We start from the raw sequence: 56,845 nt of genomic DNA on the forward strand, positions 1-56,845 counted from the left end.
CCCGCCCCCCCCGCGGGGGGACGGGGGGGGGTGCCCGGACCGGGGCGGGCGGTGCGGCGCGGTGACCGGGGTGGCCGCGGGCCGGCCGGGGACGGACGCGCCGCTCCCCGGCCACGGCCGGCCGTCCCGCGGCGGCGGGGGCCGGCCGCGCGCCGCCGAACCCGATCGCGCGGCCGGGGAGCGGCCCCGGGCGGCGGGATGCGGGCGCTCTACGCTGTCGCGGAGGGCCGAAGCGGACGGGCCGGGGCGACGCGGGGGGTGTCGGATGGAGTGGGAGCTGGGGGCGGCCGGCCTCGCGCTCGGGATGCTGACCGCCGTGGTGACCGCGCCCGTCGGGGTGTCCGGGGCGGTGTTCCTGCTCCCCGTGCAGCTCAGCGTCCTCGCCGTGCCCCATCCGGCCGTCACGCCCACGAACCTGCTCTACAACGTGGTGGCGGGGCCCGGCGCCCTGCTGCGTCACCGCCGCGACGGGGCCCTGAGGGGACCGCTCGTGCGCCGTCTGGTGCTGGGCACCCTGCCCGGCGTGGTCCTCGGAGCGGTCATCCGCGTGTTCGCCCTTCCGGGCCCGGAGGTCTTCCGTCTCCTGGTCGCCGCCCTGCTGCTGCCGCTCGGCACCTGGCTCGTCGTCCGGACCCTGCGCCCCGCGCCCGCGCGGGCCCGGCGCCCGGAGCCCGCGCCCCGGACGGTCACCGGCCTGGCGCTCGTGGTGGGGGTCGTGGGCGGCGTCTACGGCATCGGGGGCGGCTCCCTGCTCGGTCCCGTCCTCGTCGGCCGCGGCGTCCCCGTCTCCCGGGTCGCCCCCGCCGCGCTCGCCGCCACCTTCGTCACCTCGGTGGCCGGCGCCTCCGCCTACGTCCTGCTGTCCCTGGCCCACGGCGGCAGCGTCGCCCCCGACTGGTTCCTGGGCCTGGCCTGCGGCCTGGGCGGTCTCCTCGGCGGCTACGCCGGAGCCCGCCTCCGGCCGCGCGTGCCCGAGACCTTCCTCCGCCTGCTGCTCGGCACCCTGGCCGCCGCCCTGGGCGCCCTCTACGCGCTCGGCGCGCTGCGCTGACCCGCTCGGCCGGCCCTCGCCGTCGCCGGACGGGCGGTCGTCGGGCACCGGACGTCGCGGGCGCGTCCGAGCCGGTGGTGCGGGTGCGGCGGTGGCGGCGGTCGCCGCGGCCCCGTCCGGGCGGCTCGACGCTGCCGGGCGCGCGGGAGACGGCGGGGTGGTCGGCGTTCCCCGCTCCGGGCCCGGCCGCCCCGGCGGGGCCCGGGTCCGAAGGCCCGGTGCTCGCGGCCCTCGGCGACGACGAGGACGTGCGGACGGTCCGGGCCCCGGGCGGGGACGGCCGTCGCCTCCTCCGCCACCCGCCGGGACCGTCACCGGCTTCCCCGGCCCCGGCGCCCTCGACCGGCGCCCGTGTCCCGTCCCGGCCGTGCGGTCACGGCTCGCGTATCAGCCGGCGGGCCCCCGCGGTGAGGCCCGCCAGGGCAGTGGCGGTCGCGAGCCTGCGCAGGGCGGTGCGGCGGCGTCCGCCCCAGCCGCCGTGTGCCGCTCCGGTGCCGGGCGCGGGCACGTGCAGGCTGCCCTCGGTCGCCGGGGCCGGTTCCTTGCGGGACAGGTGCGTCTTGTCGACCTGCCGGCCCATCATGCGCTCGGTCAGTCCCGGGGTCATCCGCGACTGCCTCACCAGGGACCGTCCGGCGGGGCCGACCACCACTTCCCGGCGCGGGGTCCGCACCAGGTCCACGACGGCACGGGCCACCCGCTCGGGCGAGTACACCGGCGGCATGGCCACCACCTTGCGCCCGGTGTAGTTGGCCGCGTGCTCGAAGAACGGGGTGTCGATGGTGGCGGGCAGCACCGAGCAGACGTGGATGTCCTTGGCGCCCTCCAGCCGCAGTTCCTGGCGCAGGCTGGTGCCCAGGGCACGGACGGCGTGCTTGGACATGCCGTAGGCGTGGTTGTACGGCTGGCTGACCACGCCGACGATCGAGGAGATGTCGATCAGGGTGCCGTGGCCCTGCTCCCGCATGACCCGCAGGGCGGCGCGGGCCCCGTGGACGGACCCCATGACGTTGACGTCGACGACTTTGCGGAAGTCCCGCAGGGGCACCTCCAGGAAGGGGCCGAAGGCCGCCACGGCGGCGGAGTTGACCCACACGTCGATCCGGCCGAACCGCTCCACCGCCTGCTCGGCGAGACGCTCCACCGCCGCGGCGTCGGTGACGTCGGTCGGTACGGCGAGAGCCCGGGCGCCCCGGTGTTTCTCGCAGTCCCGCGCCGCCTCCGCGAGTGCCTCCGGCCGGCGTGCCGCCAGGACCACCGCGCAGCCCTTCCGGGCGAATGCCTCGGCCGTGGCCCGCCCGATACCGCTGGACGCCCCGGTCACCACCACCACACGGTCACGTACCCGCATACCGCGGCCTCCTCATCCGTTCCGGATCCGTTCCGGCCGAGCAGCCGATCCCGCTCGGCCGAGCGGCGAGTACCCGTTGCCGGCAGGTGCAGACAGGGCCGGCGCCCCGCGCCCGGGGCACGGTCCGCGGCCGGGGGGCCTGTGGTCCCGCACGGCGGGGAAGGGATTGCCCGCTCCGGGGGCGGACTCCGTCCGGATGCGGGAGGCGGTGGCCCCGGGTCCCGTCTATCGCGCGTGGGGGCGGTAGTCCGGCCGAAGTCCCGCGGAGCCGCTCGCCGGGAGGCCGCCGCCTCGCGTGCCCGCCCCGTCCCGCCCGCCGCGACCGGCGTCCGGCCGGGCGGCTCCGCCGCCCGGGTAGACCGGGGCGAGGAGGGCCCGCAGGGTCCCCCACAGGGCCGGCGGGGCCGCCAGGACGTCGCCGCTGCGGGGCCAGGTCCCGGGCGTCGGGCCGGTCAGATCGCCGACCGTCCCGCCGGCCTGCTGGACCAGCAGGACACCCGCGGCGCAGTCCCACGGCTGCAGCCCGGGCGCCCACAGCGCGTCCGCCCGGCCGGTGGCGACCTGGGCGAGGGCGGCCGCCGCGCTGCCCCCGCGGCGCAGGTCGCGCACGTGGGGCAGGAGGGCGTTCACCATGGAGCCCGCCCGGGGGCGCTGTCCGGGCCGGCCCAGGTTGAGTTCCACCAGGGCACGGGTCAGGTCGTGCCCGCGCAGGGCCGCGGCCGGTGTGCCGTTCGCCGCGGTGCGGGTGCCGGCCCGGGCCTCGGTCAGCAGGCCGAGCGCGGGCTCGATCACCACGCCGGCGAGCAGCCGGCCCTGGTCCGCGTCCGCCGCCGCCACGCTGACCGCCCAGTCCGGCCGCCCGTAGAGGTAGTTGGTGGTTCCGTCGATCGGGTCGACGATCCACCGCACCCCGCCGCGGCCCACGGTGGTTCCGCCTTCCTCGCCCAGGACGGCGTCGTGCGGCCGGTGCGCCGCGAGAACGGCGCGGACGGCGTGCTCGGTGTCCCGGTCCGCCTGGCTGACCAGATCGTCGGGGCCCGCCTTCTCCTCGACGAGCAGCCGGTGGGCGCGGCCGCGCCAGGACGCGGCGGTGCGGGCGCCCGCCCGAGCGGCGTCGCGAGCGACGCCCAGCAGGTCATCGAGGTCCACCGGGGTCCTTCCGGAGGGCGTCCCAGGTGTCCCGTCCGATCACCGCGCGGACCACGGGGACGAGCGGGGCCGCCGCCAGGGAGCACAGGCGCCTGGGCAGCAGGCCGATCGTGTCGAGGGAGCGGCTGCTGAAGGTGAGGTAGGCCGCCATCAGCGACAGCCACGGCAGCAGGGCCGCCAAGGGGCGCGGCTGCGCGGTGAGGGCCGGCAGCAGCAGGTGCAGGGCGGCGCCCGCGGCGACGACCGCGGGGCGGCGCTTCGGGGACGAAACCGCCGCCGCGGTCGTGACCGCGCCCAGCGCGGCCGTGGCGAGGGCGTGTCCCGGTGGGACGCGCACGGTGGTGAGCAGGGCTCCGGTCAGGGCCGCCGCTGTGCCCGCGATCAGGAGTGCCGCGTTCCACGGGGCGGCCGGCGAGGTGCGCCGGCGCAGCGGCGCCCAGCCGGCCGGGGTGCCCGGGACGGTGCCGGAGGGCAGCCAGCGCACCAGCGCCAGGAGGTGCTCGCGGGCCTGGCCCGACCGCGTGGTCCAGGTCAGCCGGCCGTGGTGCGAGGTCGCGAACGCCAGGCTCTCCAGGACCCACCGGCTGGTGACGAACGCGATCCCGAACGCCCACAGCGTCACGGCGGCCGCGACCGCCAGGGCCGGGCGCCGGCCCAGGTCGACGGCGAGTGCCAGTCCGGTCATGCCGCGCACGACGTAGCCGGCGCCCACGACGACCCACAGGGCGACCAGGGCGGGCCGCAGGGGAGGCGGGAACGCTCCGGTGCGGCCCGTGCCCCGCGCGCGCAGGGCCTCGTAGACGACGGCCACGCCGAAGACCGCCGCGGTCACCGCCGTGAGCACCCCGGTGAGGCGCAGGCCCGGCAGCGCCAGGGCCAGGGTCGCGGTGACCGCCAGGCGCGCCGTCGCGACGGCGCAGCTGGCGGTGACGTGCGCCCGTGCCCGGTCCATCGGTCCCGGCAGCCGGCCGCGGTCCCGCCGGGCGGGGTGCTGCTGGTCGGCGACGAACCCGCGGATGTCGTTCCACTGGTAGCGGGCGGGGTAGACGAGCAGTTCCAGGGCCGCCCAGACGATCAGGGCCCGCACCACCGTCCGCCCCGTCGCGTCCGCGCCCGCGCTCACGGCCAGGGCGAAGGTGAAGGGCATCAGCAGCCCCTTGACCATGTCCTTGGGCCGCGGCATCACCAGGTATCCGAGCAGGGAGCGGGGGCGGGCCGCGGGCGGCGGCACGGCGGACCCGTTGCCGTCGACGCGCGTGGGCACGGGGTCCCGCCGACCGGGCTGCCGCAGCCGTGCCGCGTGCCGGGGCACCGTGGAGCCGCGGGCCCGCGCTCTGCCGGTCACGTGCCCACCCGGGCCGTGTCGTCGGCGAGGTCCGCGGCGAACTCCTCCCAGCTGTGCCGTACCCAGGCGGCCCCGGCCTGTCGCAGCCGCTCGGCCCGCTCGGCCCGTTCGCCGGCCGGGACGAACTGCACGAGGCCGGCGGTGGCGATGCCCGCCGCCACCGCGGACGCCGCTCCGGTGGCGGAGTCCTCCAGGGCGAGCGCCTGGTGCGGGGCGGCGCCGAGCCTGGCCAGAGCGAACCGGTAGACGGCCGGGTCCGGCTTGCTGGTCGGTACCGGCAGGCTGTCCTCCGCGCTGAAACGGCGCTCCGCCGGCAGCAGGCCGTCCAGGCCGCTCGCGGTGAAGCACGCGGCGAGCCGCGTCAGAGCGCTGGAACTCACCACGGCCAGCCGGTAGCGGCGGCGCAGCGCCGACAGGGCCGCCACGACCTCGGGCCGGGGCCTGAGCACCTGTCCCAGGTAGGCCGTCACCTCGGTCTTCTCCCGTTCCACCCACGCCTCCAGCTGGTCGGCGTCCAGGCGGACGCCCTGGCCCTCGGCGAGCTCCTGGGCGGTGGTGCGGAAGTTCCGGCCCGTGGTGGTGCGCCGCAGGTGGTCGGCGGAGAAGTCTCCCGTCAGGCCGAAGCGGCGGGCGAAGTCCCGGGTGACCACCGCGGAGGCGACGAACGCGGGTTCCTCCGAGGGGAACAGGGTGCCGTCCGCGTCGAGCAGCAGTGTCGTGATGCGGGTGAGGTCCGGAATGCTCATGGGTCTCCTGTGGTCAAGAGGTGACGGGCCGCCCGGCGGGTCGTGCCGGGGTGGCCAGCGCGGACCGCAGACGCTCGCGGCTGTCGAACGCCTCGGCGAGGGACCGGCGGATGACGGCCACGCTCACGGCGTCGTCGGCCAGATCGCCGAACACGTCGGTGACGGCCAGCAGGGGTCCCGGGTCGTCGCCGCCCCGCAGGGCCGCCTCCCGGAGTTCCTCCGCCCGGGCGTCCTGCACGTCGATCGGGGCGCCGTCCAGGTCCACCGCGCGCAGGTAGCGCATCCAGGCGGCGACGGCGAAGGCCAGCAGCGTGCGGGGCCGGTCCTGGGCGTGCGCGGCGTGCAGCGAGGGCAGCAGGTAGTCGGGCACCTTGGTCGAGCCCCGGCGGCACAGTCTGGCCAGCCGGTCCCCGATGCTGGCATTGCGCAGGCGCTCCAGCACGGTGTCGCAGTAGGTGCCGAGATCCATGCCGGGGACGTCCGCGGGCAGCAGGGGGGCGATCTCCTCGCGCATCAGCCGCTGGACGAAACCGGCCACGGCCGGGTCCGCCATGGCCTGGTCGGTGCTGCGGTGACCGGCCAGGCACCCGACGTACCCCAGGGCGCAGTGGACACCGTTGAGGAGCCGGCTCTTGATGAGCTTGTACGGCGCGACGTCGTCCACGAACAGCGCGCCGACCCGGTCCAGGGGAGGCCGGTCGTTGCAGAAGTCGTCCTCGATCACCCACTGGGTGAACGGTTCGGTGATCACCGGCCAGCGGTCGCCCACCCGGAAGTCCTCCTCGACCTCGTCCCGGTCCCCCGGGGTGGTCGCCGGGGTGATGCGGTCGACCATGCTGCCGGGGAAGGAGACCCGCTCCTCGATCCACCGGGCCAGTGCGGGGTCGCGCCGGGCGGCCAGGGCCATGACCGCCTCGCGTGCGGCGGCGGCGCTGTCGGGCAGGTTGTCGCACGACAGGACGGTGAACGGGGCCTGGTGGGCGCGGCGGCGCCGGTCCAGGCCGTCGACGACGAGGCCGAACACCGAGTCTCGGGCCTGCCCGGGGTCGTCGGAGAGGGTGTAGCCGTCGGCGGTGATCGTCAGCGTCACCAGCCGTATGCGGGGATCGGCCAGGCGCGTTCTCACCGCCTCCCGGTGGTCGGTCAGCAGGAGGTACTCGACCATGCTCCCGATGACCTTGGCCGCGCTGTCGTCGTTGCCGCGCTGGACGACGGTGAAGAGGTTGTCCTGCGCGTCGAGGACCTGGCCCATCTCGGGCCGTCGTATGCCGACCCCGATCATCCCCCACCGGGTGAAGCCCAGTTCCGCGAGCTGGTCGAAGTAGACCGCCTGGTGGGCGCGGTGGAAACCACCGACCCCGAAGTGCACGACGGCCGGCTCGAGCCGGGCCCGGTCGTAGCCGGGCGTCTCCAACTGGCTGCTGCGCGAAGCGACGAGACTGCGGTCGTTCAGCGCCGGGACGGGCGGGGGTGACTCTGACATGGCGATCCTCTGTGGTGCTCGGCGCTCCGCCACCGATGTGACCGCGCCGGCCGGTGCCCGTCCGCGGGACGGGTCCCGGGTGGCCGCCCGTCCGGCGGGCGCCGGGGGCGTGGCAGGAGGTTGTCGACTCCGCGGCGGGCCGGTCGGGACGGACCAGGGTCACCGCCCGGGTGACGGAGGCTCTGTCGGAGTACCGCCACACCGACGACCGAAACAGCACTCATGTCCGATATGCACCATTCTGCTGGTGTCGCGCCGGCCGGCCCCGCCCCGGCGACGACGCGTCGGCGCGGGCGGCGGCCGGCGGAGAATTCCGCTTCGGCACCGAGGTGTGCGCGGCCGCCGAGGGGTACTCGGGAGATCCGTCGTCCTCCGGCCGCGCGGAACCCTTCCGGAACAAGGACCCGGCCCCGTGCCGGGCGCCGAACGCCGGCCCGGAGTCCACGACCTTCGGCGGGAGCGGAGACGATCATGCCAGGCACATGGCTGACAGGCGCCCATCCGGGAACGGCGACCCGCGCGGACGACGCGGGACGGCGGCAGTGGCGGGCGATCCTGCTCGGGCTCGCCGACCGCGACGGCTCCGCCCCCGCCGGGGCCGACTCCCTGGACGAGCTGGAGCGCCTGGCCGCGACCGACGGCATCGACGTGGCGGACCGGATGGTGCAGGTGCGCGACCGCCCGGACCCGGCCACCTACCTCGGCTCGGGCAAGGTCCGGGAACTCGCCGAACGGGTCGAGGCCGACCACGCCGATCTGGTGATCGCCGACGGTGAGCTGACCCCGGCGCAGGTGCGCGGCCTGGAGGACGGCCTCGGGGTGCGGGTGGTGGACCGCACCGGGCTGATCCTGGACATCTTCGCCGAACACGCCCGCAGCTTCGAGGGCAAGGCGCAGGTGGAGCTGGCCCAGCTCGCCTACGAGCTGCCGCGGCTGCGCGGCCACGGCCGCGAGATGTCCCGCATCGGCGGCGGCCGGGTGGCCGGCGGCGCGGGCATGGGTGTGCGCGGCCGCGGCGAGATGCGGCTGGAGATCCAGCGCCGCCATCTGCGCCGCCGTATGCGGACCCTGCGCGAGCAGGTGCGGCGCACCGCCCGCCGGCGGGAGGTGACGCGCCGGCGCCGGGCCCGTGACCGGGTCCCGTCCGTGGCGATCACCGGCTACACCAACGCCGGCAAGTCGGCGCTGCTGAACCGGCTGGCGGGCGCGGACGCCGAGGTCGCCGACGTCCTGTTCGCCACCCTCGACCCGCTCGTGCGCCAGGTCCGCACCCGCGACGGGCTGACGTACACCCTCACCGACACCGTCGGCTTCGTCCGCCGCCTCCCCCACCAGCTGGTCGACGCCTTCCGCTCGACGCTGGAGGAGGTCACCCAGGCGGACCTGGCCCTGCACGTGGTCGACGCCTCCTCGCCGGAGGCCACCGAGCACATCGCCACCGTCCGCAGGGTGCTGCGCGACATCGGCGCCGACGGCGTGCCGGAACTGCTGGTGCTGAACAAGGCGGACCTCGCGGAGCCCGAGGCCGTGGCCGTGCTGCGCCGGCTTCACCCGGACGCGGTCGTCGTGTCCGCCCGCACGGGCCAGGGGCTGGACGGCCTCCGGGAGGTCCTGCGCGAACGCGTACGGGCCCTGCTCCCGTCCGCCGCGCCCGCCGACCGGGGAAGGATCTCGTGATGCGGCAGCCCGAATCCGCCGTCCACGACTATCTGCACGGCTGCATCGACACGCTGCTGGACGACCTGGCGGCCTGGGTGCGCATCCCGTCCGTGTCCGCCGACCCCGCCCACGAGCGGGACGTGATGCGGTCGGCGCGCTGGCTCATCGCCCACCTGCGGGAGACGGGCTTCCCCGAGGTGGAGGAGTGGGACACCGACGGCCTGCAGACCGTGTTCGCCCGCTGGCCGGCCGAGGACCCCGACGCCCCGACGGTCCTGGTCTACAGCCATCACGACGTCCGCGCCGTCAAGGACCAGGAGTGGCAGGAGGTGGCCCCCTTCGAGCCGGCCCTGCGCCAGGGGCGGATGTACGGACGCGGCGCCTCGGACGCCAAGGGGCAGGTGCTGGCGCACGTCTGGGCCCTACGCGCCCACCTGGAGGCCACCGGCCGCAGCGCCCCCGCGGTCACGCTGAAGTACCTGATCGAGGGGGAGGAGGAGACCGGTTCGCCGCACCTGGCCGAGCTGGTGCGCCGCAACGCCGGCCGGCTGGCGGCCGACGTGGTCGTCGTGTCGGACACCATGCTGTGGTCGCTGGAGGAAGCCGCGGTCTGCACCGGTGTGCGCGGCTCGGTCAACGCCCACCTGGAGGTGCGCGGACCGCGCAGGGACATCCACAGCGGCGTCGTCGCCGGCGCCGCCCCCAACCCGCTGACCGAGGTCTGCCGCATCGTCGGCCGGCTCCACGACGACCAGGGCCGGATCACCCTGCCCGGCTTCTACGACCCGGTCGTGGAACCGTCCGAGCAGGAGCGCCGCGGCATGGCCGCGATCCCCTTCGACGCCGACGACTGGGTGGAGCGCACCCGCAGCCGCAGCGTGCAGGGCGAGACCGGCTACAGCGTGCTGGAACGCGTGTGGACCCGGCCCGCGGCGGAGGTCGTCACCCTGCTCGGCGGCGACCCGGACGATCCGGCCCGCGCCGTCGTCCCGGCGGTCGCCTCCGCCGACCTCGCCCTGCGCCTGGTGCCCGACCAGAGCGCCGAGAACGTCATGAAGCAACTGCGGCACTGGATCGCCGAGCAGATCAGGGACGGCTTCGAGCACGAGCTGACCACCTCCACCACCAACCAGGACCCCTACGTCACCCCGCCCGACGCCCCGGCGCTGTCGGCGCTGGAGGACGCCATGAGCCGGACCCTGCAACGCCCGGCGCTGCGCATCCGCAACGGCGGCGGGACCCCCGCCGCCCTCCTCGCCGAGACCCTCGACGCCCCCGTGCTGTTCTACGGCACCGGCCTGCCCGAGGACCACTGGCACGACTCCGACGAGAAGGCCGAGGTCCTGGCGCTGCTCCAAGGCGCCGAGACCCTCGCCTACCTGCTCGAGGGCCTTCCCGGCCGCCTGCGCGCCTGAGCGGCGCGCACGCTCCCGCCGGCGCGTGCCGGGCGGGCCGCCCTCCCGCCCCGGCGCCCGTGCGCCTCGGTCACGGCGGCGGACCCGGGGCCGCCCCGGGTGGAGCGTGCCGCCGGGCGGACGCGCGGAGGGGGCCGTGCCGGATCCCCGTGTCCCCCGGCAAGGGCGCCGCGGGGGTTCCGGCGCCGGCGGTGACGCGGACCGCGGGCCGTCCGGCTGCGGACGGGCCCGGAGCCGGTCCGGGGTCCTCCGCATCGTCGGCGGGAGCTCTTCGCCCCGGACGCGCCCCCGGAGCGCGGCGGACGAGCAGCGGCGGCAGGACCGTCCGGTCACCCGGCGGCGTCCGGGGTGGGATAGCTGGGCAGGACCTGGTCCACCCCGGTCAGTGCCAGCATGTTCCGCACCGGTGGGCTGGGGGCGATCAGGGCGAGGCGGGCGCCCGTTTTCCTGGCCGTGCGGTAGGCGGCGATCAGGCAGGTCAGGCCGGTGGAGTCGAGGAACGTGACGCCGGACAGGTCGGCGAGGACCGTCCGGCCGCCGGTGCGCAGGAGCGGCTGCAGGGCGTGGGCCAGCCGCGGGGCGGTCCGCAGGTCGAGGTCGCCCGCGACGGTCACCAGGTGGCGGCCGGCGGCCAGAGCGCGGACGTCCACGTCCAGGGCGGCGCGCCGGCCGCGGGAGGCGGGCCGGTCGGTGCTCATCGCCGCTCCTGTCCACGCGCCGCGGGCTTCGGCCTCACGGGTTCAGCTCCTCCTGATGGCCGCCGCGCCACTCGACGAGCAGGACGGTGGCGTCGTCGTCGAGTGTGCCGCCGTGGTGGTCCAGCACGGCGGCCATGAGCCGGCGCAGGGTTTCGTGCAGCGTGTGCCGGCCGGAGTGGTGGCGCAGGACGAACTCGATGAACCGCTCCCGGCCGAACTCCTCGCCCGCCGCGTCGCGGGCCTCCACGATGCCGTCGGTGTACAGCAGCAGGCGGTCGCCGGGCTCCATCTGCTCGACGCACTCGGCCACCGGCAGGCCGAGGTCGGCGCCCATGGGACCGGCCGGGGAGCAGGGCAGTTCGGTGGTCCACCGGTTGCCGCGCAGCAGGATCGGCAGGTGGTGGCCGCGGTTGATCCACGTCAGCCGGCCGGTGGTCAGGTCCAGGTCGGCCAGCAGCCCGGTGACGTAGCGGCTGGTGCCGAACTGCTCGTTCAAGGTCTCCTCCACCCGCCGGCTGATCTCGGTCAGCGAGGCGCCCTGGCGGCGGGCGTTGCGGCAGGCGGCCACGGCGACGTTGGCGGTGATCCCGGCGGTGGTGTCGTGGCCCATGGCGTCGAAGACGCTCAGATGCAGGACATCGCCGGCCACGGCGTAGTCGAAGGCGTCCCCGCCGATCTGGTAGGCGGGCTCCATCACCGCGCCCACGGTGGCGTCGTGCCCGGCGTAGGCGGGCGGCGGGGTGAGGTTCCACTGCATCTCCGCGGCCACGTTCATCGGCTCGGTGCGCACCAGGCGCGCGTAGGAGTCGCTGAAGGAACGCTTGCTCAGAAGGAGCAGGGCCGTCATCGACGCCAGGTCGCGCAGGGCCTGGCGGATCGGTTCGTCGTCGGTGTCGGTGTCGGCCCGCAGGACCCCCAGGCGCTCCACTCCGTCGGTGATCGGCACCCACCACCGTCGCCGCCCCGGGTCCGCGCCTGTCCTGACCGGTTCGGCGAGCAGATTCACGCGCTGATAGGCCTGGCCGGGCAGGCTGCCCGAGACGGTGAACTCCTGACCGCCGTCCCCGGCGCCCAGTCCCTTGCCGGTGAGCTGGCGCAGCACCGTCTCCCGGATGTCCACGACGAAGACGGCCGTGTCGTGCATCCCGGCCTCGGCGGCGTGATCGGCGATCATCTGGGGAAGCTGCTCGAGCGTGGCGATGTGGCTGGCCTGCACCAGCCGCATCAGCGCCGCCGCCGCCACCCTCTCAGCCACGCCCCGCCTCCTTCCCCGGGCGGTTCCCCGGCAGGCCGCCGGGCTCCGGCACGGTGGCACGCCTCGCGAGTGGACCGGCCACGGCGGGGCTCCCTTCCGGCCTCTGCCGCACGTACCCGCCCCCGCGCGGCACACGCGTCGCGGCGGTGGCCGGGCGGCGCGGGGAACGAGCCGCCGGCTTCGGCATCCCCACTGCCGTACGCCCGGCGGTCGTCGGCAGGACCAAGCGGAACGCAGCTCTTCTGCCCTTGCTCGCAACAGTCTGTCACGGCGGGAAGAGGTGTGCGGCCCGGCCGGAGCCCCTGCCGCCGGGCCGCGCGCGAAAGCCGTGGCCGCGCGGGGTGGTCGCCTGTGCGGCGTGGTGCTCCACGGGGAGCCGGCCGGTCGTCCCCGCGGGCTGGGGACGAGGCCCGGGGCGCCGCCCCCTTCCCCCGCACTCCGCGCGACGCAGCCCGCGGCGTGGTCGTTCCCGCACAGCCCGGCGCGCTTCCTCGCTGCGCACACCACGAGGCGCCCCCGGGAAAACGGTGACCGTCCCCGCCTGTGCGCGGCGCCGTGGTGCGTCCGGACGTCGGCCGGTCCGGGCAGGGGTCCGGCCGGCTGGGCGGCGCCCGCCCGCCACCGGCAAGGAGCCGGCGGAAGCGAAGTGGGCGGGACGACCGAGGCGTTCGCCGGCATCCGGGCCGAGGTGCGGCAGCCGCCTCCGAGCACTTCGGACGCCGCGGTCGTCACATGGAGCCCCTCCCCCGTCCCGGTCCCGCGGCAATCCGCTCGAACAGCGGCCGGGTGGACATGACAGGCTTGCGTGGTGATCGTTGAGCTGTCTCCTCACTTTCTGGCCTGGGACGATGTGAACCCCGCACGTCACCCCTTCGACAGCGCGTCGGCACCGGGGGTGGTCCGGTCGCTCGGTCCCGCCCGGAGAGTTCCCAGCCGTCCCGCCGTCCCCTCCGCCGGCCCGGCACCGAGCGACTGGAGCCGGGACGAGGGCGAAGCCTGGGCCGACGCCATGGCGCACGCCCTCGCCGAACACTACGGCCGCTGGACCCTGGGCTGGCGCTGGTCGCACGACGAGGGGGACTTCGACGGGGGGCCGGTCGGGAGCTGGTGCTGCCCGCAGGACTCGATCACCACCCCGGAGGAGACACTCGCCCGTGTCGTCGCGGCATTGCGCGAGTGGCGCGAGTGGCTGGAGAGTCTCGCCACGTGGTTCGAGGCGTACCCACTGGATCTGGCCGACGTCGAGGAACAGCGGATCCTGTGGGAGCGCGCCGCCCGGCAGCTGATCCTGCGGGTGTCCGACCGGACCGGCTGCGGCGGCGGCTGGTACGAACACTGCCGCCAAGTGCTCGTCTGGTTCCTCAGCCGCTGGGGCGTCGCACCCGACCTCGCGCAGGAGCTGGTCGAGCAGGCGATCGGCGGTCGGTTTCAGAGCTGGACCGGTCCCGACCCGGTGCTGGTCGACGACGTCGCGGAGCAGCTCGCGCTGTCGCTGCGACCGGACGACGGCCCACGCTCCACCGGGCCCGCGCCGGACCACCTGCGCCGCTGGCTCGCGGTGCGCGGGACCGTGCCGTGGCACAAGGCCCCGGACGGCGGCGGGGACGGACCGGTGACCCCGGCGCGCGACGGCGCGGCGGAAGACATCCGGACCTTCGACGGCGCCCTGGACCCCGCCCGCGCGCAGGGCCTGCTCGCCGCCCTGGAGCTGCTGCGGGCCGACGCGGCGCGCGGCGCCCTGCTCGACTTCGAACTGCTCCGGCGCTGGCAGCGACACGTCCTGGGCACACCGCAGCCGCCGCCGTTCCGCACCCTGCCGGCGTTCGCCAAGTCAGGCCGGGAACGCTACGGCATCGGTCCGGACACCCGGGCCCGCCTCGACGCCTGCCTGGCCGAGAGCGCGCGGGACGCCGAGCGGCCCCTCCCTCTCACCGCCCGGGCCGCGCGCGCCTTCCTCGACGTCTGCTTCTTCCACCCCTTCGACGACGGCAACGCCCGATGCGCCTTCCTCACCCTCGTCTTCGTCCTCGCCCGCGAAGGCGTCGCGCTCGACGGGGTCGGCCTGCTGCGCCGCGTCTCCTTCCGGGCCGACGAGCCCCAGGACGCACTGACCCTCGCCCGGTACATCGACGTCCACCTGACGGAGACCCGGCGCAGGGCGGAACTCGCCGCGGCGCTTCCTCCCGCGCATGACGACCAAAATGGTCGCTCATTCAACAAATGCAGGGGGTAGACGGAACACGAGGACAGGTCACCGACGAGACCCGCGGACCGGCAAGCCGAGCCACGAGGCATTTCGCCCGGCGCTCCGAGGCCTCTCCTGTCGCGCCCCGCCGGCCGCCGCCCGGCCGGCGGGGCGCCTCGAGAAGGCTCACCGGGGGCGTTTTCTCCTGTGAAACAAAACACACGGCAATACACGCTCAGCCTCTCCGGTCCGAGCCGACACCGGCGCGAAAAGGTGCATTCCACGCATCCGGCCGAGGGACTTCACCGCCGCGCAACCTTTGTGTCGGCCCTGTGGAGAGAAATCCCGCCGCCCCGTCCGACAAACCCTTCGAAGGAAGTGACTCGGCCCTTCCGGCTGCCTTATATTCTCGATCCCGGTGAGCGACATCCCGCCCGGTAACACGTGTCAGCCCGGTATCGCGGCGCTGTCCGTGTTTCCGGTCCCGCGGTATTCGTCGCCACCTGCCAGAGCGAAGGGAACAGCAGCTGTGCAGCACTTCTTCCGCAGGTCCGCTCTCACCGAATCCCCGGACACGGCCAAGCCCCGGCGTCACCGCCGGAACCGCTACGGCCTGCTCACCTCCGGGCTGGCCGGCATCGCCGCCGTCGCGGCTCTGACCACCGTGCTGAGCCCCGGCGCGAGCGCCGCCGAGAACCCGTACGAGCGGGGCCCGGCCCCCACGAAGGCGAGCATCGAGGCGGCCAGCGGCCCGTACGCCGTCTCCCGGACGACGGTGTCCTCCCTCTCCGTCACCGGCTTCGGCGGCGGCACGATCTACTACCCGACCAGCACGGCCGACGGCACGTTCGGCGCCATAGCGATCTCCCCCGGCTACACGGCCCGGCAGTCCTCCATCGCCTGGCTCGGTCCGCGTCTCGCCTCCCAGGGCTTCGTCGTCTTCACCATCGACACCCTCACCACCTCCGACCAGCCCGCCAGCCGGGGACGCCAGCTCCTCGCCGCGCTGGACTACCTGACCGAGCGCAGCAGCGTCCGCGGTCGCGTCGACGCCACCCGGCTGGGCGTGATGGGCCACTCCATGGGCGGCGGCGGCACGCTGGAAGCGGCGAAGAGCCGCCCCTCCCTGCAGGCGGCCATCCCCCTGACCGGCTGGAACCTGGACAAGACGTGGCCGGAGATCCAGACCCCCACCCTGGTCGTCGGAGCCGACCGCGACTCCATCGCGCCGGTGTCCAGCCACTCCGAGCCCTTCTACCGGAGCCTGCCCTCCTCGCTCGACAAGGCGTATCTGGAGCTGAACAACGCCACCCATTTCACGCCCAACACGTCGAACACCACGATCGCGAAGTACAGCATCGCCTGGCTGAAGCGGTTCATCGACAACGACACCCGCTACGAGCAGTTCCTCTGCCCGCTGCCGCAGCCGAGCCTGACCATCGAGGAATACCGGGGCAACTGCCCCCACACCTCGTGACGCGCGCGGCATAGGGACGTGCCTTCTGACCCGTTCTTCCACCGGGGCGGGCCCGAAGGCACTACCGCGTGCACGCGTATGGGGAAGGGTGTATGGGGAAGGGCCGGGAAATGAAAGGCCCCCTCGAATCCTCACCCTTTTCATCCGGGAGTGAACAATCGAAGACCGCGGACTTCGTTCCCGGTCTTCGGCATCCGGTCCGCGGGCCGGCCCCCGGTGCTCAATGCCCGTAAAACGGGCCTCCCCCTCGCTCACGGACTTCCCCCCACCGCTCGCGGTCCTCCGCGACACGCTCCGGCGTACGGTCCGCACATCGCCCCGGCCGAGGAAACAGCGGACGTCCGATCCGGACTTGCGCACTCGTGGCGCCCCGCACTGCGACGTCCCCGGGGCCGGATCCGGTCCCGGCGGGAGGGCGCGGGTGACAAATCGGTGTCCCGGACAGCGCAGTGCCACGATCATGGACCGGTCACTGCCCCCGACCGCTGAGGAAACTCCCGCCATGCCTGTCCCCGCCGATCCGACGGTCCTCCACCCGATGCCCGGGCAGCCGCGGGTAGTGCTGCTCAAACCGCTGGTGACGTCCCCGCTGATCGAGGTCGGGGAGTACTCCTACTACGACGATCCGGACGACGCGACCGCGTTCGAGACACGCAACGTGCTCTACCACTACGGACCCGAGAAACTGATCATCGGCAGGTTCTGCGCGCTGGGCACGGGGGTGCGGTTCATCATGAACGGCGCCAACCACCGCATGGACGGCCCCTCGACCTTCCCCTTCCCCACCATGGGCGGCTCGTGGTCCGAGCACTTCGACCTGCTCACCGACCTGCCGAACCGAGGGGACACCGTCGTCGGCAACGACGTCTGGATCGGGTACGGCGCGACCGTGATGCCCGGTGTGCGGATCGGGCACGGCGCGATCATCGGCTCCGGCGCCGTGGTCACCGCGGACGTACCCGACTACGGCATCGTCGGCGGCAACCCGGCGCGCCTCATCCGTACCCGGTACGGCGCACAGGACATCGCCCGGCTGCTGGCGGTGGCCTGGTGGCACTGGCCGGTGGAGCACATCACCGAGCACGTGCGGACGATCATGACGGGCACCGTCGCCGACCTGGAGGCCGCCGCCCCGGACGCGCCTCGCGGATGACGCCGCCGCGGAGACTCTCCGGCCGCCCGGGCGGGCTGCCGCGGCAGCCCGCCCGCACCGGCGGTCGGAAGGGGCCTGCCCGCGCCGGCGGGAAGCCGGCGGCCGCGGAACTCGGCGCGCAGGGGCGTGCGGTCCCGCACGTCGCCGCGGACCTCGGCTCGCTGGAGAGCGTCCGGTCGGCCGCCGCCGGGATCCGCGACCGGCTCGGCCGCGGTGGCCTGCCGCCGCTGCGCGGCTTCGCGGGCAACGCGGGCATGCAGTACACGAACGCGCTGCCCGAGGGACCCGAGGGGTTCGAGTCCGCCTTCACGGTCAGCGTGCTCGCCCACCACCTGTTCGTCCGCCTGCTCCAGGACCGCTTCACCCCGCCCGCCCGCACCGTGGTCACCACCGGTGACACCCATTTCGGCGACCTCGGGCACAACCTGGGCATGGTGCCCGGTCCGGTCCGGAAGTCCCCGGACGTCCTCGCCCGTACCGGCGCCTGCCCCCGGCCGGAGAGCACGGCCGCCGGGCGCACCGCGTACTCGACGAGCAAGCCGGCCACGATCCACCCGGTGCACGAGTACGCGCGCCGGCTGCCCGCCGGGATCGACGTCATCGCCTGCAAGCCGGGGTGCGTCCCCGGCACCGGCCCGGCCCGGAAGCCGGCCCCGGCGTTGCCCCGAGACCCTCGCGACCGGTGGGGAGGGCCCGCCCGCGCCCGTGCCGGGCCCTCGGGGATCGGTGCGCTCAATCCAGGGTGAGCTGGAAGTAGGCCGTCTCCCGGTAGTCGGCGCTCGGCGGGGTGACCTCCACGAGGACCGGGGTTCCTTCCCCGCCCGGCCTGACGTGGACGGGGACGGTGCGGGTGTCGTCCGCGCCGAGAGGCGGCATCAGGGCGGACACGGCCTCGTCCTGGTTCAGCCACTCCAGGGAGTAGCCGGAGGCGTGGTCGCGATAGAGCTCGCCCTCGCGGACGACGAGGGGGGCGGGGCCCGGGCTGCTGGTGCCGCCCGGCAGCAGTTCCTCCTCGGTGCTGTTGTCGTAGGTGACCGTGAAGCGGTAGGTGCCGTCGGGTTCCCGGTGCGGTGCGCTGACGGCGGCCTCCAGGCCGTCCTCGTAGCGGGCGGTCGCGCCGGGACCGAAGGGGTGGGGGTCCTGTTCCAGCTGGCCGTGGCCGTCCAGGCTCTTCTCGAACTCGGCCAGGGCCAGGGCACCGAGGCCGATCAGCACGAAGAACGCCAGCAGTGCGACGGCGCAGCCGGTGAACCACCGGTTGCTGTGCGCGGTCGAGGTGCCGGCGGCGGGAGTGTCCGTGTGCATGCGGCTCACGGTAGGAAGCCCTCCGAACGCCCTCATGAGCGGACGTACTCAAAGATCGACTGAGTAGTGGCGGTGCTCGGATCCGCGGCGGGGTCCGGGCGAGTCGTGCGCTCCGCCCTGTCGTCACCGCGGTCCACGCGGCGGAGGAGCCGACGGTTCCCGGCGGCGCCGTGTGGGCTCGGCCGGACCGGCCCCGGGCGGGCGTTCCGGCCGCGAGGGCCCGCCGGGCGGTCCCGTCGGCGTGCGAGGGCGCGCCCGTGAGCCGGTGTGCGACCGGCCCCGCCGGCCGGTGCCGACCGTGATCGGGGACGATCCACGGCGTCTCACATGGTGATATTCACTTTCCGTAAAATAAGACGCCTGGGATCATCGCAGTGCCCGTACAGTTCGCACGGTCCTCGGCGAGGGGGACGCGTGCGGCGGTCCGGGTCCTCGGCGACCGATCTCCACCTCGCGCGAAAGACCGAACATGCCCGCACCAGCCACCGGCTCACCCCAGACACCCGTCAATTCGCGGTCCCGCGTCCTCATCGCCAGCCTCATCGGCACGACGATCGAGTTCTACGACTTCTACATCTACGCGACCGCCGCCGTTCTGGTCTTCCCCTCCCTGTTCTTCCCGAGCGGTGATCCGACCACGGCGCTGCTGTCGTCGTTCGCGGTCTTCGGCGCCGCGATGGTCGCCCGCCCGATCGGGGCCGTCGTCTTCGGACACCTCGGCGACCGGCTCGGCCGCAAACGGACGCTGGTGGTCTCGCTGCTGACCATGGGCATCGCCACGTTCCTCATCGGCGTCCTGCCCACCTACGAGCAGGCCGGCTGGATCGCCACCGCCCTGCTCGTGCTGATGCGGCTCGCGCAGGGCTTCGCGCTCGGCGGCGAGTGGAGCGGCGCCGCGCTGGTCGCCACCGAGAACGCGCCCAGCGGCAAGCGCGCCCTGTACGGCACCTTCCCGCAGCTGGGCGCCCCGCTCGGCTTCATCATCGGCAACGGCCTGTTCCTGATCATCGGAGCGCTGCTGCCGTCCGCGGCGGGCGCCGACCCCACGCAGCCCTCCGACGCCTTCGTCAGCTGGGGCTGGCGCATCCCGTTCCTGTTCTCCGCCGTGATGGTCGTGATCGGCCTGTGGGTGCGGTCCCGGCTCGTCGAGTCGGCGGTCTTCGCCAAGACCCGCGAAGCCGGGAAGGTGCAGAAGCTGCCGCTGGCCACCGTGGTCCGCGACCACTGGAAGCAGCTGATCCTCGGCACCTTCATCATGCTGGCGACGTACGTGCTCTTCTACCTGATGACCACGTTCTCGCTGAGCTACGGACGCACCGCGAAGGACGCCGCCGTGCCCGGTCTGGGCTACAGCTACACCACGTTCGTCCTGATGATGATCTTCGGGGTGCTGTTCTTCGCCGCGTTCACCCTCGTCTCCGGCCCGGTCGCCGACCGGTACGGACGGCGCACCACCCTGATCTGGATCACCGCCGCGATCGTGGTCTTCGGACTGGTCTGGGTGCCCCTGATCGGCCTGGGCACGCTCGGCGTGGTGCTGTGGCTCGTGCTCGGCTTCGCGCTGATGGGCATGACCTTCGGCCCGATGGGCGCGCTCCTGCCCGAGCTCTTCCCGACCAGCGTGCGCTACACCGGATCCGGCATCTCGTACAACGTCAGCTCGATCCTCGGGGCGGCCGTCGCCCCGTTCATCGCGGTGGCCCTGTGGGAGACCGGCGACGGCTCGCCGTGGCTGGTCGGCGTCTACCTCTCCGCGATGGCGGTGCTGACGCTGACCGCGCTCCTGCTCGGCAAGGAGACCAAGGACGTCTCCCTGGACGACGGCGAGACCGCCTCCGCCGGCGACGGCGCCCGCACCGCGGTCGCCTCCTGATCCGGCCGGCGTCCGCCGCCGCCGGGCGCCGGGTCCCCCACGGCGACGCGCCCCCGGTCCCCGCCACGGGGCCGGGGGCTGCCCGCCGGAGCACCTGCGAGGGCCGGCCGACGCGGACCGTTCCCCGGCATGTCTGTGGGCCGCCCCCGTGACGGGGGCGGCCCACAGACATGCCGGGGAACGACCGGGAAAGGCGCGGGCGGCACGCGCTGCCGCGGCCCGGTCTCCTCGGACCGCCGAGGGGCGGTCCGAGGAGACCGGGCCGGGCTCGTCCCCGCGGGGACCGTCTCACTTCACGGGCGCCTGCCGGTACGGCACCAGCCGCACCGGGCCCACCAGGCCGTGGGCCTGGCGGGCCGTCGTGCCGAACACCGCGGGATCGGTGACGCGCAACCGGTTGATCAGCGGGACGGCGACCTCGACCTCGACGGTGTTGGTGCCGCGCCGCAGCAGCGGGCCGATGTCGAGGACGGGACGGAGCCGGTCCACCGGATCCGCCCGGACGCCGTTGACGCTGACCCGGCAGGTGTCGCTCACCTGGCCGAGGTCCAGCGTCGCGCCCAGGTCCGCGCTCCAGGTGGCGGGCAGGGTCACCGTGGTGCGGTAGCGGCCGATGCCGCCGGCGTCGGCCAGCTCCGCGATCCGGGACCAGGGCAGGAGGGCGTCGAGGGTCAGCGTGTGCGTGACGGTCCGGGTGCTCGTCGCCCGGTCGCCGGGCCGCCAGTCCTCCACCTCCAGCGTCCAGCGCTCGGGCGTGAGGGGACCGGGCACCTCGCCGATCTCCGTGACGACGGTGCGGCCCCGGGACAGCCGCGTGGTGTAGGTGCCCGCGGCTTCGGCGCGGACGACCAGGCCGGCGTCGGTGAACAGCGCCTGGCCGGCGTCGGTGGCCACGGCGTGCGGCCGGGCCCCGTTGCGGTCCCCGAACGATCCCGGCCTCGCCAGCGCGACGATCAGCGTCTCGCCCGGCTCCAGGGTCACCCGCAGGGTGACCGAGTCGCCGTCGTCGGTGTAGCGGGCCAGGCGTGCGGCCCGGCCGCTCCACGCGTCGAGGACGTACGGCACCGTCGTGCCGCCGTGGGAGCGGCGCAGCGTCACCTCGTGGTCGATCCGCGCGACGGCCGGTTTCACGGTCTCGGCGTGCTTGCCGTTGCACAGGTAGTAGAAGTCGGCGTCGGCGGTGACCCGGTGGGCGTTCAGCAGCGTGGAGGACGTGCCGTGCAGCACGTCGGGCGTCACCCCCAGCTCGGCGAGGGCGTCGCCGACCCGGGCCTTGTCGGTGACGTGCCGGACGCCCGGCAGCGCGAGGAGGTCCTCCAGCACACCCCGCAGCCGCGCGGTCTCGCCGGCCGCCGGCACCCCGGGGGTCAGCGCCGCGTCGAACGCACCGTACACGACGATCGGCAGGCCCGCCCTCGCGAGCGCCAGCAGCTTGCGGGCGTCCGCGAGGGCGAGCGTGGGGGCGGAGCCGTGGAAGAAGTCGCCCTCCAGGAACAGCGCCTTGTAGGCGGGGCCGTCCGGGGCGAGCCGGCCGTCGCGGACGGTGGCGCCGGGCAGGTCGAGCAGCGGACCGCTGAGGAACTGGTGGGTCCAGCCCAGCGGCACGCCGGTCGCGGTGAACCAGGAGGCGCCGATGCCGGTCGCCGAGTACCCGGTCTGCCGGAACACGGCCACGTCCGCCCGAGCGGTGCCGGCCTGCAGGACGCGGTGGACGCGCCCCAGGTAGCCGGAGACGTCCTCGGCGTGCCGCCAGGCGGGCTGCCGGGGCCCCCACGACTCGCCGTAGCCGGGGGCGCCGTTGTAGGGGCTGAACGCGGCGAAGCCGGGCCAGCTCACGCCCGGGACGGTGGCGTAGGAGAAGCCGTGCAGGACGGTCTGGTTGACGCCCGCCGCGTACGCCCCGCCCATGGTGCGCAGGATCCGGTCCCAGGTGGTGCTGTACGCGGTGCCGTTGTAGGCGCCCGCCTCGCAGGACAGCACCCGGTGGCCGGCCATGTCCCGGCCGCCGGCCAGGCAGCGGTGGTCGTCCAGGTTCTTGAAGCCGAGCGACTCGCCCTCGGCGATGTCCAGGAGCGCGGCGGAGGCGATGGAGTCGGTCTGCAGGCCGTACGGCTGTGACCGCAGCGCCATGCCCAGGCCGTGCGACCAGTCGCGCAGCGCGCCGATGTGGTGGCGGTTGAACAGGATCGACACGGTCTCCCAGAAGTCGTGCCGGACCTGCCGGGTCAGTTCCGCCTCGAAGGCGAAGACCTGGTTGCCGTTGTCGAGCACGATCGCCGGCAGGTACGGCAGGAGCGGCCGGCCGGTGTGCTCCTCGAAGGCCCTCGGCAGCCCCGGCGTCCACTGCAGGCCGTCGGTCTCCAGCTCGATGGAGTCCTCGAAGAAGGCGCCGCCCGCGGCCTGCAGCAGCTGCCTGAGGCCGGGCGTGAGGAGGTGGTCCTCCCAGAACCGGGTGAGGGCGGCGGTGCCGGCGGCGCCGAAGTGGTCGACGACGTACGCGGCGGGCAGGGAGTGCGGGCCGCCTTCGGGCTGCTGGCCGGAGCCGCGCTGCCAGTAGGAGATCACCACCCAGTCGCCGTCGGCGGGGGCGGTCCAGGTGAGGGTGGCGTCGCGGACGCGGTCGGTCAGGTCGGTGACGGAGCCGGCGTCGAGGCCGGTCTCCTTGCGGGTGGAGTGGGCGGTGTTCACCCGCGCCGCCTGGACGGCGAGGAGCCGCTGCCCCGTGACGCCGGGGGCCGCCGCGTGCACCGGGGCCGGGACCGGGCCGCTGAAGGTCGCGCCCCCGGCCAGCGGGGTATTGCCGTAGGCGAGTTCCTTGGCCGCCGCGTCGTCCTGCGGGGTGACGCCGGGCACGGCGGCGGGCCAGCTCGGGCCGAGGGTGAGGTCGATGGTGAGCCCGCGGCGCGCGGCCCGCCGCAGGGCGGCCTCGACGCCCTCCCGCCACGGCCTGCTGCCCCAGCCGTGGCGGGCGGTGTCCAGGACCGACGGGTCGCTGACGCTGTGGTGCACGGCGGCGATCTCGGCCCCGCCGAAGCCGGCGTCGGCCATCTGGTCGACCTCACGGGCGATCTCGTCGGGGTCGACCAGTCCGTCCGGCCACCACCAGCGGAACTTGGGGCGGACGGCGCGGGCGGGCCGCCCGAACCAGTCGGCGTCGAGGGCGGCGCCGGTGGCCGCAGGCGCGGCCGGAGCCGAGGCGGCCGCCGACGCGGCCGACGTGCGGGCCGGCCCGAGGGCGACCGCGGCCCCCGCGACCAGTCCGGCCGCCAGCACCGTGCGGCGTCCGGTCCCGCGCCCTTGCGAGAGGGATTCGTGCATGATTTCCGCCCCAAGCTGTACCGTGACATGATTGAATCGTTTCAATCATGGTGAACGCCGGAACGCTAAGTCCGCCGTGACAGGCGCGTCAAGATCTCCGACAGCGACAAGGGGGGCCTTTTAGCGGCGGCCGCCGCCCGACCTTCCGCCGTCCGCCTCCGGTCCGCGCCGCGGGCCGCGTCCGCACCGCACCCGGACGGCGGAAGGACGGCGGACCGGGCCGGCGGCCGACCGGCCCCACCGGCGCCACCGGCCCCACCAGCCCGGACAGTGCCCGCACGGGCCCGGAGGCACACAGCGCCCGCACGGGCCCCGCAAGCCCGGGGAACGGCTCCCCGCCGGCGGCGACGGGGCGGCGGGCGAGGGCCGGGAGCAGCGAGCGATCCGGCTCGGGCGCGGATCGGCGGGAGCGCCGGCGGATCCGGCGGCCGGGTCAGCCGCAGTGTCCCGAGTCGTAGCCCCCGGCGTTGCCGATGACGCCGCCCCACTCGATGCACAGGCCGCGGCCGTCCACGTAGACGGGGCCCGCGTACGTGGTGTACTGGCCGTTGTCGCGGTCCGGCGTGGTCTCGTGGCCGACCAGGGCGTTGAGTTCGACGGCCATGTAGACCGGCGCGCCGGGGGTGTTGCGGATGGTCACGGCGCAGTTCTTGCCGGTGGAGCCGTTCCAGGTGACGTAGACGGTCCCGACCCTGCCGACGGGCGTGGCGTCGATGACCTGGTAACCCGGGCCGCACACGCCGTTGTAGGCGGCGGTCGCGGCGGCCGGGGCCGCCGCTGCCGGAGCGGTCGCCGCGACGGTGCCGCCCAGGGTCAGGGCGGTGAGCGCGGTGGCGGTGACGGTCGTACGACGGGACAACTTCATGTTCTTCCCCCTGTGATGACGGTCGACGTGTGCGGCGGACACCCGGTCCGCGGGCGCTCACCGCTCACGTGGAATGAGACCCGGGAACCTCCGCGGCGGTTGTGGAAGCTTTTGTCACTGTCCTGTCACCGCCGCCACGCCGCTCCCACCGCCACGTCGCTCCCACCGCCACGTCGCTCCCACCGCCACGTCGCTCCCACCGCCACGTCGCCGACATCGTCACGTCGTCGGCACCGCCTCATCTCCAGCCGCACCGGGTGGTCCGGTTCGCCGAAAGCGGTGGACGGAGATCACGCGAACGGCAGACTGGTCCCATGACCGCATCGGATCCCAAGGCCGATCTCCGCTTCTATCTGCAGTCCGCCCGCGACGCCCTGCTGTGGAAGCTCGAGGGGCTCCCGGAGTACGACATCCGCCGCCCGTCGACACCGACCGGCACCAACCTCCTGGGTCTGGTGAAACACGCGGCCGGCGTGGAACTGGGCTATCTCGGCGACACCTTCGGACGGCCGTCCGGCGAACCGCTGCCCTGGCTCGAGGACGCCGCCGAGTCCGACGCGGACATGTGGGCCACCGCCGACGAGTCACGCGAGTACATCGTGGACCTCTACCGCCGGGCGTGGGCCCACGCGGACGCGACGATCGACGCGCTGGCGCTGGACACGATCGGCAAGGTGCCGTGGTGGCCCAGCGGCAGGGACGAGGTGACGTTGCATCACGCCGTGGTGCGCGTGATCGCCGATACGCACCGGCACGCCGGCCACGCCGACATCATCCGGGAACTCACGGACGGCGCCGTGGGGATGAGCAAGGGCAACGACAGCATGGCGCCGGGCGGCCCGGAGTGGTGGGAGAAGCATCGAGGCCGGCTGGAGCGCGCGGCGCGGGAAGCCGGCCGGATCAGCCGGGACAGCGGGTGACGTCCGGCCGGCCGCGGCGCGGGACGGCGGATGACGTCTCCGCCGGTCACGGTCCTCGGCCCGCGCCGGGCGCGGGTCTTTACCGCTCGCCGGCGGCGGCACGGCCGGCGGACCGGGCGGGGAACCGCTCACGGCGCTGGGCGGAAAACCGCTCACGGCGCCGGGCGGGGCGCCCGCAGGCGGCTCAGTGGTCGTCCCAGTGGTCCGCGTGGGCGGCGTGCCGGTGGCCGTCGTGCACGTAGTCGACGTGGTCCCCGTGGGGGACGGCGACGTGCCCGCAGCCGGTTTCGTGCTGGTGGTCGTGGCCTTCGTGCGGCGCGTGGCCGGAGGTGGCGCACTCGTCCACGTGGCCGTCGTGATGGCGGTGGAGGTGCCCGTCGTGCACGTAGTCGACGTGGCCCTCGTGGGGGACGGCGACGTGCCCGCAGCCCTCCTCGTGCCGATGGCCGTGGTCCTGGTGGGTGGGGTGCCCGGTGGCGGACGTCATGGTGTGCTCCCGGTGCGGATCGTCCGGGCGGCCGCCCGTCCGGCGGCCACCGCCGCGTACCCCCTCAACGTAGGACGGCGGCGGCCCCCGCGCACGCGCAGCGGACGCGGGCGGCCGAGGCGGCCGTGCCCGCGGGCGACCGGCCCGGGGGCGCACACCGGGCCGGGCGCGGGCGGGGCCGCCGCGGCCTCACGGCAGACCGGCGGCGTCCTCCTCGGGCGAGTCGCCCTTGACCGCCACCAGCACGACGCTGTCGCCGAACTGCCAGACCGGCGTGACGTGGCGGAAACCCGCCTGCCGCAGCAACGCGGCGTGGCGGCCCGCCGTCAGGCCCTCGCCGGCCCCGCCCCCCGAGGAGGCCGTCCGGCGCTGCTCGCGCTCCGCGCACAGGTCGGCCAGTTCCGGGTCCCGGGCCGCCGCGGCCCACCAGGACTGCCAGTCCTCGTGGGCGAGGCCGCCCGTCCGCTCGGCGCGGCGGCGCCCCACGTACGCGGTGATGGCCGCGCACGGCGCCTCGTCCGGCGGGAAGTGGTCGCCGTTGACCAGGACGCCGCCGGGGCGCAGCAGGGCGGCGAGACGGCGGTATGTGTCCCGCAGCACCGGCTCGGGGAGGTAGTGCAGGGCCGTCGTCGAGACGGCGGCGTCCAGGGGGCGGTCCAGGCCGAGGGCGTCGGTCCAGCCCTCCTCGCCGATCACCGTGTCGACGTAACGGGCGGCGTCGGCGTGATGGGTGCGCCCCAGCTCCAGCAGCAGGGGGTCCATGTCGACGGCGACGACCTCCGCGCCCGGCAGGCGGCCGGCGAGCCTGGCGGCCAGGGAACCGGGGCCGCAGCCCAGGTCGAGCAGGAGCGGCCGGGGGCGGCCGGCCGTGACGTGCTCGACGACGTCCGCGATCACGGTGAACCGCTCCTCCCGGGCCACCGCGTAGCGCTCCTGCTGCCTCTCCCAGCGCTCCACCCACGTCCTGGCCGTCGCCATGCTCACGCCCATCTGGTCGCGCCACCTCTTCCGTCTCTCACCTGTGCGCGGACACGGCCGAATCTACAGGTGGAAACGGTTATCAGTTGCCATTCAGGTCAGCGACGCGAGCACGGCCAGCAGACGGTCGACCTCCTCCGCCGTGTTGTACACGTGCAGGCTCACCCGCACCGACCCGTCCCCGTCGTCCGCGCCGGCCTGGCAGAGACTGTCGGCCCGCACCATGAAACCGTGGCTGAAGAGGATGAAGCCCAGGTCGTCGGACGGGATGTCACGGTGCCGGAAGGTGACGATGCCGTGCCGGCGCTGGGCCGCGGGAAGCGCGGAGTCGGCGGCCAGGCTGGCGGGGCAGCCGAGGACCTCGTACGGACCGAGGTGCCGCAGCCGGTCGGTCAGCCGGGTCGTCAGAGCGGCCGTCCAGCGCGCGATCCGGTCCGGGCCGGCCGCGTCGAGCCAGTCGAGCGCGGCCCGCAGCGACACGATGCCCACCGTGTTGGGCGTCCCCTGCCAGCCGGCCGGCCGGAACACCGGACCCCGCGCGTTGCGCGCCCACACCGCTCCCGTCCCGGGCAGGGCCATCGCCTTGTGTCCCGAGAAGACCACGAAGTCGACGTCGAGCGCCGGGTCGCCGAGATCGACGGGCAGGTGGCCGACGCTCTGGGCCGCGTCCAGGCAGATCGGCACGTCCGGGCCGACCGCCGCGCGGATGCGGTGCACGTTCATGTCACCGCCGTAGACGTGGTGGACGTGCGTGGCGGCCACGAACCGGGTCCGCGGTCCGACGGCCTCGCCGAGGGAACGGTGGTCGTAGTCGCCCGAGACCGCCTGGTACGGCAGCGCCCGGACGCGGACGTCGACGCCGCGCTCGGCCAGCAGCCGCCGGGCCTCGAGCCAGGGATCCAGGTTGGCCCGGTGGTCGGCGAACGGCACGAGGATCTCGTCGCCGTCGGCGAGGTACGGAACGAGCCAGTCGCGGGCGACGGTGCGCAGGCCCTCGGTGGTGCCGCTGGTGAAGTGGACGGCGGAGCGGTCCGGTTCGGGATCGCCCAGGAACGCCTTGACCCGCTCCCGGGTCCCCTCCACCAGTTCCGTGGTCCGGTTGGCCCAGGGGTAGGTTCCCCGGCCCGCGTTGGCGTTGGACGTCGTGAGGTAGGCCTGGACGGCCTCCAGTACGGCTCGCGGCTTCTGGGACGTCGCCGCGCTGTCGAGATACGCCAGCTCCGGATGGGCGGTGACGATCGGGAACTGCTCCCTCAGCTCCCGCTGCCAGAGCGCCTGCGCGTCGTGCTCCGTCCCGGGGAGCGGGCGGGCCGCGCTCATGCGCGCACCAGCGGTGCGCCCGCGTCCCGCCAGGCGACGATTCCGCCCGCCAGGCTCCGGACGTCGGGGTGCCCCATCCGGGTCAGCAGCGCGGCGTGGCGGAGCGACTTCTCGCCGACGGGACAGGCCAGCAGGACCGGCGTCCGCTTGCTGAACGGGAGCCCGCCCCGGAGCAGTTCCTCGAACAGCTCGTCGGCGATGTTGACCGAGCCCTCGATGTGCAGGGCGGCGTAGGCGTGCGGGCTGCGCAGGTCGACGACGAGCGGACGGGGGTCCCCCTGCGCGATCCAGCTCCGGGCGTCGCCGACGCCGATGACGCGGGCCTGGGAGCGCGCCTCGGCGTCGGTGGGAACCGGGACGGAGTGCGTCCGGCGCGTCCGGCCCAGGAGTTCCGGGCGGCGCTGACGCACGTAGCTCAGATAACTCTCGGCCCGGTCGCACACGATGAAGACCGCCGTCCGGCGGCGTCCCGGCTCCACCGGCTCCGTGTCGGCCTTCCGCAGATGCCGTACCGCCCCCTGGTAGGCGGCGCCCCCGGTCGGCCCCGACAGCAGTCCGCAGCGGCGGATGAGGGTGACCATCCCGTCGATGGCCTCGTCCGAGGTCACCGACTCGATGGTGTCGTACGTCGCCGGGTCGAACAGGCCGACCTGGTGAACCTCGTCGATGGTGCGGATGCCGGGGATGAAGTCCGACTTGTGGGCGACCAGGCCGAGCACCCGCACCTCCGGGTCGTGTTCGCGCAGGACCCGGGCGACGCCGGTCGACGAACCGGCCGTGCCCACACAGGCGATGAACCAGTCCGGCGCCCGCCCGTCGAGGTCCTTGACTATCTCCGGCCCGGTGCCCGCCGCGTGCGCCTCGACGTTGCGCGGGTTGAAGTACTGGTCGGTGTGCAGGTAGGTGTTCCCCGGCTCGGAGAGCGCCTGGTGGAAGTGGGTCAGCGGATCGTCCGTGTCGGTCGGGTCGAGGCACTCGCTGCGTCCCGGCAGCTCCTCGATCTCGGCGCCGAGGAGCAGGAGCAGTTCCTTGATCTCGGGGACGCGCATCCGGTTGGTGACGCTCTTGAACCTCAGCCCGTGCATGCCGGCCAGCAGGGCGAGGGCCTTGGCCGTGTTGCCGCTGGACAGTTCCACGACCGTCCCGCCTCCGCCGGCCGCGCCCTCCAGGTGGGGCCGGGCCATGTGCCAGGCGGGCCGGTCCTTGACGGACCCGAACGGGTTGAGCATCTCCAGCTTCGCGTAGAGGTCGATGGTGCGCAGCCCGTGCACGGCCGGGTCGATGCGCACCAGCGGGGTGTTCCCGATGGCTTCCGTGATGCTGTCGTACCTCATGCGGGCATTCCCCCCGAGGGTGTGATCGGCCAGTAGTCCTCGTCCAGGCACCAGCGCCAGGAGCCGCCCTCCTGTTCCACCGCGACCGTCCGTGCCAGCGGCTGCCGCTGCGCGTGGTGCGCGTGGAAGTCCATCGCGTAACCGGCGGTGTTGGCGAAGGCCAGCAGGTCGCCCACGCGCGGCAGCCGCGGCAGGAAGACCAGCCGCCGGGTGATCAGGTCCGCCTCCAGGCACAGATTGCCGGCGAGGAAGACCCCGACCGGGCCCTCCCCGTCCTCCCCCGGTCCGCCGCGCGGCAGCAGCACGGGATCCACGAGCACGCCGTGCTCCTCCAGTCCGACGTCCCCGGCGTTCATGCCGAGGCGCACCAGGTACCGGTCCGGCTCCTCGCCCGCCGGCCGTACGTCCAGCACCCGTGCCAGCGACAGCCCGCACTGGTCGACCAGGGAACGGCCCGGCTCGATGTACAGGTCGTGCAGGTGGTCCAGGAGGAGGTCGGCCGGCGGGCGGCCCAGGACCGGTGCGGGCAGCGAGAGCAGTTCGTCGAGGTAGCCGGGGCCGGCGGTGGGACGGTGGCCGGGGTACAGCGCGGCCGCCCCGCGCACCGTGCCGCCCTCGTTGCGTAGTCCGTAGCCGTGACCGCGCCAGGTCAGCGGCGGGCGGCCGCCGAGCACCGCCTCGCTCAGCGCGGTGGTCCAGCGCTCCCACTCCTGCGCGTCGGCGACGTAGCCGACGCCGAATCCACCGCCGATGTCGACGGCACGCGGCGCGAGGCCCCGCGCCCGGCAGGCGTCCAGGAACAGCACGCACTGCTCCAGGGCCCGGACCTTCTCCTCCACGCCGGTGGTGTCCAGGTGGTAGGCGGCGCCGGTCAGCTCGACGGCGTCCGCGTGCCGTTCGAGAGCCGACAGCAGCGCCTCCGCGTCCCGCAGCGGGGTGCCGAAGCGGCTGCGGCGCGAGAGCACCCGGGTGCCCGCTCCCCCGTGCCCGGCGGCCGGCTCGAACGCGGACAGGCGCACCAGCACACCGGTCCGGCCCAGCCCGTGCCTGCGCACCAGGCCGGCCAGCTGTTCCAGCTCGCCGGGCGAGTCGAGGTTCACCGTCGCCCCCACCCGGGCCGCCAGCCACAGGAACTCCGGGTCCTTGGGGCCGGTGGCCATCACCCGGTCCCCGGTGAGGCCGCAGCTCAGCGCGTGCCGGAGCTCCCCCGGCGAGGCGACGTCGACCCCGACGGCGGCCGGGTCCTCGGCCGCCAGCCTGCGCACCAGGGCGCTGGACCGGTTCGCCTTGTGCGCGAAGTACACCCGCCCCTGGAGACGGTGGCGACGGTAGACGGAACGGAAGCGGCGGGCGTTCTCGGCGACGGCCTCGGGCAGCAGCACGTTGAGCGGGGACCCCAGCGCGTCGACGAGCGAGTGCAGAAACGGTACGTCCCCCAGGAGCGAGGCGAGCGGTTCTTCCACCCGCGGCCTCAGGTACAAGGGAACATCCACGTAAGACCCCTCCCCGTGTCGACCGGCCGCCGCTGCGGCAGTCGTTCGGGAGTAGTCGTTTCCACGTACCCGCGCCGCTAAGCCTCGTCCGGCCGCGGGCGCGGGCCCGCGCGCCGGCCCCCGAAGGCGCGGGGGCGCGTGGCGTTCGCCGCCGGCGGCGCGCGGAACGGGCACGCGGCCGGCGGGGGAAGGAGGCGGCAGGCGCGCCCGGGGACGGGGGAGCGGCGCGGGCGGACGCGCACGCGGGCGACCGGGGCGGAGGCAGGCGGCCGGCCGGTCACCCGCGGCGTGTTCCCAGCCGTCGGCGGAGCGCCGCCGTCAGCCGGACCGGCGCCACCCGGAGCACCAGCGTCTTCCCCGGACCGCCCGCGAGCGGCTTGGCGTAGTAGGGGCGGCCCAGCCGGGACGCGCGGAACCAGCGGGTGCCGGCCAGCCCGTCCAGGCGCGGGACGGGTGCCCGGTCGTCCGGGTCGCGCGCGCGGAGGGTCAGCGTCCACCGTCCCGGGGGGAGTTTCCCGACCGGCAGCCGGACGGTGAAATCGGCGGGGCGGCCGTCCGGCGTGCACCGCACGGGCAGCGCGCGCACCGCGCCGGAGTCGTGCTCGGCGCACAGGGCGAGGGGTTCCGGGCCGCGTGCGGCGTCACCGGTGAGGCGTCCGGTGACCACGAGCGTGCCGGGGGCGGACACGTCCCAGGCGGTCCCGGTCACGCGGCACGCCCGCGCCGCCCGGTGCCCGGCCCGCCGGACCTCCAGGCCGAGGTTCCCGTCCGGGGTGGGGAGGAGGCGCGCGACGGTGGGGCGGTGCCCGGGCCGGGCGACGAAGGCCGTCTCCCGCCACGGCGGGGCGGTCCCGGTGCCGTCCCCCTCGGCACGGGGCCGGCGGAGCCTGACGGTCCGGCTGACTCCCTGGGCGCGCACGTCCAGGAAGAGGTCCCACAGGCCGTGGCCCAGAGGGGCGCCCGCGTCCACCGTCCGCAGGTCCACGTCGACGGTGAAGCCGGCCCTGTCGTACGCGCCGTCGCCGGGCAGGTCCGTGACGGTGCGGGCGGTCACGGGCACGCCGACGTCCGGCCGGGTGCCGTCGCGGGAGCGCAGGATCAGACGGGTGCCGGGATCACGGGTGGCGACGTGCTCGATGCGGGCGTGGCCGGCCAGGTGGAGCACGGCGCCGTCGTCCCGCCAGTCCAGGGCGGTCAGGTCGTGGTGGACCGGCAGCCGGCTCGTGACGTCGAAGCAGGCGTCCGGGACACCCTTGGCGGGGTCCCGGAAGTAGGGATGGTTCCAGTGGACGCGGCCCTCGTCGACCACGTGACCGCGCGCCGCGTCCTCCTCGGCGTGCCGGGCCACCTCCATCAGGTCCTCGTAGCGGTCCGCGCGCAGGAGGTGGACCAGCAGCCGGTCGGGCGGGGCGATCTGCCGGAAGACGCCCTCCGTCACGTAGGTCAGCGCCCAGTGCCGGAACTGCGGGTAGAAGCGCTCGCGCGCCGCCTGTTCGTCCTCCAGAGGGAGCAGGGCCCGCAGGGGGCCGCACAGCTCCCACTCCACGTGGCGGCGCATGATCCGGTCCCGGCGCGCGCCGGGCTCCAGGTAGCGGGCGACGGTCTCGAAGCACAGGCGGGTGCCGTCCATGCGGTCGGCGAGGGCGGCGGCGGTGCGGGTGAGGTTGTTGCCGTTGCCCCGGTCGCGCGAGTAGTAGCAGTCGTAGTCGGCGACCACGGAGATGCCGTCGGCGTTGAGGTAGGCGGCGGCGGTGAACGGCTTGTCCTCGCAGTTGCGGTACGGCGGGAACCTCAGGTTCAGCCGTTCGATGAGCGAGCGCCGGAAGAGCTTCCAGCACCCCAGGGTGCGGTAGGCGTGGGAGGAGAAGACGTCGGTCCGGGGCTGGTTGTGCGAGAAGACGGCCGTGGGGACGGCCCGTCCGCCCACCGGGACCATCCTGCCGAGCACCACGTCGGTGCGGTTCTCGTCCGCCGTCGCGACCATGCGGCGCAGCGCGTCCGGCCCCAGGTAGTCGTCGGAGTCGAGGAAGAAGACGTAGTCGCCGCGGGCCAGGTCCAGGCCCGTGTTGCGGGGCCCGCCGGCTCCCCCGCTGTTGGGCTGGTGGACGACGCGCAGGGCGGGACAGCCGCGGGCGAGCCGGTCCAGCTCGGCCCCGGTGCCGTCGGTCGAACCGTCGTCGACCGCGATGATCTCGATCCGGTCGAGGCCGATCGTCTGCTCCATGGCGGACGTGACGCACCTGGTCAGTTCCGGCATGGAGTCGTAGGCGGGGATGATCACGCTGACGCGGGGAGGGTCCGTGCGGGCCATGGCGACTCCCGGGGCGGTGGGGCTGCGCGGAGCCGCGGGGGGCCGCGCCGGCCGCTGTCCTCGTTCCTCGGCTTCCTCGGCGGTCCCGTCGAGTCTGCGCCGCGGCCGGAGCCGGCCGCCGCCGGTGCGGTGCCCCGCTGCGCCATCGGGGTGGGCGGATCACCCGCGCGGCCGGATGCCCGTCCGGCGGGAGGCGTCGCCGGAACGCGGCGTCCGCCCAGGCGCGCCGTGGCCGGCGGGACGCCGAGGAGGGCGCTGCGGCGGGGCCGCTCCGCCCGCGTCCCAGCGCCGGGGAGTGCCCCGTTCGTACCAGTCGTGATGGCGCGCCGCCCGTCCGCGGGCGACGGTGAACACGCCCGCTGTTCGGTTTCACCACCGGCTCACCGTCTGCGAAGGAGTTCCTCATGTCCGAACGCAACACCCTCATGCGCAGCCTGCACGACATCGGGCTGGCAGCGTGGTTCGGTGGCTCTCTGATGGGTGCCGTCGGCCTCAACGGCGCGGCCGAGACCGAGGGCGGAACACGGGCGGCCACCGCCCGGATCTCCTCGGCCGGCTGGGCGAAGTGGACACCGGTCAACGCCGCGGCCATCGGCCTGCACCTGTTCGGCAGCGGCGGCATGCTGGCCTCGGACGCTCCCCGCGTCGCCACCCAGCAGGGCGCGGCGGCCGCCACCCTCGCCAAGACCGTCGTCACCGGGGCGGCCCTGGCCGCCACCGCCTACTCGCGCATCCTCGGCAAGAAGATCGAGCTGGCCTCCTCGGACGACCCCAAGGACGCCGAGAAGGCGGCCAAGCACCCCATCGACACCGACAAGGCCCAGCGCCACCTCTCCTACGCCCAGTGGGCGGTGCCGGCGCTGACCGGCTGCCTCGTGGTGCTCGGCGCCCTGCACGGTGAACAGCAGCGGTACGCCGCGCAGACGCAGGGCATGTGGCAGCGGGCCCGTTCGATGGCGCCGCACATGCCGTCGGTCCCCGACTGGCGTTTCTCGCGCTGAGCGGGCCTCGGGGGGCCTGCCGCCCCGGTGCGCGCGCCGCGTGCCCGGCGGGCGGCGCCCCCGGCTCCGCGCCGCGGCCGTCCGGCGCCTTCCCGGGAGCGCGGTGATGAACACGGTCGAGCTGCTCCTCGACGAGGAGACGGAGCGGCAGGTCCGGCGCGTCTGGGAGCACCTGGCCGCGCGGGGGGAGCCCAGTCAGCGGCACCACGGTCACCCGACGAACCGGCCGCACCTGACCCTGGCCTCGGTCGGCTCCCTGACCCCGGCGGCGCAGGAGGAGCTGCGGGGGCGGCTGGGCGCTCTGGACTGTCCCGCCGTGCTCGACGGGCTCGTGCGCTTCTCCGGCCGCACGCACGTGCTCGCCTGGCGCGTCCGGCGCGTTCCCGAGCTCCTCGCCGTGCACGCCACCGTCCACGAGGTGCTCCTCGCCGCGGGATGCGCGCCGGACCACCCCCTGCTCCTGCCGGAGACCTGGCAGCCGCACATCACGCTCGGCCGCAGCCGCCGGCCGGCCTGGAACGCGCCGGACGACCGGCTTCTGCCGCCCGGCCTGCACGAGCCCGTGCACGGCCGCTTCGTCACCGCACGCGTCTACGACTCGCTCACCCGCACGGTCACCTCGCTCCCGCCCGGGTGAGGGCCGCCGGGCAGCGCCGGCCCGGGGGCGCGGCACGCCCGGGGCGCCGGGCCGGCGGCGGTGAGCGGGCGGTACGGCCCGTCCGCGCCGGTCCCCTCGCCGCCGTCCGCGCCGGTCCCCTCACCGCCGGTCCGGGGCGGCCGCCGACCCGTTCCCCGGCGTCCGTACCGCTCCCCCGCGGCACACGCGCACCGGGCCGTCACACGGTGCCGCGGACCGGGCGCGGTCCGTCTCCCTGGGGCGGCGGTGCGACCGGTACACGCCAATACCGCCGTCGCCGTGTCGCCGGGACGCCGGGCCCGGCCCCTCCGCCGGGCCGGTGTGCCGCACCGGCTCCACCGTGCGCGTACACGTCCGCGGCCGCCCCTCGCGCCTTCGCCGCCGCACCGTCGCGGGAGGCATGCTTTCGGCCGTTCCCGGATCCGGGCACCGTCCCGGGGGAAGACGCCGCGCCCGCCCCGTGCCTAGCCTCCCGGCCCATGCGATCACCCCTGATGAGACGTCTCGGCCTCACCGCCGTCCTCGCCCTCGCCCTCGCCGTGTTCGGCCTGGCCCCCTCCGCGAGCGCGGCCGAGCCCGCCCCCGCCGAGCTGACGTTCGCCACCGACACCGCCACCACCACGCCGGGCGGCACCGTGAACCTGTCGATGACGCTGACGAACAACAAGACCTACGACCTCTGGTTCGTCTACCAGACCATCGACCCCACCTGGCTGACCACGCAGCGCCCCGACCTGAAGTACGCCATCACCGGGTGCAGCCTCGCCACGGCCGCCGGCCCCACCGCCTGCTCCGGCACCGGCCCCACCGACCTCGGCACCAACTACGGCGCCCCCGTCCCGCCCGGCCAGAGCCGGACCGTCACGCTGACGCTGCAGATCGCCGCCGACTCCGGCTGCAACGGCAACATCGGCTTCTACTCGTACTTCTACGCCGAGTTCAGCGACGGCACGAACACCAGCGGCGGCCCGGTCCACACGCCCGAGACGCGCGTCCTCTGCTCCTGACGGCCACACCGGATCAGGCCATGACCTGAAACCGGCCCACGGCGATCCGGCGGGCCGGTCCACGGCGCCGGCGGGCCCCAGCGGCCCGCCGGTGTCCCGTAATACCCCCTCCGACCTGGGCGACAGCCCATGGAGCGGGCGCCGGCCGGGGTCCCCGGCAAGCCGCCGGACCCGCGGCCCGGCCCAGACGACGCCTGAAACACACCCGCTTTTTTTCGTCAGGTTTCGCAGCAGGACCACAAAAGCTGCACAGACGCCTCACTATGTGACGCGACGGATGCGTCGACGACCGGCCTCTGAGGGGGAAGCCGGCGCCGCGCAAGGGGGTGCGTCCGCTCCGCGGAGCAGTGCTCACCCCTGCCCTGGGAGGGGACAGCACCGCATGAAGCGGACCATACGCACCACCCTGCTCACGACGGGCGCGCTCATCGCCGCCCTCGGCACCCCGGCCACGGCGGCCCACGCCGACGCCCCGGCTCCCCGCATCGATCTGCGGGTGCTCGTCGTGAGCGACGGCGGCCCGGCCACCGACGCCATCGCGGCCGAACTGGACACCGCGGGAACCCCGTACACCGAGATCGACCTGACCCGGTCCGACCGGCCCGTGATCGACGCCGGCTACCTCGCGGACACCGTGGACGGCCGGGAGCGCGCCCGGTTCCAGGCGGTCGTGCTGCCCAACGACAACCCGTTCCCGGCGAACTCCCCGGAGATGGCCGCGCTCGTGGCCTACGAGCGGACCTACGACATCCCGCAGGTCGACGCGTACACGTACGCCCGGCCCGAGGCCGGGCTCCGCTACCCGGTCCAGGGCGGCTACTCCGGCAGCGTCGACGGGGTGCGGGCCGAGGTGACCGACGCCGGCCGTTCGGGGCCGTTCGGCTACCTCGACGGTCCGGTGCCGTTCGAGGACAACTCGCCGGACGTGGGCGAGAGTTACGCGTACCTGTCGACCCCGGTGGCCGGCGCCGACTTCACCCCGTACGTCGAGGCGCCGATCCCCGGAACGGCCGGGCGGGGCTCGCTGGTGGGCGAGTACCGGCACGACGGGCGGCGCGAACTCGTCGTCACCTTCGTCTACAACCAATACCAGCAGCAGTTCCGGCTGCTGGCCCGCGGCATCGTCGAGTGGATGACCGGCGGTGTGCACCTGGGCGCCTCCCGCAACTACTTCGCCGTGCACGTCGACGACGTGTTCGCCGCGGACGACCGCTGGAACTCCACCCTCAACTGCACGCCCGGCGACGTGGACTGCACGGACCCGAACGCCGCCCCCGACCCGATCCGCATGACGCCCGAGGACGTCGACCACGCCACCGCCTGGCAGCGCGAGCACGGCTTCGCCCTCGACTTCGCCTACAACGGCGCCGGCAGCGTCGACCACCGCGAGGACAACGCCGGCGCCGACCCGCTCGCCGACAAGCTCATCGCCGAACGCGACGCGTTCCGCTGGATCAACCACACCTATACGCACGCCTTCCTCGGCTGCGAGCAGGACACCACCGTGGTGCCCTGGCGGTGCGCCACCACCGCCGACGGAAGCACCAAATGGGTCGGCCGCGACGATCTCGCCGACGAGATCGCCCACAACCGCGTCTGGGGACAGACCGCCGGACTGCCCCTGGAGAACAGCGAACTGGTCACCGGCGAGCACTCCGGGCTGCGGGTGCTGCCCCAGCAGCCGGCCGACAACCCCAACCTGGCGCTCGCCCTGGCCGACACCGGCATCGCCTGGCTGGGCTCGGACAACTCCCGCGAACCCGACCAGCGCCGGGTCGGTCCCGCCACCACGGTCCCCCGCTACCCGATGAACATCTTCTACAACGCCGGGCGGGCGGCCGAACAGGTCGACGAGTACAACTGGATCTACACCAGCCGCGCCCAGGGCGGCAGCGGCATCTGCGAGGACAACCCGGCCACCACCACCTGCCTGCCCGCCCCGCTGGACCCGGCCACCGGCTACACGGACCACATCGTGCCCCTGGAGCGGCGGATCGCCCTCGGCCACGTCCTCGCCAACGACCCCAGGCCGCACTTCATCCACCAGTCGAACCTGGCCGAGGACCGCATCGCCTACCCGGTCCTGGACGGCGTGCTCGACACCTACGACACGCTCTTCGCGGAGAACACCCCGGTGGTCAACCCGCGGATGAAGGACATCGGGAGCGAACTGCAGCGGCGCGCCGCGTGGCGCGCGGCCGTGCGGGACGGACAGGTCACCGCCTACCGCGTCGGCGGCACCGTCACCGTCGAGGGCCCGGACGGCGTGGCGGTCCCCGCGACCATGCCCGAGGGCACCACGCGGGCCGGCTCCGCCTTCGGCGAGGCCTACGCGGGCGGACGGTCCGGCTGGACGGCCGCCGCGACCGCGCCGCTCACCCTCGCCCTGCCGCCGTCCGCCGCCTCCCCCACGGCCACCGGCGCGGGCGGCTCCGCACCGGCCACCGCCCCGGCGCCGGGCACCCGCGTGCCCGAGGGCGTGGCCGAGCCGGTTCCCCCCGCCGCGGGGAGCTGACCGGCGCACCGGCAGCGAGGTCCCGGCCGGCGCCCCCGGCCGGGACCGGCACGACCACCTCACACCCCGGCCGTGGAGCACACCGATGCCCGCTCACCACGGCGCGCGACGCCCCGGCGCGACGCGCGTCACCCTGCTCACCGAAGGCACCTACCCGCACAGTCACGGCGGTGTGAGCGTCTGGTGCGACCAGCTCGTCACCGGCATGCCCGACATCGACTTCGACGTCATCGCCGTCACCGGCACCGGGCGCGAGCCGATCGTGTGGGACCTGCCGGGGCACGTCTCCGGCGTCCTGTCCGTACCCATGTGGGGCGAGGCCCCGGCGGGCCGCCCGCCCCGCGGCCGTGCCCGCCGCCGCCTCGCCGACGCCTACGAGCGGTTCCTGACCGCGCTGGTCGACGCCCGCGCCGAGGACGGTTTCGCGCCCGCCCTGTACGCCCTGGCGCGGGCGGCGGCGGACGGACTGCTCAGCCCCTTCCTGCGCGGCGACACCGCGATCGAGATCCTGACCGCCGTGTGGACGCGTCCGGGGCTGACCGTGCGCGAGGCGGGGCCGACCCTGCACGACGCGCTCACCGCCACCGCCCTGCTCGAGCACGCCCTGCGCCCCCTGGCCGCGCCACCGCCCGAGGACGGGGTCGCGCACGCCGTCAGCGGCGGCGTCGCCGTACTGCCGGGACTGGCGGCCCTGGAACGGCACGGTGTTCCGCTGCTGCTGACCGAACACGGCGTCTACCTGCGCGAACGCTACCTCGGCCACCGCACCGCGCCCTACCGCTGGCCGGTCAAGGCGGTGATCCTGGGATTCTTCCGGCTGCTGGCGGAGGAGAGCTACCGCCGGGCGGCGCTGATCACCCCCGGCAACCGCTACAACCGGCTGTGGGAGGAGCAGGGCGGCGCCGACCCGGCGTCGATCCGCACGGTCTACAACGGCGTCGACCCCGCCGCCTTCCCCCCGGCCGGCCCCGAGCCCGAGACCCTCACCCTCAGCTGGGCCGGACGCGTCGACCCGATCAAGGACCTGGAGACCCTCATCCGCGCCTTCGCCCTCGTCCGGGCCCGGCTGCCCGAGGTGCGGCTGCGGTTGTTCGGCGGGACGCCCCGGGGCGGGGAGGGCTACCGGGAGCGCTGCGAGGCCCTGGCCGCGGAGCTGGGCCACGCCGACGCCGTGACGTTCGAGGGCCGCGTCGACGACATCAAGGACGCCTACGCGGCCGGCAACGTCGTGATGCTGTCCAGCATCAGCGAGGGCTTCCCGTTCACCCTGATCGAGGCCATGTCGTGCGGGCGGGCGACCGTCTCCACCGACGTGGGCGGCGTACGGGAGGCCGTCGGCGACACCGGACTGGTGGTGCCGCCGCGCGACCCGGCCGCGATGGCCGCCGCCGCGCTGGAGCTGCTGGGCGATCCCGCGCGGCGCCGGGCGATGGGCGAGGCGGCCCGCCTGCGGGTGATCGAGCAGTTCACCCTGCGGCAGACCATCGACACCTTCCGCGCCATCTACCACGAACTGTCCGCGGGGCGGGACAGGGCCCCCGCCCCGGCCGCCGTGCCCGTCGCGGCGGCCGCCGGCACGAGGAGCCTGGCCGGATGAGCGGGCCGATGTCCCTCGAACCCGGCGGCGCCGAGCAGGACACGCTGGCGCTGCGGCTGGCCCGGCCGCGCCGCCGCCCCCGCTGGGCCCTGGACGACACCACGCTCGCGATCCGGCTGCCCCGGCAGGGTCCCGACGAGGAGGCGGTCAGCGCGCTCGCCGCCGAACTCGCCGACCGTGTCGGCCCCGCAGTCCACCCCTACGAGGTGGCCGCGCTGCTGGAGGCGGAGGGCCTGTCCGCCACCCTGGTCAGGGAGCGGTACGGCCATCCGAACCTGTTCTCGCTGGCGTCCGCGCTGTACGAGCGGGTACCCCGGACCTTTCCCGAGCCGCCCGCCGCGGCCGACCCCTGGCGGCCGGACACCGTGCGCTGTCTGCTGCGGGGGGTGCTGTTCGCGCTGCCGGCCCTGGCCTACCTGCTCACCGCCCCGCTGTGGCGCGTCGACCGGCACGCTCCCGTCCTGATCGTGGCGGGTGTCGTCTCCTGGGCGTGGGGGCAGGCGCTGGGCCACCGGGCGCACCTCAGGCTGGTGACCGGGCGCCGGGAGGCGGCCCGCACCCTGCTGACCGGGTCCGTGTCGGGCGCGGCGGTGGCCACGGGTCTCGCCGCGCTGCCCGCCGGGGGCGGCCCGGTGACCGCGGTGGCGGCCGTGCAGTCGCTGTACCTGGCCGCGGCGGGCGTACTGCTGGTGCTGGGCCGGGAGCGGCTGCTGCTGGCCGCGCTCAGCCCGCTGATCGCCGGCGCCGCGGTGCTGCCGTGGGGGGAGCCCGGCCCCCTGCTGCGGGCGGGCCTGCCCCTGCTGGCGCTGCTGGCGGTGCTCGCCGCCACCGCCCGGGTCCTGCGGGCCGGCCTCGCCGCCCCGGCCGCGCCCGGCGGCCCCCGGCCGAGAGCGGCCTCCTCCCTCCCCTACGGCCTGTTCGGGCTGGCCGCGGCGGTGCTCGTCATGCTGGAGGGCCGGCGGCAGCCGTACGCGGTGATCGCGCTGACCTTGAGCATGGGCCCGGCCGAGTGGCTGCTGTACCGCTATCGCGGCTGGTCGGTCGCCGCGCTGCGGGTCAGCGCGACGCCCGGGGCGTTCCTGCTCCGCTCGGCCGCCGTCCTCGGCCTGTGCCTGTCCGCCTACCTCCTGCTGCTGCTGCCCCCGGCCCTGCTCACCGGCTCCGACCCGGCCGCGCTGCTGCTGCTCGCGGCGGCCCTGTGGACCGCCCTGCTCCTCCAGGCGTTCGGGGTGGCCTGGCCGCCGGCCGTGCTCTGCCTGCTGGCCGCGGGCGGCGCCGGGGCGGCCGCCCGGCTCGACCTGCCGCCGGGCCCGGCCGCGCTGCCCCTGGCCTGCGGCGTGGCCGCGGCCTGTCTGGCGGCCTGCGCGATCCGCCTGCTCGGCAGGCCCTCCCCGCACGTGTGACCGCCCGCGCGACCCCACCGGGCGCGCCACCGCCCCCGGTGCCCCGGCACCCCGCCGCACGACCGGACGAAAGGACACCAGAGTTGACCTCCGCACCACTCGCCGCCGTCACCGGAGCCGAGGGATTCATCGGCTCGCACCTCACCGAGGCGCTCGTCGCCTCCGGCCACCGCGTCAGAGCCATGGCCCAGTACAACTCCTTCTCCTCCTACGGCTGGCTGGAGACCCTGCCCGCCGACGTCCTCGACCAGGTGGAGATCGTCCTGGGCGACGTGCGCGACCCCGGTTCGGTGCGCGCCCTGCTCGACGGCGCCGACTGCGCCTACCACCTGGCCGCGCTCATCGCGATCCCGTACTCCTACCGGGCCCCGCACAGCTACGTGGAGACCAACGTCACCGGCACGCTCAACGTGCTGGAGGCGGTGCGCGCACTGGGCACGCCGCGCCTGGTGCACACCTCGACCAGCGAGACGTACGGCACCGCGCAGACCGTGCCGATCACCGAGGACCACCCCATCAACACCCAGTCGCCGTACGCCGCTTCGAAGGCCGGCGGGGACCGGCTGGCCGACAGCTACCACGCCAGTTTCGGCACGCCCGTGGTGACGCTGCGGCCGTTCAACACCTTCGGGCCGCGGCAGTCGATGCGCGCGGTGATCCCCACCGTCATCGGGCAGGTGGCGGCCGGGCAGCGCACCCTCACCCTCGGCGACCTGCGCCCCACCCGGGACTTCACCTTCGTCGAGGACACCGCGCAGGCGTTCCTCGCGGTGGGCACCGCACCGGCGGAGCGGGTCGTGGGCCGCACCTTCAACGCCGGGACCGGCGGGGAGATCTCCGTCGGCGACCTGGTCGCGCTGATCGGCAAGGTCATGGACGCCCCGCTGGACGTGCGCGAGGACCCCGAGCGCCTGCGGCCCGCCCACTCCGAGGTGCTGCGGCTGGTCGCCGACGCGACCCGGCTGACGGCGGCGACCGGCTGGCAGCCCCGCCACACCCTGGAGGACGGGCTCGCGCGGACCGCGCGGTGGTTCGTCGACCCGGCCAACCTGGCCCGCTACAAGACCGGCATCTACAACATCTGACCCGACCGGCACGTATCCGCAGGAGGTATGCCATGCACGCAGTGATCCTGGCCGGAGGAAAGGGCGTCCGGCTGCGGCCGTACACCACCGCGCTGCCCAAGCCGCTCGTCCCCATCGGCGACCAGCACGCCATCCTGGAGATCGTGCTGCGCCAGCTGTCCGCGGCCGGCTTCACCCGCTGCACCATCGCCATAGGCCACCTCGGCGAGATCATCCGCGCCTACGTCGGCGACGGCGCGCAGTGGGGCATGAGAATCGACTACGCCACCGAGGAGAGCCCGCTGGGCACCATGGGCCCGCTGCTCACCCTGCGCGAGCGCCTGCCGGAGCACTTCCTGGTGATGAACGGCGACGTGCTCACCGACCTCGACTACGCCGACGTGCTGCGCCGGCACGAGACGTCGGGCGCGCCCCTGACCATCGCCACCTACGCCCGCAAGGTGCACATCGACTTCGGGGTGCTGACCACGGACGCGAGCCGGGTCGTCGCCTTCACCGAGAAGCCCAGCATCGACTACCGGGTGTCCATGGGCGTCTACGGCGTCTCGCGGTCCGCGCTCGACGGCTACACGCCCGGGCTGCCGCTGGGCTTCGACGAACTGGTGCTGGACCTGCTCGCCGCCGAGCGGCCGCCGCACGCCTACGAGTTCGACGGCTACTGGCTGGACATCGGCCGCCCCGACGACTACGACCGGGCCAACGCGGAGTTCACCAGCCGCAAGTCGCTTCTGCTCAAGGGAGCCTGAGCACCCATGCGCGTCCTCGTTCTCGGCGCCACCGGCTACCTGGGCGGCCACGTCGTCGAGCACCTGCGCGCCCGGCCGGGCACGCGGGTGCTCGTCGGCGGCCGCTCCCCCGCCGCCGAGGTCACCGTCGACCTCGCGTCCGACCCCCCGCACCACCTGGCGAAGGCGCTGGCGTCGGCCGCGCCCGACGCCGTCGTCAACTGCGCGGGCGCGACCGGCGGCGACGCCGTCACCCTGGCGGAGGTGAACGCCCGCGGCCCCGCCGTGCTGTGCGCGGCGCTGCTCCGGGCGGCGCCCGGGGCCCGCCTGGTCCACCTGGGCTCGGCCGCCGAGTACGGCCCCGGCACGCCCGGCCGGCGGGTGGCGGAGTCGGCGGCGACCCGCCCGGCCGGCCCGTACGGCGCGACCAAGCTGGCGGGCACGGTGGCGGTGACCGCGTCGGGGCTGGACGCGGTGGTGCTGAGGGTGGGGAACCCGGTGGGCCCGGGGGCCCCGCCCACCGGGCTGCCCGGCCGGGTCACCGCCCTGCTGAGGGACGCCGGGCACGGTCCGGACGCGGTCGTGCGGCTCGGTGACCTGTCCGCCCACCGCGACTTCGTGGACGTGCGCGACGTGGCACGGGCGGCATGGCTGGCGGCCACGGCGCCGGGCCCCCTCCCGCCGGTCCTCAACATCGGCGGCGGCGCGGCCGTCCCGGTGCGCGAGCTGGTGCGCGGGCTGGTGGAGGTGGCCGGTTTCCGGGGCCGGATCGTCGAGGAGGGCGCGAGCGGCTCCGCGCGGTCCGCGCAGGTGTCGTGGCAGTGCTCCGACATCACCGCCGCCCGCGACGCCCTCGGCTGGCGGCCGTCCCACTCCCTCGACGCGTCGCTGGCGGCGCTGTGGGCGGCCGCGGGATCCGCGCCCCGCCGCCCCGAGGGGGCGCCGGCGCGGTGAACCTGCTGATTCCGCTGTACGTCCATCCGGCCGAGGACCCGGCCGCGTGGCACCGGCTCGTCACCCGCGCCGCCCGCACCTACGCCGTCGTGCTCAACCCCGCGGACGGGCCCGGTTCCGTCCCGGACCCGGCGTTCGTCGCCGCGGCCGGCGCGCTGCGCGCGGCGGGGGCGCGGCTGCTGGGCTACGTCGACACGGACTACGGCGCGCGCGACCCGGAGCTGATCATCGCCGATCTGCGCCGGCACCGGGAGTGGTACGCCGCCGACGGCTGCTTCCTGGACCGGGTGACCGCCGGGCCGCACGGGCTGCCGGCCTGCCGCCGCCTGGTGCGGTCCGCCCGCCGGCTCGGCGCCTCGCCCGTCGTCCTCAACCCGGGCGTCCACCCCGCTCCCGGCTATGTCCGCCTCGCCGACCTGACCGTCACCTTCGAGGGCCACTGGTCCACGTACGTGTCGGCGTTCAGCCGCCCCTCGTGGGCCGTGCGGCAGCCGCCCGGGCGGCTGTGCCACCTCGTGTACGGGGTGCCCGAGCCGCTCGTGCCGCTCGCCGTGCGCACCGCGCGCGAGCGGGGCGCGGCGGTGTGCGGTCCGGTGACGGGGGAACCGCCCAATCCCTGGTCCCGGCTGACCCCCGCACTGACCGAGGCGGACCGGTGAGGCGGCTCGTACCGGCCCTGGCGGCCGCCCTGGCCCTGGTGGCCGCCCTGGCCGCGTGCTCCGGCGGCCACGACCGCGCGGCCGGCCCGCGCGCCCGCGCCGTGTGGCAGCCGCGCCCCGGCCTGGCCTGGCAGTGGCAGCTCGACGGCAGGGTCGACCCGTCGGTCGACGTGCCCGTCTACGACATCGACGGCTTCGAGAACACCGCCTCGGACGTCGCCCGCCTGCACCGGGACGGCCGCAGGGTGATCTGCTACGTCAACGTCGGCGCCTGGGAGGACTTCCGTCCCGACCGGCGCGCCTTCCCCCGCTCGGTGCTGGGCAGGCCCAACGGGTGGCGCGGCGAGCGCTGGCTGGACATCCGGCAGGTGGCGGTCCTGCGGCCCCTCATGGAACGCCGGTTCGACATGTGCCGGGACAAGGGCTTCGACGCGGTGGAACCGGACCTGGTCGAGGGCTACGGCAACGACACCGGCTTCCCGCTCACGGCGGACGACCAGCTCCGGTACAACCGCATGATCGCGGACATCGCCCATGAGCGCGGTCTGGCCGTGGGGCTCAAGAACGACCTGGCCCAGATTCCGCAGCTGCTGGACGACTTCGACTTCGCGGTCAACGAGGAGTGCGCGCAGTACGGCGAATGCGCGCTGCTCGAACCGTTCGTCGCGGCGGGCAAGGCGGTCTTCCACGTGGAGTACACGGAGCCCACCGCCGCGTTCTGCCCGCTGTCGCGCAGGCTGGGGCTGTCGTCGATGCTCAAGAGGCCGGAGCTGAGCACCTGGCGCAAGCCCTGCTGACCGGCCGGGCGGACTCCGGCACGACCGGGACCCCTGCGCGGCCGGGCCGGGGCGGACGGCCGGGTCGCCCGCCCCGGCCCGGCCCGGTCACGCGGGCCGCGTCGCTCGCGGCGGCGACGCGGCTGTGACCCGGATGGCCGAGGCGAGGGAGCGCGGAGCACCGCCCCTGCCTACGTTGAGTCGTGAGCCCGCCACCCGGTGTGCTCGCGCGTACGGGGCGGGCGGCGTCCACGGTCGGCGGGCGCTCCCACAGGTCCGGCCCGCGTGAAGGCCTCGCCTCGCGTCGGCACGACGGAAGGAACATGGAAGTGGTCATATCCCTCGTTCGGCGCGCCACTGCGGTCACCGCGTGCGCGGCCGCACTGGTCTGTGCGGGTGCCACGGCGGCTTGGAGCGGTCCCGCGGCGGAAGCCGTCGCGGCGGCGGAGGCTGAGGGGCGTCAGCCGATGTCGACGGAGCCGGTGGCGTACGAGTTCGGTGAGACGCTGGCGAAGCTGCGGGGCGAGCAGTTGGAGACGCTGTTCCTCGCGGAGATCATCTCCCATCACCGCGGGGCCGTCGAGATGGCGCGGCTGGAACTCCGGCGCGGCGTGGACGCGGACGTCCGCAGGTACGCGCAGAACATCATCACCGGTCACGAGCGGCAGATCGAGCAGTTCACGCGGTGGCTGCACCAGTGGTACGGGATGACGCCCCAGGAGGCGGCGGAGCAGGCGCCGGCCGAGGCCCGCCGGGAGATGGCCCAGATGGCGCAGGGCGTGCAGGACATGCTCGAGGCGCTGCGCCAGGTCGACAGGGGCGAGCGGTTCGACGTCGCGTTCGTGCGCATGATGATCCCTCACCACTCCTGCGGCGTCATCGAGTCCCTGGAGCCGCAGGCACGCGCGGCGCACGCGCGGCTGCGGCTGGCGGCGGCGACGGGCGCCACCGCCCAGGGAGCGCAGATCGCGGACTTCCGCACCTGGCTGGCCGGCCGGGACGGGGACCGGGTCAGGGAGGCGGCCGACGCGGGCGTGCTGCCGAAGGGGGCCCCCGACACCGGGGACGGAGCCACCCAGGCGTCCACCGTGCCGCTGGTGGCGGCGGGGGCCGCGCTGGCCGCGGCCGGCGGCGCCCTGGGGGTCGTCGTGGTGCGTCGCCGACGCGGTGCGCAGCAGGACTGAGCACGGCCGCGGGCCGTACGGCGGCCGGCCGGCCTCGGTGGCCGCGGCCTGCCTGGCGGCGGGCCTGGGGATGGTCGTGCAGGGCGTGGTGTCCGCGCCGCAGCCGCCGCCCCAGCCCCGTCCGCGGCCGGCCCTCACCGCCGACCCGCCGCAGGAGTCCGCCGCGGCGGTGCGGCCGCTGGGCCGCTCCCGTCCGGTCCGTGTCCGGGTGAAGCGGCTCGGCATCACGGCGGCGGTCCGGCCGGTGGGCCTGAACGCCGACGGCACCGTCGAAGTCCCCGGGCTGCGGCAGGCGGGGGACGTCGGCTGGTACGAAGCCGGCGCGGCTCCCGGGCAGGCGGGGCCCGCGGTCGTCCTCGGGCACGCCGACTCCGCGGCCCTGCCCGGGGGCCGGGCCGCCTTCTACGCGCTGGGGGCGGTCCGGGAAGGCGACCGGGTCGAGGTGGACCGCGCCGACGGCAGCACGGCCCGGTTCGCCGTCGACGCGGTCACCGTCGTCGCCAAGTCCCGTTTCCCCACCCGTGCCGTCTACGGCCCCACCGACACCGCACAGCTGCGGCTGATCACCTGCGGCGGCGCCTACAGCGGCGCCTCCGGCTACCGCGCCAATGTGATCGTCTACGCGCACTTCACCGGCTCCGGCCCCACCGAGCCGTCCCCGCCCGCCCGCGCCGGGCGCTGAGCACCCGCCCGGCCGGGCGGCGGAGCCGGTCCGCTGCCGCCCGCGCCGGGCGGGCTCCCCGGGGCACGGCCGGCCGCCGGTCGGCGGCCTCCGGGGCGACGCGCCCCGCCGAGGGCGTGTCAGGACCGGTAGCGCTCCACGACGGAGGCCGGACGCACCCGGGCCCCGTCGGGGTCCTGGCCGAACTCGGTCCTGGCCCGGCGCTGCCGCAGCAGGTCCCAGCACTGGTCCAGTTCGCGCTCCAGCTTCCCCAGCCGGGCCCGTTCCTGCGCGCTGCCGATCCGGCCGGCGCTCAGCGCGTCCCGCAGTTCGCGCTCCTCGTGGGCCATCTCCGCGATCCGGTGAAGGATCCGGTCGTCCTGCTCGGCCATGATGTCGTCCTTTCCTCGAGTACTGCTCCGCCGGAGTTCGGCGGGCCGTTCCGCGCCGGCCGGGACTTCGCGGCGTCCTCGTCCGCCGGCAGCCGCACCACGTCGCCGTACGCGGCCCCGGGCCGCCCGGCCACGACGTGGCCGGTGCGCGCCCGCTCACCGGGGCCGGCGGCGGGGTCGCCGGTGGTCCCGCCGGGGCGGGCGGCCGGTCCGGCGGACGCGCCCCGGCGAAGAGCCGCTCCGGTCGCGGGGCCCCGGTCAGCCCCGGTTCTCGGCAGCCCACGGGGCGTCACGGCGGAAGCCGAGCGCCTGTTCGGTGGGGGCGATTCTCCAGGCCGGCGCCGCCCCGCGGATCAGTCGTTTGACTGGTGGACCGGCATGACGTGCGGCGGCCGCGGCCCTTCGGCGGCCGCCCGCGCGCCGGTGCCCGCGCCCGCGGCGATCGGCGGGGCCGGGACCGAACGCCGGGCCGGGGCTGCGGCCGGCGGGGAATCGGGGGTGCGCGTGGTGGTTCGCTCCCGCCTTTCCGGGGCGCCCTCGGGGTGAGGGGCACGACGGGTCCGGGACCGGGTGGTCGGCTCACCGCGGCCCGGCCCGTCGTGCTTCTGTCGGATGACCGATCCTCGCGGCACGCCGTCCGCGTGAGTCGTCCGACGGATGTGCCGGTCCCCCGCGGCCCCGGATGATCGGGCGGTGGGCACGCGCCGTGTCCCCGGCCCGCGTCACCGGGTGCCGCCGCCCGGGACACCGGCCCGGGGACGCCCCGGGAGGTCCGTACGACCGGGGCGGGGCCGGGGACGGCACCGCCGGCCGTGTGCTCGTGTGCTTCGTACGACGCCGGTCCCGCCCGTTCCCCGAGGGCGGACACCGGCCCGACCGTCAGGAGGACGACCATGGCGACGACCTCACGGACCCCCGTGGCCGCTCTGTGGGACTGGCAGCGTCACGCCGCCTGCCGGGGCATGTCCAGCTCCGTCTTCTACGCCGCGCCGGGAGCGCGCGGTGCCCCGCGCAGAGAGCTGGAGCAGCGCGCGCAGCAGATCTGCGGGGACTGTCCCGTACGGCGGCGCTGCGCCGAGTTCGCCCTGGTCACCCGGGAGACGTACGGGGTCTGGGGCGGTCTGACCGAGGCCGAGCGCGCGGACCGCCTCGGCACCGGCCGGAAACGCGGCCCCGGTCGCGCCCGGTGACGCCGCCGCGCCCGCCCACGGGGGCGGGTCACCGGCGCTCCCGCGGCGGGCGCCGGTCCGTGCGGGCGGCGGGGCGCAGGCGTCTGCCGACGTGCGGGGGCATCAGGGGCGCGTGGTCGCCGAGCAGGTCCAGGAAGGAGGCGGTCACCGGGTCCGGGCTGGTGCGGGTGTACCCGGTGAGCCGCCTGCGCAGGGGCGGGTCGGGACGCAGGAGGACGCCGCCGAAGTACGGCGGGACGGTGTTGGCGGGCACGAGCGTGGGCCCCAGCCCGGCCGCGGCGTATCCGATGGCCGACGAGGCCTGCTCGGTGCGCACCGCGACACGCGGCCGGAACCCGGCCGCCGCGCACGCCGCCTCGAGGATGTCGGAGAGGCCGCTGTCGGGGGTGAAGTGCACCCACTCCCGCTCCGCGAGATCGGACAGGCGCACGCCGGGGGCGCCGGGCGCGGCCGCCGCGGGATCGTCGGCGCAGGTGACGACCAGGAACTCCTCGGTGCCGATGTGGCGGGCGGTACCCTCCCAGCCCTCCGGCAGGGGACCCACCGCCACGTCGGCCTGGCCGGCGGCCATGGCCCGGGCCATCTCGTCCCCGCGGCGGTGCTCGAACAGCCGGATCCGTACCCCCGGGTGCTGCCGGCGCCACCGGCCCAGGACCGCGGGCAGCACGCCGGAGCTGACCGAGTAGAGCGTCGCCAGGTGCAGTTCGCCGGTGGACACACCCGCGGCACGGCGTGCGGAGGCGGTGGCGCGGCCGGCCTCGGCCAGGGCGGCCCGGGCGTGCGGCAGCATCGAGCGGCCGGCCGGGGTGAGCCGCACTCCGCGCGGCAGCCGCTCCAGCAGCGGGCCGCCGGCCTCGCGCTCCAACGCCTGGAACTGGTGGGAGAGTCCGGGCTGGGTGACGTCGAGCCTTTCGGCGGCCCGGGTGAACGACCCCTCGTCCACGATGGCCACCAGATACTCCAGCTGTCGCAGCGTCGCCATGCGCTCAGCCTATGGAAGAGACGACAAGGATTTCTTGGACTCATGGGTCGTGCGAGGAGCGGCATGGCCGCGCGGGAGCGGTCCGTCATCCCGCTGGGGCGGCCCCAGTACCTCAACCGCCTCCACGGCCTGCGGCCGCCGGCGGAGCCCAAGGGGCTGCTGGGCGGCGTGGACGACGCCGGCCCGGTCGTCGGTCCGGAGGCGCTGGACCGCATCCGCCCCGAGGCCGTCGCCCGGCTGGACCGTCCGTACCTGGGCAACGAAGGCGTCGAGGAGATCGACGCCTTGATCAACGTGGACGGCCTCACCCCCCTGCAGGCCGCCGACCGCTACCTCGCCGGGCACGGCAGCGGCCCGCTCGCCCGACCCGCCCCGCGACGACGCGGTGGCACCCCCCGCGCACGACGGCTTCCGCCGCCCGCCCCTCCGCCGCGCCGCCGGGCCCGCTTCCGCCCGGCCCGGCGCGGGCCCGCCCGCCTCGTCGCCGATCCAGGTCGATTGACTGATGCCGGTGCAGCGCCCCGGACGTAGTTTGATTCCGGCCTCTCCGCCCGGCCCGGCCGCGGGCAGGACCGTCCCCGGCCCGTCCGCCCGGGCGGCTCCGCGCCCGGGCCCGCCGGCCCGGTACGACGCCCCGGTCCGGGTCGCGGGAGTGCCACGAGCGCCAGACCCCCACTTCGCGGCGCGGACGCCAGCACACCGCCGTACCCGGAGAACCCTCGGATGATCACGACTTCCCCGCTCCGCCCGGACCGGTCCGCCGCTCCCCTCCCGCGCCCGGCCGGCGACACACACCCCGGGGAGCGGTCCGCGCGGCCGGAACCCCTGCGGGGCCGCGGCGACGCGCTCGGTGCCCTGACCGGGGCCCTCGACCGCGCCTACGCGCACGACGGCTCCGCGGTGGCCGTACGGGGCGAGACCGGCCTCGGCAAGACCGCCCTGCTGCGGTGGGCGGCCGACCTGGCCCGCGAGGAGGGCTGGCGGGTCCTGCGGATCACCGGGACGGACCGGGACGCCGAGCGGCGCTCCGGCGCTCTGGGCCGGCTCGGCCGCCCGGCCCTCGGCGTCTCCGCCGCGCTGCCGGACCCGCTGCGCACCGCGCTCCTGCGGGCCGTGGACGGCGACGACCGGCCCGAGGACGCCCTGCTCGTCCGCGCGGCGCTGCACCAGGGGCTCTCCTTCCTCGCCCGGCCCCGGGCGCTGCTGGTGACGGTCGACGACTGCCACCTGCTGGATCCGGCCTCGGCCAGAGCGCTCACCTACCTCGCCACCCGGCTGACCGGAACCCGGATCGCGCTGCTGGCGGCGGCGAGCGGCGGCCCCGGCCCGTTCGAGGGCTGGGAGGCGCCGTCCGTCGACCTGGGCGGTCTGGACGAGGACTCCGCCCGTCTGCTGCTCGCCGACCACCACCCGCACCTGGCTCCGGCGGTCCGGTCCGCCGTGCTCGCCACGGCGGAGGGCAGTCCCCTGGCGCTGATCGACCTGCCCCGCGCGCTGACGCCGGCCCAGCGCAGGGGCGAAGCCCCGCTGCCCGATCCGCTGCCGGCGGGGCCCGCGCTGGACGCGGCCCTGGGCCCCCGCTTCCGCGGGCTGCCGGCCGGCACCCGCGCCCTGCTGGCCGTCCTCGCCGCCGCCGACGGCGACCTGACGGCACGGGACGTCGACTGGGCGGCGGACCTCGTCGGGGCGGGACCCGACGCGCTGGGGCCGGCCGAGGAGGCCGGTTTCGTCACCGGTGACCGTCTCCCGCGCTTCACCCGGCGCATCCACCGCAGCCTGGCCTGCTCCACGGCGCCCGCGTCCGCCCGCGGACACGCCCACGCCGCCTGGGCGGACTTCGGCGCCGCCCGCTCCGGGGCGCCCGCGGGCCGGGGCACGGCCGGCCCGGCGGGCGGTGACCGGGTCGGCCGCCTGGACGCGCTGGCCCGTACCGCCCTGGCCCGGGGCGACTGGAGTTCCGCGTTGCGGGCCCTGCAACGCGCCGGAGAGCTCAGCCCGCTCCCGCGGGAACGCACACGCCGTCTCACGGCCGCGGCCGCCACGGCACTGCGGTGCGGCAGGCCGGACCTGGCGCTCGCCCTGACCCGGGACCTGGAGGGCCGCGAGGAGGCCGTCACGGCCCGCACCCTGCGGATCGTCCGGGCCAGCACCGGCTTCGACACGGCCCTCACCGCGCGGGCCGCCCACACGGCACTGGCCGGCGCGCTGGTCCCCGGGGAGGTGCTGGGCCCGGACCGGCGTGACTGGGCCGCCTTCCAGCTGGCGACGCTCAGCTCGCTCACCCACCGTCCCGAACCGGCCCGTACGGCGCTGGACTGGCTGGCGGAGCGGGGCGCGCGGAGCGACGGCGACGAGCCGCTGCGCATCGCCGTCGCCGCCCACCTCGATCCGGTGGGCCGCAGGGCCGGGATCCGGCGGGGGCTGCGCGCGCTGGCCGGCACGGCGGTCGGGGCGTCCGACGCGCTCGGCCTGCGGGAGCTGGCGTGGCTCGCCGACGCCGCGTGGCAGATCGACGAGACGGGCCTGGCCGGCCGTCTCGTGGCCACCGCGTTGCGGCGTACCGGGGAGCGGGACAGCGGCCCGCTCCAGCACTGCCGGTCGCTGCAGGCGGCGCTGATGGTGGCGGGAGGCCGGTGGGCGGAACTGGACGAGCTGGTGCCGGAGCTGATCCGCGAGGCGGAGGACGAAGGGCTGGTACGGCACGCCGTCGACCTCAAGGCCCGGCTGCTGATGGTCTGCGCCTACCAGGGCCGCCGGGACCAGGGGGGCGGGCTGCTGCGGGAGGTCCGCCGGTGGGCCCGGGACCACGGCTCGGCGCACCACGCGCAGCTGGCCGAGCACGCCGCCCACCTGCTGGCGTCGGCGGGCGGCGAACCCGCCGGCGGCGCGCGGCCGCTGCTGTCCGCCGCCGATCCCGTCCGGGACGTCGTCGCCCGCCACGCCTACGTGGACGTCATGCGCGCCGCCCTGGCCCGGGGGGACCTGCGCGCGGCACGCGCCCAGGACGCCCGGGCCGTCCGCGGCCGGCTCGGCGCCTTCTCCGCCGAGACGGCGCTCCTGGTCGGGCACGGCCGTGCCCTGCTCGCCGCCCACGAGGAGGCCGACGACACCGCCGAGCGGTTCCGGCGGGCCCACGTGGCGGCGGTGGCCTCCGCCCGCCCCTTCGACCGGGCGCGTCTCGCGCTCGACCACGGCGTCTGGCTGCGCCGGCAACGCGACACGGCGGCGGCACGCGCCCGGCTGCGCACGGCGTACGACGGGTTCGCCCGCCTGGCGGCCGCGCCCTGGCGGGACCGGGCCCGCGCCGAACTGCGGGCGGTCGGGGTCAGCATGCGGGACCACGGCCCGGCCTCCCGGCCCGCGTCCGAGCCGCTCGTGCTGTCGGCGCAGGAGCAGCGGATCGCCCGCATGGCCGCCGCGGGCCTGTCCAACCGCGAGATCGCGGACCGGCTCCGCGTCTCGCCCCGCACCGTGGCCTCGCACCTGTACAAGGTCTTTCCCCGCCTGGGCGTCAGCTCGCGCCGGGAACTCGGCCAGGTCCTGCGGGAGATGGGGGACCGCTCGTGACGGGGAGGACGGCGGCGCGCGTGCGCCGCGGCTACCGCCCCCGGCTCACCGGCGGCGGCTCATGCGGTGGGCGTGAGGGTCAGCGGGTGGAGCCGGCTCCAGTACCGCCGCAGGGCGTTCTCCGGATCGTCGGGGTGCGGGACGGTGCGGTCCCGGAAGGCCAGGTGCAGTTCCTCGACCCGGTCCGCTGCGACGGCACGGTTGCCGGGCTGCGGCTGCGGGAGGCGGTGCGCCCACCAGCGAGCGGCGACGACGGCTCCCGCGAGGGCCGCGACACCGATGGTGAGTGCGTCACGCGATGTGGCCACTGGCATGTGAGTCTCCCCCTCGACGACGGTGAGCGAGTCTTGCGCTGCCTCAACAGGTCTCCCCTGTGGGCGGATCCATGCCCGTCGGGCCGGCTCGCCGGCCGCGACGGCCCCGGGGACGCCGGAACCGGGGCAGGGGCGCCACCGGGCGCCCCGATGTGCGGGGGCCCGAACTAACCGGTGCCGCCGCGGTGTTCGCGGCCGGTGCGGCCGTCAGCCGGCGAGGCGGGCGCCGGGTCGTCCGACGTCGCCGGCGCGCTCCGGCACGGTGCGGGACGGCCTGGACGGGTGGGCGGGGCCGTGCCGGGTACACGCCCCGCGATGTCGTCGATGTCCGCGTTCCGCCCGCGGCAGCAACGGAGAGCACACATGAGGGATCGCCCGTCGGCACCCCGGCCGGCACTCCACGCCTCTGCCCGGCTCCTCGGCGGCCGGTACCGGCTGGATTCCAGGATCGGCGCCGGCGGCGTCGCCGACGTGTACGAGGGCGTGGACCTCCGCCTGCGGCGTCCGGTGGCCGTCAAGGTCTTCCGTCCCGGCGGCGACCCCGCGCTCGGGGAGCGCTTCGCCGACGAGGCCGTCGTCCTGGCGGGCCTTCAGCACCCGGGGCTCGTCACCCTGTACGACGCGGGACGGCACGAGGACTGCGCCTACCTGGTCATGCAGCTGGTGAAGGGGACCACGCTGGCTCGGCGTGTCTCGGCGGGGCCCATGGACCCCCCGGACGTGGCCGGGCTCGGCGCCGGCCTCGCACGCGCGCTCGCCCACGTGCACGCCGCCGGCATCGTGCACCGCGACGTCAAACCGTCGAACGTCCTGCTGGACGCCGAAGGCGCCCCGCACCTCGCCGATTTCGGCATCGCGCGGATGGCGGACGCCACCCGGCGCACGGCCTCCGGCGAACTCGTCGGCACCGCCTCCTATCTGGCGCCGGAGCAGGTCCTGGGCAAGGAGGTGGGCCCGCCCGCCGACGTCTACGCGCTCGGCCTGGTCCTGCTGGAGTGCCTCAAGGGAGAGACGGAGTACCGGGGCACGCCCCTGGAGGCCGCTGTGGCCCGGTTGCACCGCCTGCCCGCGGTCCCCCGCTCGGCGCCCCCGGAGCTGGCGCGGCTCCTGCGCGCCATGACGGCTTCCGACCCGGCGGCACGGCCCGCTGCCGGGGAGTGCGCCGAGACCCTGTCCGCCCTTGGCGCGCGCCTCGTGCCGGCCCCGGCGTCCGGTGCCGGCCTCGACGGCGCCGGGCGTCCCGGGCCGGACAGGGAGACGGCGGAGCACGGGTTGCCCGCCCCGGCCGTGACCGGACCACCGGATGTCCCGCGGCGGCAGGGCGGGAGCCGCCCCCGCCGTCTGCTGCCGGCCGTCGGTACGGCGGTGCTCACGGCCGTCCTCGGCGCCGCCCTCGCCGCGGCCCCGGACGGCGGAGAAACCGGTGACGGCCGGGCCGCCCCCGGCTCCACCGAGCCCGTGCCCACGGAGCCCTCCTCCGGCCCGGCCTCCCCCGGGAGCCCCCGCGCGACGGTTCGGCAGCCGGCCGCCTCTCCTTCGCGCGCTCCCTCACCGGCTTCCCGTGCCCTGACTTTTCGCGCTTCGGACGGCGGAACCGGGCGGTCGCCGAGCCGGCCGGCCCCGCCCGCTCCGCCGTCCTCGGCCGCCCCGCCGTCCTCGCCCGCCCCGCCGTCCTCGGCCGGTCCTGCGGACGAGCCGCGGGAGCGCGCCCGTCCCCGTGCCGTGCGGACCGCCGACGACAAACCGCGCGGAAGGACGTCGAAGTCCGAGGGCCGTCCCGCCGGCAAGCCGCGGCGCTGATCCCGCCGGCGCGGTGCGCGGGCCGCGTGCCTACGAGTGCGCTGCCGGGGCACCTGCAGCAGTGACCCACGACAGGAAGCGGGAGAGTGCGTGATGTCCGGGAGCGACGACGCGGCCCAGAGGCACCGGGAGGACGAGGGCACGGCCGACGGCGGTCTGCTCGACGGTCTTCGGGTGGACGGGCGACGGCCGGAGAAGCCCATCCTCCTCGACGCCGACGGAAGCCCCATAGAGACGTGGCGGGAGAACTACCCGTACGACCGGAAGATGAGCCGGTCCGAGTACGACAGCACGAAACGCCTCTTGCAGATAGAGCTGCTCAAGATGCAGCGCTGGGTGAAGGAGACCGGCCAGCGGGTGGTCGTGGTCTGCGAGGGCCGTGACGCGGCCGGCAAGGGCGGCACGATCCAGCGGTTCACCGAGCGGCTGAACCCGCGGGGCGCCCGCGTCGTGGCGCTGGAGAAACCGACCGAGCGGGAGGCCGGCCAGTGGTACTTCCAGCGTTACGTGGCCCACCTGCCGGCCCGCGGTGAGATCGTCTTCTTCGACCGCTCCTGGTACAACCGCGCCGGCGTCGAGCGCGTGATGGGCTTCTGCACGGAGGACGAGTACCGCACGTTCCTGGAGCAGGCCCCGCTGTTCGAGCGGCTGCTGACCGATGACGGCATCCTGCTGGTGAAGTTCTGGTTCTCCGTGTCCAGGGCCGAGCAGCGGACCCGGTTCGCGATCCGCCAGGTCGACCCGGTGCGCCGCTGGAAGCTGTCGCCCACGGACCTCGCCTCGCTCGACCGGTGGGACGACTACACCACCGCCAAGGTCGACATGTTCCGCGCCACGGACACCCCGCACGCCCCCTGGACGGTGGTGAAGAACAACGACAAGCGCCGGGGCCGGCTGGAGGCGATGCGCAGCCTGCTCGACCGCTGCGACTACCCCGCGAAGGACCACGCGGTCGTGGGGAAGCCCGACCCGTCGATCGTGGGCGCCGCGGACACCCTGCTGGAGGCCGGCGAGGAACCCGCCGACCTCTCCCCCACCCCCTTGACCGGGTACGGCGACGAGCCCGGCAAGCACCCGGACCCCGCGTGACGGTGCCGCTCCGGACGCGGGGCGCGGATCGCCGCGCACCGCGTCCGGAGCGGGGCGCGCGCCCGGCCGGGGCGGGTGCCGGGGACGGCCGGGATGCGGCCGGGGCGGGGTGCCGGGAGCGGCGACGGCGGCCCGC

At 75.6% G+C, this 56,845-nt stretch carries 46 protein-coding genes; 27 read left to right on the forward strand and 19 right to left on the reverse strand.

What is annotated here, in order from left to right:
• Nucleotides 1-265: 265 nt before the first annotated feature.
• Nucleotides 266-1,051: a TSUP family transporter gene (locus ABD363_RS24020; RefSeq protein WP_344606983.1), complete on the forward strand. Its 786-nt coding sequence runs from the start codon at nucleotides 266-268 to the stop codon at nucleotides 1,049-1,051.
• 373 nt (nucleotides 1,052-1,424) lie between these two features.
• Here ABD363_RS24020 and ABD363_RS24025 read toward each other — a convergent pair whose 3' ends face one another.
• From ABD363_RS24025 to ABD363_RS24045, 5 genes are all read right to left on the reverse strand, one after another.
• The gene (locus ABD363_RS24025; protein ID WP_344606985.1) at nucleotides 1,425-2,402 is read right to left on the reverse strand and encodes an SDR family oxidoreductase; all 978 of its coding nucleotides are present in this window, start codon (nucleotides 2,400-2,402) and stop codon (nucleotides 1,425-1,427) included.
• A 225-nt stretch (nucleotides 2,403-2,627) separates the two neighbouring features.
• Nucleotides 2,628-3,551 (reverse strand): inositol monophosphatase family protein, encoded by a 924-nt coding sequence (locus tag ABD363_RS24030; RefSeq protein WP_344606987.1) that lies wholly within the window; start codon nucleotides 3,549-3,551, stop codon nucleotides 2,628-2,630.
• Complete coding sequence (locus ABD363_RS24035) at nucleotides 3,538-4,896, reverse strand: hypothetical protein (RefSeq protein ID WP_344606989.1); 1,359 nt, start codon at nucleotides 4,894-4,896, stop codon at nucleotides 3,538-3,540. The genes ABD363_RS24030 and ABD363_RS24035 overlap by 14 nt, the downstream gene beginning before the upstream one ends.
• The gene (locus tag ABD363_RS24040) at nucleotides 4,893-5,642 is read right to left on the reverse strand and encodes an HAD family hydrolase (protein ID WP_344606991.1); all 750 of its coding nucleotides are present in this window, start codon (nucleotides 5,640-5,642) and stop codon (nucleotides 4,893-4,895) included. Before ABD363_RS24040 ends, ABD363_RS24035 begins: the two co-directional genes overlap by 4 nt.
• A gap of 13 nt (nucleotides 5,643-5,655) precedes the next feature.
• A complete protein-coding gene (locus ABD363_RS24045; RefSeq protein ID WP_344606993.1) occupies nucleotides 5,656-7,125 on the reverse strand; it encodes a mannitol dehydrogenase family protein in 1,470 nt (489 codons plus the stop codon).
• A gap of 471 nt (nucleotides 7,126-7,596) precedes the next feature.
• Between ABD363_RS24045 and hflX the strand changes: the two genes are divergently transcribed.
• Nucleotides 7,597-8,802 (forward strand): GTPase HflX, encoded by a 1,206-nt coding sequence (gene hflX, locus ABD363_RS24050; protein WP_344606995.1) that lies wholly within the window; start codon nucleotides 7,597-7,599, stop codon nucleotides 8,800-8,802.
• Nucleotides 8,802-10,199, forward strand: a complete 1,398-nt coding sequence (locus tag ABD363_RS24055; RefSeq protein ID WP_344606997.1) for a M20/M25/M40 family metallo-hydrolase — start codon at nucleotides 8,802-8,804, stop codon at nucleotides 10,197-10,199. Before hflX ends, ABD363_RS24055 begins: the two co-directional genes overlap by 1 nt.
• A 329-nt stretch (nucleotides 10,200-10,528) precedes the next feature.
• Here ABD363_RS24055 and ABD363_RS24060 read toward each other — a convergent pair whose 3' ends face one another.
• Nucleotides 10,529-10,897 carry an STAS domain-containing protein gene (locus ABD363_RS24060; protein ID WP_344606999.1) on the reverse strand — a complete coding sequence of 123 codons (369 nt, stop codon included), beginning with the start codon at nucleotides 10,895-10,897 and terminating at the stop codon, nucleotides 10,529-10,531.
• A gap of 34 nt (nucleotides 10,898-10,931) precedes the next feature.
• Nucleotides 10,932-12,122: a PP2C family protein-serine/threonine phosphatase gene (locus tag ABD363_RS24065; RefSeq protein WP_425578022.1), complete on the reverse strand. Its 1,191-nt coding sequence runs from the start codon at nucleotides 12,120-12,122 to the stop codon at nucleotides 10,932-10,934.
• Nucleotides 12,123-12,960: 838 nt separating this feature from the next.
• Here ABD363_RS24065 and ABD363_RS24070 point away from each other — a divergent pair.
• From ABD363_RS24070 to ABD363_RS24085, 4 genes are all read left to right on the forward strand, one after another.
• Complete coding sequence (locus tag ABD363_RS24070; protein ID WP_344607003.1) at nucleotides 12,961-14,385, forward strand: Fic family protein; 1,425 nt, start codon at nucleotides 12,961-12,963, stop codon at nucleotides 14,383-14,385.
• A 481-nt stretch (nucleotides 14,386-14,866) separates the two neighbouring features.
• The gene (gene bdeA, locus ABD363_RS24075; RefSeq protein WP_486388796.1) at nucleotides 14,867-15,814 is read left to right on the forward strand and encodes a bis(hydroxyethyl) terephthalate hydrolase; all 948 of its coding nucleotides are present in this window, start codon (nucleotides 14,867-14,869) and stop codon (nucleotides 15,812-15,814) included.
• A 502-nt stretch (nucleotides 15,815-16,316) separates the two neighbouring features.
• The gene (locus ABD363_RS24080) at nucleotides 16,317-16,967 is read left to right on the forward strand and encodes a CatB-related O-acetyltransferase (RefSeq protein ID WP_344607005.1); all 651 of its coding nucleotides are present in this window, start codon (nucleotides 16,317-16,319) and stop codon (nucleotides 16,965-16,967) included.
• A complete protein-coding gene (locus ABD363_RS24085; RefSeq protein ID WP_344607007.1) occupies nucleotides 16,964-17,713 on the forward strand; it encodes a Rossmann-fold NAD(P)-binding domain-containing protein in 750 nt (249 codons plus the stop codon). The genes ABD363_RS24080 and ABD363_RS24085 overlap by 4 nt, the downstream gene beginning before the upstream one ends.
• Here ABD363_RS24085 and ABD363_RS24090 read toward each other — a convergent pair.
• Entirely contained in the window at nucleotides 17,700-18,272 is a 573-nt protein-coding gene (locus ABD363_RS24090; RefSeq protein ID WP_344607009.1) for a hypothetical protein, read from the reverse strand. The two genes, ABD363_RS24085 and ABD363_RS24090, sit on opposite strands and share 14 nt — an antisense overlap.
• A gap of 469 nt (nucleotides 18,273-18,741) precedes the next feature.
• Between ABD363_RS24090 and ABD363_RS24095 the strand changes: the two genes are divergently transcribed.
• Nucleotides 18,742-20,145 (forward strand): MFS transporter, encoded by a 1,404-nt coding sequence (locus ABD363_RS24095; protein ID WP_344607011.1) that lies wholly within the window; start codon nucleotides 18,742-18,744, stop codon nucleotides 20,143-20,145.
• 288 nt (nucleotides 20,146-20,433) lie between these two features.
• Here the strand turns inward: ABD363_RS24095 and ABD363_RS24100 are convergent, their stop codons facing one another.
• Nucleotides 20,434-23,463 carry a glycosyl hydrolase gene (locus ABD363_RS24100; RefSeq protein WP_344607013.1) on the reverse strand — a complete coding sequence of 1,010 codons (3,030 nt, stop codon included), beginning with the start codon at nucleotides 23,461-23,463 and terminating at the stop codon, nucleotides 20,434-20,436.
• Nucleotides 23,464-23,896: 433 nt separating this feature from the next.
• A complete protein-coding gene (locus ABD363_RS24105; protein ID WP_344607015.1) occupies nucleotides 23,897-24,328 on the reverse strand; it encodes a spore-associated protein A in 432 nt (143 codons plus the stop codon).
• A 314-nt stretch (nucleotides 24,329-24,642) separates the two neighbouring features.
• Here ABD363_RS24105 and ABD363_RS24110 point away from each other — a divergent pair, with 314 nt between their 5' ends.
• Entirely contained in the window at nucleotides 24,643-25,248 is a 606-nt protein-coding gene (locus ABD363_RS24110; protein ID WP_344607017.1) for a DinB family protein, read from the forward strand.
• Nucleotides 25,249-25,432: 184 nt separating this feature from the next.
• On the opposite strand, the gene ABD363_RS24115 is transcribed toward ABD363_RS24110, so the two are convergent.
• The 6 genes from ABD363_RS24115 to ABD363_RS24140 all read right to left on the reverse strand — a co-directional run bounded on the left by ABD363_RS24115 (nucleotide 25,433) and on the right by ABD363_RS24140 (nucleotide 33,171).
• Entirely contained in the window at nucleotides 25,433-25,735 is a 303-nt protein-coding gene (locus ABD363_RS24115) for a hypothetical protein (protein ID WP_344607019.1), read from the reverse strand.
• A 189-nt stretch (nucleotides 25,736-25,924) separates the two neighbouring features.
• Nucleotides 25,925-26,725 (reverse strand): class I SAM-dependent methyltransferase, encoded by an 801-nt coding sequence (locus tag ABD363_RS24120; protein WP_344607021.1) that lies wholly within the window; start codon nucleotides 26,723-26,725, stop codon nucleotides 25,925-25,927.
• A gap of 81 nt (nucleotides 26,726-26,806) precedes the next feature.
• Nucleotides 26,807-28,033, reverse strand: a complete 1,227-nt coding sequence (locus ABD363_RS24125) for an aminotransferase class V-fold PLP-dependent enzyme (protein WP_344607023.1) — start codon at nucleotides 28,031-28,033, stop codon at nucleotides 26,807-26,809.
• The gene (locus ABD363_RS24130; RefSeq protein ID WP_344607025.1) at nucleotides 28,030-29,367 is read right to left on the reverse strand and encodes a pyridoxal-phosphate dependent enzyme; all 1,338 of its coding nucleotides are present in this window, start codon (nucleotides 29,365-29,367) and stop codon (nucleotides 28,030-28,032) included. Before ABD363_RS24130 ends, ABD363_RS24125 begins: the two co-directional genes overlap by 4 nt.
• Complete coding sequence (locus ABD363_RS24135; protein WP_344607027.1) at nucleotides 29,364-30,860, reverse strand: Y4yA family PLP-dependent enzyme; 1,497 nt, start codon at nucleotides 30,858-30,860, stop codon at nucleotides 29,364-29,366. Before ABD363_RS24135 ends, ABD363_RS24130 begins: the two co-directional genes overlap by 4 nt.
• A gap of 277 nt (nucleotides 30,861-31,137) precedes the next feature.
• The gene (locus ABD363_RS24140) at nucleotides 31,138-33,171 is read right to left on the reverse strand and encodes a glycosyltransferase family 2 protein (protein ID WP_344607029.1); all 2,034 of its coding nucleotides are present in this window, start codon (nucleotides 33,169-33,171) and stop codon (nucleotides 31,138-31,140) included.
• A 404-nt stretch (nucleotides 33,172-33,575) separates the two neighbouring features.
• On the opposite strand from ABD363_RS24140, the gene ABD363_RS24145 reads away from it, so the two are divergent.
• The 13 genes from ABD363_RS24145 to ABD363_RS24205 all read left to right on the forward strand — a co-directional run bounded on the left by ABD363_RS24145 (nucleotide 33,576) and on the right by ABD363_RS24205 (nucleotide 47,396).
• Nucleotides 33,576-34,172: a hypothetical protein gene (locus tag ABD363_RS24145; protein WP_344607031.1), complete on the forward strand. Its 597-nt coding sequence runs from the start codon at nucleotides 33,576-33,578 to the stop codon at nucleotides 34,170-34,172.
• Nucleotides 34,173-34,278: 106 nt separating this feature from the next.
• Nucleotides 34,279-34,809: a 2'-5' RNA ligase family protein gene (locus tag ABD363_RS24150; protein ID WP_344607033.1), complete on the forward strand. Its 531-nt coding sequence runs from the start codon at nucleotides 34,279-34,281 to the stop codon at nucleotides 34,807-34,809.
• 479 nt (nucleotides 34,810-35,288) lie between these two features.
• Nucleotides 35,289-35,816: a hypothetical protein gene (locus tag ABD363_RS24155; protein ID WP_344607035.1), complete on the forward strand. Its 528-nt coding sequence runs from the start codon at nucleotides 35,289-35,291 to the stop codon at nucleotides 35,814-35,816.
• A gap of 382 nt (nucleotides 35,817-36,198) precedes the next feature.
• Nucleotides 36,199-38,331 carry a hypothetical protein gene (locus ABD363_RS24160; protein WP_344607037.1) on the forward strand — a complete coding sequence of 711 codons (2,133 nt, stop codon included), beginning with the start codon at nucleotides 36,199-36,201 and terminating at the stop codon, nucleotides 38,329-38,331.
• Between the two features lie 85 nt (nucleotides 38,332-38,416).
• The gene (pelF, locus tag ABD363_RS24165; RefSeq protein ID WP_344607039.1) at nucleotides 38,417-39,928 is read left to right on the forward strand and encodes a GT4 family glycosyltransferase PelF; all 1,512 of its coding nucleotides are present in this window, start codon (nucleotides 38,417-38,419) and stop codon (nucleotides 39,926-39,928) included.
• The gene (locus tag ABD363_RS24170; RefSeq protein WP_344607041.1) at nucleotides 39,925-41,331 is read left to right on the forward strand and encodes a hypothetical protein; all 1,407 of its coding nucleotides are present in this window, start codon (nucleotides 39,925-39,927) and stop codon (nucleotides 41,329-41,331) included. The genes pelF and ABD363_RS24170 overlap by 4 nt, the downstream gene beginning before the upstream one ends.
• A gap of 83 nt (nucleotides 41,332-41,414) precedes the next feature.
• On the forward strand, nucleotides 41,415-42,416 hold the full coding sequence (locus tag ABD363_RS24175) for a GDP-mannose 4,6-dehydratase (protein ID WP_344607043.1): 1,002 nt from the start codon (nucleotides 41,415-41,417) through the stop codon (nucleotides 42,414-42,416).
• Nucleotides 42,417-42,448: 32 nt separating this feature from the next.
• Nucleotides 42,449-43,162 (forward strand): nucleotidyltransferase family protein, encoded by a 714-nt coding sequence (locus ABD363_RS24180; protein ID WP_344607045.1) that lies wholly within the window; start codon nucleotides 42,449-42,451, stop codon nucleotides 43,160-43,162.
• Between the two features lie 6 nt (nucleotides 43,163-43,168).
• Nucleotides 43,169-44,095, forward strand: a complete 927-nt coding sequence (locus tag ABD363_RS24185) for an NAD-dependent epimerase/dehydratase family protein (protein ID WP_344607047.1) — start codon at nucleotides 43,169-43,171, stop codon at nucleotides 44,093-44,095.
• Complete coding sequence (locus ABD363_RS24190) at nucleotides 44,092-44,754, forward strand: spherulation-specific family 4 protein (protein WP_344607049.1); 663 nt, start codon at nucleotides 44,092-44,094, stop codon at nucleotides 44,752-44,754. The genes ABD363_RS24185 and ABD363_RS24190 overlap by 4 nt, the downstream gene beginning before the upstream one ends.
• Nucleotides 44,751-45,551: an endo alpha-1,4 polygalactosaminidase gene (locus ABD363_RS24195; RefSeq protein WP_344607051.1), complete on the forward strand. Its 801-nt coding sequence runs from the start codon at nucleotides 44,751-44,753 to the stop codon at nucleotides 45,549-45,551. Before ABD363_RS24190 ends, ABD363_RS24195 begins: the two co-directional genes overlap by 4 nt.
• Nucleotides 45,552-45,853: 302 nt before the next feature.
• Nucleotides 45,854-46,714: a DUF305 domain-containing protein gene (locus ABD363_RS24200; RefSeq protein ID WP_344607053.1), complete on the forward strand. Its 861-nt coding sequence runs from the start codon at nucleotides 45,854-45,856 to the stop codon at nucleotides 46,712-46,714.
• Nucleotides 46,698-47,396, forward strand: a complete 699-nt coding sequence (locus ABD363_RS24205; protein ID WP_344607055.1) for a class F sortase — start codon at nucleotides 46,698-46,700, stop codon at nucleotides 47,394-47,396. The genes ABD363_RS24200 and ABD363_RS24205 overlap by 17 nt, the downstream gene beginning before the upstream one ends.
• A gap of 119 nt (nucleotides 47,397-47,515) precedes the next feature.
• On the opposite strand, the gene ABD363_RS24210 is transcribed toward ABD363_RS24205, so the two are convergent.
• Nucleotides 47,516-47,767, reverse strand: coding sequence for a DUF2630 family protein (locus ABD363_RS24210; protein WP_344607057.1), 252 nt, complete (start codon nucleotides 47,765-47,767; stop codon nucleotides 47,516-47,518).
• Between the two features lie 893 nt (nucleotides 47,768-48,660).
• Here ABD363_RS24210 and ABD363_RS24215 point away from each other — a divergent pair.
• Nucleotides 48,661-48,957: a WhiB family transcriptional regulator gene (locus tag ABD363_RS24215; RefSeq protein WP_344607059.1), complete on the forward strand. Its 297-nt coding sequence runs from the start codon at nucleotides 48,661-48,663 to the stop codon at nucleotides 48,955-48,957.
• Between the two features lie 28 nt (nucleotides 48,958-48,985).
• On the opposite strand, the gene ABD363_RS24220 is transcribed toward ABD363_RS24215, so the two are convergent.
• Complete coding sequence (locus tag ABD363_RS24220) at nucleotides 48,986-49,939, reverse strand: LysR family transcriptional regulator (protein ID WP_344607061.1); 954 nt, start codon at nucleotides 49,937-49,939, stop codon at nucleotides 48,986-48,988.
• Nucleotides 49,940-49,981: 42 nt separating this feature from the next.
• Here ABD363_RS24220 and ABD363_RS24225 point away from each other — a divergent pair, with 42 nt between their 5' ends.
• Both ABD363_RS24225 and ABD363_RS24230 read left to right on the forward strand, forming a co-directional pair.
• The gene (locus tag ABD363_RS24225) at nucleotides 49,982-50,470 is read left to right on the forward strand and encodes a type 2 periplasmic-binding domain-containing protein (protein ID WP_344607063.1); all 489 of its coding nucleotides are present in this window, start codon (nucleotides 49,982-49,984) and stop codon (nucleotides 50,468-50,470) included.
• 192 nt (nucleotides 50,471-50,662) lie between these two features.
• Nucleotides 50,663-53,506: an AAA family ATPase gene (locus tag ABD363_RS24230; RefSeq protein ID WP_344607065.1), complete on the forward strand. Its 2,844-nt coding sequence runs from the start codon at nucleotides 50,663-50,665 to the stop codon at nucleotides 53,504-53,506.
• A 59-nt stretch (nucleotides 53,507-53,565) separates the two neighbouring features.
• On the opposite strand, the gene ABD363_RS24235 is transcribed toward ABD363_RS24230, so the two are convergent.
• A complete protein-coding gene (locus ABD363_RS24235; RefSeq protein WP_344607067.1) occupies nucleotides 53,566-53,820 on the reverse strand; it encodes a hypothetical protein in 255 nt (84 codons plus the stop codon).
• Nucleotides 53,821-54,183: 363 nt separating this feature from the next.
• Between ABD363_RS24235 and ABD363_RS24240 the strand changes: the two genes are divergently transcribed.
• Nucleotides 54,184-55,620 carry a serine/threonine-protein kinase gene (locus ABD363_RS24240; RefSeq protein WP_344607069.1) on the forward strand — a complete coding sequence of 479 codons (1,437 nt, stop codon included), beginning with the start codon at nucleotides 54,184-54,186 and terminating at the stop codon, nucleotides 55,618-55,620.
• 93 nt (nucleotides 55,621-55,713) lie between these two features.
• The gene (gene ppk2 / locus ABD363_RS24245) at nucleotides 55,714-56,709 is read left to right on the forward strand and encodes a polyphosphate kinase 2 (protein ID WP_344607070.1); all 996 of its coding nucleotides are present in this window, start codon (nucleotides 55,714-55,716) and stop codon (nucleotides 56,707-56,709) included.
• The last annotated feature ends 136 nt before the right edge of the window (nucleotides 56,710-56,845 follow it).

This window comes from Streptomyces glaucus (assembly GCF_039533365.1).
GTDB classification, from domain to species: Bacteria; Actinomycetota; Actinomycetes; order Streptomycetales; family Streptomycetaceae; genus Streptomyces; species Streptomyces glaucus.

Coding starts and splice junctions, on each gene's coding strand:
- ABD363_RS24020 (WP_344606983.1), top strand. CDS start 266: ATGGAGTGGGAGCTGGGGGCGGCCGGCCTCGCGCTCGGGATGCTGACC.
- ABD363_RS24025 (WP_344606985.1), bottom strand. CDS start 2,402: ATGCGGGTACGTGACCGTGTGGTGGTGGTGACCGGGGCGTCCAGCGGT.
- ABD363_RS24040 (WP_344606991.1), bottom strand. CDS start 5,642: ATGAGCATTCCGGACCTCACCCGCATCACGACACTGCTGCTCGACGCG.
- ABD363_RS24045 (WP_344606993.1), bottom strand. CDS start 7,125: ATGTCAGAGTCACCCCCGCCCGTCCCGGCGCTGAACGACCGCAGTCTC.
- hflX (WP_344606995.1), top strand. CDS start 7,597: ATGCCAGGCACATGGCTGACAGGCGCCCATCCGGGAACGGCGACCCGC.
- ABD363_RS24055 (WP_344606997.1), top strand. CDS start 8,802: ATGCGGCAGCCCGAATCCGCCGTCCACGACTATCTGCACGGCTGCATC.
- ABD363_RS24060 (WP_344606999.1), bottom strand. CDS start 10,897: ATGAGCACCGACCGGCCCGCCTCCCGCGGCCGGCGCGCCGCCCTGGAC.
- ABD363_RS24065 (WP_425578022.1), bottom strand. CDS start 12,122: ATGCGGCTGGTGCAGGCCAGCCACATCGCCACGCTCGAGCAGCTTCCC.
- ABD363_RS24080 (WP_344607005.1), top strand. CDS start 16,317: ATGCCTGTCCCCGCCGATCCGACGGTCCTCCACCCGATGCCCGGGCAG.
- ABD363_RS24085 (WP_344607007.1), top strand. CDS start 16,964: ATGACGCCGCCGCGGAGACTCTCCGGCCGCCCGGGCGGGCTGCCGCGG.
- ABD363_RS24090 (WP_344607009.1), bottom strand. CDS start 18,272: ATGCACACGGACACTCCCGCCGCCGGCACCTCGACCGCGCACAGCAAC.
- ABD363_RS24095 (WP_344607011.1), top strand. CDS start 18,742: ATGCCCGCACCAGCCACCGGCTCACCCCAGACACCCGTCAATTCGCGG.
- ABD363_RS24100 (WP_344607013.1), bottom strand. CDS start 23,463: ATGCACGAATCCCTCTCGCAAGGGCGCGGGACCGGACGCCGCACGGTG.
- ABD363_RS24105 (WP_344607015.1), bottom strand. CDS start 24,328: ATGAAGTTGTCCCGTCGTACGACCGTCACCGCCACCGCGCTCACCGCC.
- ABD363_RS24110 (WP_344607017.1), top strand. CDS start 24,643: ATGACCGCATCGGATCCCAAGGCCGATCTCCGCTTCTATCTGCAGTCC.
- ABD363_RS24115 (WP_344607019.1), bottom strand. CDS start 25,735: ATGACGTCCGCCACCGGGCACCCCACCCACCAGGACCACGGCCATCGG.
- ABD363_RS24120 (WP_344607021.1), bottom strand. CDS start 26,725: ATGGGCGTGAGCATGGCGACGGCCAGGACGTGGGTGGAGCGCTGGGAG.
- ABD363_RS24125 (WP_344607023.1), bottom strand. CDS start 28,033: ATGAGCGCGGCCCGCCCGCTCCCCGGGACGGAGCACGACGCGCAGGCG.
- ABD363_RS24130 (WP_344607025.1), bottom strand. CDS start 29,367: ATGAGGTACGACAGCATCACGGAAGCCATCGGGAACACCCCGCTGGTG.
- ABD363_RS24140 (WP_344607029.1), bottom strand. CDS start 33,171: ATGGCCCGCACGGACCCTCCCCGCGTCAGCGTGATCATCCCCGCCTAC.
- ABD363_RS24145 (WP_344607031.1), top strand. CDS start 33,576: ATGTCCGAACGCAACACCCTCATGCGCAGCCTGCACGACATCGGGCTG.
- ABD363_RS24150 (WP_344607033.1), top strand. CDS start 34,279: ATGAACACGGTCGAGCTGCTCCTCGACGAGGAGACGGAGCGGCAGGTC.
- ABD363_RS24155 (WP_344607035.1), top strand. CDS start 35,289: ATGCGATCACCCCTGATGAGACGTCTCGGCCTCACCGCCGTCCTCGCC.
- ABD363_RS24160 (WP_344607037.1), top strand. CDS start 36,199: ATGAAGCGGACCATACGCACCACCCTGCTCACGACGGGCGCGCTCATC.
- pelF (WP_344607039.1), top strand. CDS start 38,417: ATGCCCGCTCACCACGGCGCGCGACGCCCCGGCGCGACGCGCGTCACC.
- ABD363_RS24170 (WP_344607041.1), top strand. CDS start 39,925: ATGAGCGGGCCGATGTCCCTCGAACCCGGCGGCGCCGAGCAGGACACG.
- ABD363_RS24180 (WP_344607045.1), top strand. CDS start 42,449: ATGCACGCAGTGATCCTGGCCGGAGGAAAGGGCGTCCGGCTGCGGCCG.
- ABD363_RS24185 (WP_344607047.1), top strand. CDS start 43,169: ATGCGCGTCCTCGTTCTCGGCGCCACCGGCTACCTGGGCGGCCACGTC.
- ABD363_RS24200 (WP_344607053.1), top strand. CDS start 45,854: ATGGAAGTGGTCATATCCCTCGTTCGGCGCGCCACTGCGGTCACCGCG.
- ABD363_RS24210 (WP_344607057.1), bottom strand. CDS start 47,767: ATGGCCGAGCAGGACGACCGGATCCTTCACCGGATCGCGGAGATGGCC.
- ABD363_RS24215 (WP_344607059.1), top strand. CDS start 48,661: ATGGCGACGACCTCACGGACCCCCGTGGCCGCTCTGTGGGACTGGCAG.
- ABD363_RS24220 (WP_344607061.1), bottom strand. CDS start 49,939: ATGGCGACGCTGCGACAGCTGGAGTATCTGGTGGCCATCGTGGACGAG.
- ABD363_RS24225 (WP_344607063.1), top strand. CDS start 49,982: ATGGGTCGTGCGAGGAGCGGCATGGCCGCGCGGGAGCGGTCCGTCATC.
- ABD363_RS24230 (WP_344607065.1), top strand. CDS start 50,663: ATGATCACGACTTCCCCGCTCCGCCCGGACCGGTCCGCCGCTCCCCTC.
- ABD363_RS24235 (WP_344607067.1), bottom strand. CDS start 53,820: ATGCCAGTGGCCACATCGCGTGACGCACTCACCATCGGTGTCGCGGCC.
- ABD363_RS24240 (WP_344607069.1), top strand. CDS start 54,184: ATGAGGGATCGCCCGTCGGCACCCCGGCCGGCACTCCACGCCTCTGCC.
- ppk2 (WP_344607070.1), top strand. CDS start 55,714: ATGTCCGGGAGCGACGACGCGGCCCAGAGGCACCGGGAGGACGAGGGC.